Here is a 55,888-nt window from a genome sequence, read left to right on the forward strand (position 1 = left end):
CGCTTTCCTGTTCGTCGATCTGTTCGACAACACCGGCACCCTGATCGGCGTGGCCAAACGTGCCGGGCTGATGGGCAAGGACGGCCATCTGCCGAAGATGGGCCGTGCGCTGATCGCCGACAGTACGGCGGCCATGGGCGGTTCGCTGCTCGGCACCTCGACCACCACCAGCTATATCGAATCGGCTGCCGGCGTGGCTGCGGGCGGACGTACCGGTCTGACCGCCTGCGTGGTTGCCGTGCTGTTCCTGCTCAGCCTGTTCTTCGCCCCTCTCGCCGGGACCATTCCGGCCTTCGCCACCGCCCCGGCGCTGTTGTTCGTTGCCGTGCTGATGACCTCCGGTCTGGCCGAAATCAACTGGGATGACATCACCGAATCCGCACCGGTGGTGATCACCGCGCTGGCCATGCCGCTGACTTTTTCCATCGCCAACGGCATCGCCTTCGGCTTTATCACCTGGGTGGTGATCAAGGCGCTGGCCGGGCGCTACAAGGACATCAATCCGGCGCTGCTGGTGCTGGCCGCGATATTCGTCATCAAGTTCGGCTTCTTCAACGCCTAGCAAACAGCCGCAGGGTGACTGTAGGGTGGGCTTCAGCCCACCGCCTATAAGCGCCGCAACTGGTGGGCTGAAGCCCACCCTACGCCCCACGACAGAGTTCGCATGATCAACAGAGACCCGGCAGCCTACACCGCACAGTTGCATGAAAAGCAGCAACGCCTGACTGAACTGCTGGCGCCCTTCGGCGCCCCCGCAGCGCAGGTATTTGCCTCGCCCCGCGAGCATTACCGCCTGCGCGCCGAGTTCCGCCTGTGGCGCGAAGGCGGCCAGCAGCACTATGCGATGTTCGAGGCCGGCGACAACCGCACGCCGATCCTGCTCGAGCAACTGCCGATTGCCGGAGAGCAGATCAACGCGCTGATGCCGCGCCTGAAGAGCGCCTGGCAAGCCAGCCGGGAACTGTCGCGCAAGCTGTTCCAGGTCGAGTTTCTCACCACCCTGAGTGGCGATGCGCTGATCACCCTGTGCTATCACCGCCCGCTGGATGCCGCCTGGCAACAGGCCGCCGAACAGCTGGCGCAGGCGCTGGGCGTGAGCATCGTCGGCCGCTCGCGCGGCAAGCGGCTGGTGGTTGGTCGCGACCATGTGCAGGAAACACTGACAGTGGCCGGGCGCAGCTTCACGTATCGCCAGCCCGAAGGCGCCTTCACCCAGCCCAACGGCGAGGTCTGCCAGCACATGCTCGGCTGGGCCTGTGACGCCCTCGGCGCGCGCGACGACGATCTGCTGGAACTCTACTGCGGCAACGGCAACTTCACCCTGCCGCTGGCGACCCGGGTACGCAAGGTGCTGGCCACCGAGATCAGCAAAAGCGCGGTGCATGCCGCGCTGGCCAACCTGGCCGATAACGCCATCGACAATGTGGCGCTGGTACGCCTGTCCGCCGAAGAACTCACCCAGGCACTGAATGGCGTACGCCCGTTCCGCCGCCTGGCCGGCATCGACCTTGCCAGCTACGACTTCGGCACGGTGTTCGTCGACCCACCGCGCGCCGGCATGGACCCGGACACCTGCGAGCTGACCCGGCGTTTCCAGCGCATCCTGTATATCTCCTGCAATCCGCAAACCCTGGCGGCCAATATCGCCCAACTTAATGACACGCACCGCATCGTGCGTTGCGCGCTGTTCGACCAGTTCCCCTGGACCGACCATATGGAAAGCGGCGTGTTGCTGGAAAGGCGCTAGCAATCCATTGAGAATGGCTATGCCCCAGTTACCTGTTACACCAGACCAAATCGGAAGAAGCGTAAATCCTGTGGGAGCGGGCTTGCCCGCGAATGCGCTTGCAGAACTACCAACAGGCAACTGCTACGCAAGCATTGCAAGCCTGTCAGCCAATGCAGCTTGTGGCACTTGATCCAAAGCCGTCAGAATTGGCGAAGCCCCATCACCCCAGAAGAGCAGCCCAGTGATCATCCTTCACCATTGCGTCAGTGCCCGCTCCTTCCGCCCCCTGTGGTTGCTGGAAGAGCTCGGGCTGCCTTATGAACTGCGCATGTGGCCGTTCCCGCCGCGCGCCATGGCCCGCGAATTCCTCAGCGAAAACCCGCTGGGTACCGTGCCGCTGCTGGTGGACGGCGCGACACGCATGAGCGAGTCGGCCGGCATCTGCCAGTACCTGGCGGCCCGCCACAGTTCTGGCGGACTGGATGTGGCAGTCGATGATCCGGCCTTTGGCGCCTACCTCAACTGGCTGCACATGAGCGATGCCACCCTGACCTTTCCGCAGACGCTGGTGTTGCGCTATACGTATTTCGAGACCGGCGAGCGCCTGCAACCGCAGGTAGCCAGCGACTACGCGCGCTGGTTTCTAGCGCGTTTGCGCAGCGTCGAGGAGGCACTACAAAGCGCAGAATTTCTCTGCGCCGGGCGCTTCACCGCGGCGGATGTGGCAGTGGGCTATGCCCTGCTGCTGGCCGAGCATCTGGGGCTGGACCAGCAGTTCCCGCCAGCGGTCAGCGCCTACTGGGCGCGGCTCAAGCAAAGACCCGCCTACCAGCAGGCCTTGCAGATCCAGCATCAGGCTGCGCTGGATCAAGGGGTGCCTACCACTCCTGCACCGGATATCCGGCCCTGATTCAGGCCACCCACTCGCCAGCGTGCAATTGCCTCAGCGACTCGACTGCCGCAGCGCGACAAAACACAAACCGACCGACACCACTTCGAGCAACAGAGCCGTGAGGTTGAAGGTCTGCTGCAGGCCGCCATCCAGCCACAGGCCGCCGATGCGTGCCAGTGCCATGGCGCTGTAGAGCAGCACCAGCAGGGTCAGTGCCGCCCGCGTCAGGTCGACCCGGCTCATGGCCAGCAGCAGGTAGGTGGCCAGGCCGATCTGCAGGCCACCGTAATAGGCCCGCACATCGGTAATGGCGGCCGGCGCCATCAGCAGCATGCCGCTGAGGTTGGTCATTTCTTCCGGGCGGACAAAATAGGCGATGCCCAGACCAGCCAGGACCAGCGCCTGCACGGCCAGCAGAATGCGCGAAAACAGCATGAGGCAAACTCCGTTGAAGTTGATCGCAGCGAGCATAGCAGTCTGTCATGGCGAAAATCGCGTGGTCTCGCAGGGTTTTCGCTGGGGCCGCCAGGGCGCAACAGGTAAACTGGCCACCCTTAGTCCAACCGCCGGTTGCCTGCCATGACCTTTGCCGCCCTCGGGCTGATCGAGCCGCTGTTGCAGACCCTCACTGCCCTCAACTACCTGACCCCCACGCCGGTGCAGCGCGAGGCGATTCCGGCCGTGCTCAAAGGCCGTGATTTGCTCGCCGCCGCGCAGACCGGCACCGGCAAGACCGCCGGCTTTGCCCTGCCGCTGCTGCATAGGCTGACCCTGCAAGGTCCGCAGGTAGCCAGCAATGGCGTGCGCGCGCTGATCCTGGTGCCGACCCGCGAGCTCGCCGAGCAGGTGCATCAGAGCATCCAGACCTACGGTCAGAATCTGCCGCTGCGCAGCTATGCGGTGTATGGCGGGGTCAGCATCAATCCGCAGATGATGAAGCTGCGCAAGGGCATTGACCTGCTGGTCGCCACCCCCGGGCGGCTGCTCGACCTGTACCGGCAGAACGCGGTGAAATTCAACCAGCTGCAGGTACTGGTGCTCGATGAAGCCGACCGCATGCTCGACCTGGGCTTCTCCATAGAGCTCGACGAAGTATTCGCCGCGCTGCCGCGCAAGCGCCAGACCCTGCTGTTCTCCGCCACCTTCTCCGAGGCCATCCGGCAAATGGCCGGCAACCTGTTGCGCGACCCGCTGTCGATCGAGGTCACCCCGCGCAACGCTGCCGCCAAAACAGTCAAGCAATGGCTGGTGACGGTGGACAAGAAACGCAAGGGCGAGCTCCTGCTGCACTTGCTTAGCACGCAGCCCTGGGGCAAGGGCCAGGCGCTGGTGTTCGTCAAAACCCGCAAGGGCGTCGATCAGCTGGAGCAGGAACTGCGCGCTGCAGGTATCCGCGTCGATGCGATCCACGGCGACAAGCCGCAAGCTACCCGCCTGCGCGCACTGGAACGCTTCAAGGCCGGCGAAGTACAGCTGCTGGTCGCCACCGATGTGGCCGCCCGCGGACTGGATATCCACGACCTGCCACTGGTGGTGAATTTCGACCTGCCGATTGTTGCCGAAGACTATGTGCACCGCATCGGTCGTACCGGCCGCGCCGGCGCCAGTGGCCAGGCGCTGTCGCTGGTGTGTGCTGACGAGGTGAACCAGCTGGCCGCCATCGAAACGCTGATCCGCCAGACTCTGCCCCGTCAGGAGCAAAGCGGTTTCGCGCCGGACCATCGCGTCCCGCTCACCGATGCCAGTGGCCAGATACTGAAAAAGCCAAAGAAACCCAAGATCAAGCCGATACCGGGCAGCGGCAACGCCGGCAAAACCGGCAAGGTGCATCTGGGCAACTGGTTCGAGGACGGCGACCAGCCCAGGGTCAAGGCGGTACGCAAGGCACCGCGACTGGGTGGCAAGCCGTCAGGCAAGCGTTGAACCTTGCGCTCGGCGCCAGCACCCGATCGCAGCGAGGGCGCCACTCCCGCAAGATCAAAAGCTAACCCTGTTGGAGCGCCGACCCGGCGCGAGTGTTTTAGAAGGGAAACATCGCGCTCAGAGCACTACAACGGCCTGGTCATATAGCGGTGATTGGCGATGCCTGGCAGGGTGGAAATCCGCTCCTCCACCACGCTAAAACCCAGCCGCTCGTACAGCGCTTGCGCCTGCGGATTTTTTGCCGATACATCCAGCGCCGCGATCCGGAAACCGGCTGACCGGCCAAGCTTGAGCAAATGCTCGACCAGGCGCGTACCGATACCCTCGCCACGCATACCTTCGGCAACCCCCAGATGGGCCAGATAGAAGGTTTTTTTCGGTGGCGGCTGAATCAGCTTCTCCAGACGCAAACCATTGAGCATCACCGGCACTGCACTGACCGGGCCGTAACACAACAGGATTTGCCGGCTCGCCGTAAGCGTGTTGCGCAAATTGAGCTCACCGCTGTAGCCGGTACCCGCCGCCACCACCTTGCCACCGAGTTCACCGACCCAGTGCCGCGGGTATCCGAACATGCCGCCGCCATCGATAAACGCCGCATGCAAGAAACCTTCGGCACTCAGGCCGGCACGCCTGAACACATAATCAAAAGCCGCCGGTCCCGAGCTATAGATCAGCGGAACGGCCTGTTCAGCATCGCGGGGTTCGGCGGGTCGAAATTTCAGCGGCATACGGGGCTCGGCAAGGGAGTGTCTGAGCTGCGGAATCTAGCATGAATGGCTCGCTGCAGAAGTGCCTGGTCGACTCTGGACGCTGAATATCCCTGACGCGCCAGTCGCTTGATGCATAGCCCGGCCAGGCTCCGGCTTGTCAATCTGCCGACCATCGGCCTGGTACTTGACTGGCCATAGAAATGCTAGCTGCTAAAATCAGTGACAGGCTGAATGGGGGTATGATTCCATGAAAAGCATGATTGGTTTGACCGGCACTCTGGCACTACTGTTTGCCGTACAGGCTCACGCAGACGAGATGGTCAAGTGTGTCGATCCTGCGGGGCATGCCACCTATGTGCAACACCAGTGCCCCGACAGTGCGGTACCCAGCGACTGGATCGATGTGAACAACCTGCCGCCAAGTGGTGCCGGCATACCTACCCAGATGGCTGATCCGGCGATTCTGGAGAACCGGCAGACGGTCAAGGTGACTGTGGTTGACAGTGGTCCCAAGCCAAGGGATTTGAGTCCGCAGTCGCCGATTCAACAAGAGATGGCAGCCAAAAGGGCCGCCCGCGCCGAGCGCATGAAAAATGAAGCAACGCGGGCCGCTGACTAGCTTTACCTGATTCTCGCCGGCATAGATGGCCGGCAGGAACCCGCTCAGCCAGTCGCCTTGCCGATCTGTCTCAACCAGTCGAGCATGCCTTGCCCGGCCAGCCTGCCACTGGCAAAGCAGGCGGTCAGCAGGTAGCCACCGGTCGGTGCCTCCCAGTCGAGCATCTCGCCGGCGCAAAACACGCCGGGCAGTTGCCTGAGCATCAGCTGCTCGGTCAACGCGGAGAAACACACCCCGCCCGCGCTGCTGATGGCTTCATCCAGCGGACGCGTCCTGACCAGTTGCAGCGGCAAACGCTTGATGGCTTTGGCCAGCTGTGCCGGATCAGCAAAGGTTTCGGCGCTGGCCAGCTCGCGCAACAGCCCCGCACGCACCCCGTCCAGACCCAGCTGTACACGCAAATGATTGCTCAGCGACTTGCTGCCGCGCGCTTTGCGCAGCAGATGCTCGATCTGCTCGCAGCTTTTTGCCGGCAACAGGTCCAGCCACAAGGTGGCCGCACCCGAGCGGTTGATCTGCTGGCGAATCGCTGCCGACAAGGCATAAACCAGGCTACCTTCCACGCCGCTGGCCGTGATGACAAACTCGCCCAGACGGACTGCCTGCCCATCCAGCGCAAGGGCACAGGACTTCACCGGTGCGCCGGCAAATTTCCCGAGAAAATGCTGGCTCCAGCCGGCCACCTCGAACCCGCAGTTGCTCGGCTGCAGAGGCTGCATGGCAACGCCGCGCGCGGCCAGCAACGGCAGCCAGGCGCCGTCCGAACCCAGCCGCGCCCAGCTGCCACCGCCCAGTGCCAGCAGCACGGCATCGGCGCGGACTGACTGTTCACCGGCAGCAGCGCTAATGCGCAGGCTGCCATCGGCATGCCAGCCCTGCCAGCGTTGCCGTGTATGAATTCGCACGCCGTGCTCGCGCAGGCGCTTGAGCCAGGCGCGCAGCAAGGGCGCGGCTTTCATGTCGGCCGGAAACACCCGTCCGGAGCTGCCGACAAAGGTGTCGATACCCAGCCCGTGCACCCACTCACGCAATTGCACCGCGCCAAAAGCCCCGAGCATGGCTTGCAGTTGCGGCCGGCGCTCGCCATAGCGTTGAAGAAAGCTTTCCTGCGCTTCGGCATGGGTGATGTTCATGCCACCGACACCGGCCAGCAGGAACTTGCGCCCCACCGAGGGCATGCCATCGAACAGATCAACCTGCACACCAGCCAGCGCCAGCACCTCGGCCGCCATCAGGCCGGCCGGGCCACCGCCGATGATCACGGCAGTGCCTGGATGGGAGGGTGGAGGCGTATGCATGGCGATCCGGACTGACAGATGAGGCGGCCATTCTAGCCCATTGCGCGGGCAGATCGCCTGCCAGGGGTTATGCTTGCGGTTCTGCCTGCCTGCCCTGCGGAACATCATGCCACTGCCTGAATTGCATACTGCACGCCTGCACCTGCGCAACTGGCAGCCTGCCGACCTGCCGCGCTTCGCCGTGCTGAACGACGATGCGCAAGTCATGCAGTATTTCCCCGGGCGGTTTGACCGCGAGCAAAGTGACGCGCTGGCCGCCCGCATCCAGCGCCACATCGAACAGAACGGCTTTGGCGTCTGGGTACTGGAGCGCCATGAGCAACCCGGACTGATCGGCATTCTCGGCTTGCAGCAGGTGCAGTTCGATTCGGCCTTCACCCCGGCCGTGGAAATCGCCTGGCGCCTGCTGCCCGCCTTCTGGCATCAGGGGCTGGCAACCGAGGCCGCACAGGCGGCATTGCGCTTTGCCTTCGAGCAGCTGGCACTGCCACAGGTACTGGCCTTCACCGTTCCGGCCAACCTGCCTTCGCAAGCGCTGATGCAACGGCTGGGCATGCAGCGTGATCCCGCCGAGGATTTCCTGCATCCACTGCTGCCAAAAAATCACCCGCTACGCCCGCATCTACTGTATCGCCTGGAGCAGGCCAGATGGTTGCGATTACAGCAGGCCGCCGGGCGGCAATAGGTCAGGACTCGACCTCGGTTGCACCTGCTTGCCGACAAGTCCGGGCAAAGTCTTTAACATTCCACCTCCGGACCATCAGCGACGGATAACAAGATCCGCGCGCAGGCAGCCTTTTTGCTGCTTTGCACCCAGACCAATCAGGAGTTTTGATGAGCAAAGTACTCGACCAGCTGGTCTCCCTGTTGAATATGGAGGCCATCGAAGAGGACCTGTTCCGCGGTGCCAGCCAGGACCTCGGCTTTCGCCAGCTGTTCGGTGGCCAGGTGCTGGGGCAATCGCTGTCTGCCGCCAGCCAGACGGTTGGCGGCGGGCGCCTGGTGCACTCGCTGCACGGCTACTTTCTGCGCCCCGGTGATGCCGGCCTGCCGATCGTCTATCAGGTCGAGCGGGTCCGCGATGGCGGCAGTTTCAGCACCCGCCGGGTTACCGCCATCCAGAAGGGCAAGACCATCTTCACCTGCGCAGCTTCGTTCCAGGGGGTCGAGGAAGGCTTCCAGCACCAGCTGCAAATGCCCGATGTGCAAGGCCCGGATTCGCTGAAATCGGAAACCGAACTGGCGCGCATGGTCGCCGACAAACTGCCCGAACGCATGCGTGAGCGGGCCGTCAGCGACAAGCCGATCGACATCCGTCCGGTCAGCCGCAACAACCCGTTCGACCCCAAGCCGGCCGAACCGGTCAAGCATGTGTGGTTTCGCGCCGACGGTGAACTGCCGGACAACCCGGCACTGCACCAGTACCTGCTGGCCTATGCGTCCGATTTCGGCCTGTTGACCACCTCGATGCTGCCCCATGGCGTGTCGGTGTGGCAGAAATTCATGCAGGTCGCCAGCCTCGACCATGCCATCTGGTTTCACCAGCCGCTGCGCATGGATGAGTGGTTGCTGTACTCCATGGACAGCCCCTGGGCCGGCAATGCGCGCGGCTTTTCACGGGCCAGTATTTTCAATCAGGCCGGCGAACTGGTGGCCTCGGTGGCCCAGGAAGGGCTGATCCGTCTGCGCGAAGACTTGCGGTGAAAATCCGCAGTCAGCTGGCGGCTGCGCGTCACTGGGTATTTGATCTGGATGGCACACTGACGCTGGCCATGCATGATTTCGCCGCCATCCGCCGGGCGCTGGAGATCCCCGCCGAAGACGACATCCTGCAGCATCTGGCCGCGCTCCCAGAAGCCGCTGCCGCCGCCAAGCACGCCTGGCTGCTGGCCCATGAGCGACAACTGGCACAAGCCGCACAGCCGGCACCCGGCGCGCAGCAACTGGTGCGCAGCCTGGCTGAACGCGGTTGCCAGCTGGCTATCCTGACCCGCAATGCGCGGCCACTGGCGCAGCTCACGCTGGACACCATCGGTCTGGGCGACTGCTTTGCGGCCGCGGACATCATCGGCCGGGACGAGGCGCCACCCAAGCCCGACCCTGCCGGTCTGCTGTGCATTGCCAGGGCCTGGCAAGTGCCGCCGACGGCACTGGTCATGGTCGGTGATTACTGTTTCGACCTTGAGTGCGCGCGTGCAGCCGGTGCCACCAGCGTGCTGGTCAACCTGCCGGACAATCCCTGGCCGCAACTGGCCGACCTGTTTGCCCGTGACTGCCATGAACTGCTTGGCCAGCTGTCTGCGCCAGGCCAACCCGGCTCAGATCTGCCGGCGCCACTGCGGTAGGGTAATCAGCAGCACCGCCAGCACAATCACCGCCATCGCCAGCCACTCTTCGTGACCGATCTGTTCACCGGCAAAGCTGATCCCCAGCAGCACCGCCACCGGTGGATTGACGTAGGCATAACTGGTGGCCGCCGCCGGGCGTACGGTTTTCAGCAGATACAGGTAGGCGCTGAACGCAATGATCGAACCGAACAGCACCAGATAACCCAGCGCCGCCCAGCCCGCCAGGCTCGGCATATGCTGCAGCCGCTCACCACTGAACAGGCTGGCGAGCAACAGCACACTACCGCCCACCAGCATTTGCGCCGCAGTGTTCATGGCCCCCGCGGGCAATGCCAGACGCTTGCTCCACATCGAACCGAAGGCCCAGGTAGCCGCCGCAAACAGCACCAGCAGGGCGCCTTGCGGACTGCCTTGCAGGTTCGAGCCGGCATTGAGCAGCACAATGCCGAGCAAACCGAGGAGGATTCCACACCACTCCAGACGGGTATTGCGCTCGCCCCAGAGCAGGCCGAACAGCAAGGCGAACAACGGCACCGTGGCGATTGCCAGTGCCGCTACACCGGAGGCCACGCCGCGGTGCTCGGCCACGGTCACACCGCCATTGCCGCAAGCCAGCAGCAGCACGCCGAGCAGGCCGGCATTGCGCCACTGCAGCCAACCCGGCGAGGTCACGCCACGCCGGCGCAACCAGACAAACAGGATGCTCCCGGCCAGCAGAAAGCGCAGACCGGCCATCAACAGGGGCGGCCAGGATTCCACACCAATGCGGATCGCCAGATAGGTCGATCCCCAGATCAGATAGAGCGCCAGAAAGGCCCCGATCAGCAACAGCGGCAAGCGACGGACAGACATGCAGTTATCTTCAGACAATGAAAGTGACGCAGCTTAACTGCGCAACAGTAAACCAGCCTCGATCGGGCAGAATCTGTCCGTGGCGCGGATCAGCGATTGCGCAGTGAGGCCGGGCACGCCATAAACGGTGGTCTGCACCGCATTGACCTGGCGAATCCGCTGCAGCAGCAGGTCGAAATCGCCATCGCCGGAGGCCAGCACCACCCGATCAACCCGCGGCGCGGCATCCAGTACATCGATGGTGATACCGACATCCCAGTCGCCCTTGGCCGAGCCGTCGCTGCGCTGGATATAGGGCTTGAGCTTCACCTCGAAGCCGAGTTTGCGCAGAATCTGCTGGAACTGCTGCTGGCGCGCATCGCCCCGATCAATCGCGTAGGCATAGGCCTCGACAATCTCGCCCTGGGCTGCCAGTTCCGCCCACAGCGCGGCATAGTTGAAATGGCAGGCATAGCCCTGCCGCACGGTGTAGTAGAGGTTTTGCACATCGGCAAACAGGGCAATCCGGCTCACAAGCTCGCTCACTGGCGCTAAACAGCGGGCAGTATGCACCAGCACGGGCCACATCAGGCTTTCATCGCTGCGCAAGCCTGCTACATTGGCCCGCCACGGCCCTGCCACTTGCTCCGCTCAACTGCCCACAGACTGACCATGCCGACCATCAATCCATACAGCGTCCTGCTCGAATCCTGGTACTTCTTCCGCCATAACCTGCGCAGCATCGCCGTGCTCTGCCTGCCCTGGCTGCTGCTCGAGGGGCTGGCACGGCAGCTGGCTGAAGCCCAGGTTAGCGGCCTGGCGCCGGAAGCCCGTGAGCTGCTGGTCACGCTGCTGTTCTATCCACTCTACAGTGCGGCACTGATCCTGTTTCTCGATGCGCGCAGCCATAACCGCGAAGTATCCACGGGCCAGCTCTGGCGCCAGGCCCTGCTGATCTGGCCGCGCTTTGCCGTGCTGGCCGGGTTGAGCACGCTATTGATCATTCTCGGCACTTCGCTGCTGATCCTGCCCGGACTCTGGGTGATGCTGCGCCTGCTGTTTGCCGAATACCTGCTGGCACTCGGTGGCCTTTCGCCGCTGGCAGCCATGCGCGAAAGCTTTCGACTGAGCAGTGGTTACTTCTGGTTGTGCGCGGCCTGCATTTTCAGCGTGATGCCACTGTTGTGGCTGCTCGACTGGTGGACGTTCCAGCAACTCGGCGAGCAGCCCGATGCCATGGCAGCAATCCTGCTGGATGCCGGCAACGGATTCCTGCAACTGTTTGTCAGCGTGATTGGCTACCGGCTGTTCATGCTGCGCACGGCAAAAGCCAGCGCGCCGGAGTCAGCGGTGTGAAGCACTGCGCTTGACGCCCGACATGCGTGGCAGCAACACGCGCTCGAACAGGCGCGGGAAATAGCGCGCCAGCAGGCGCGCACGCCAGTCCACATTCGACATCACCAGCAGGCGCTTGCGCTTGAGCGCTGCATGGTAGATCGCCTCGGCGACATCCTGTGCCGAGGCCACCCGCCCCATCGCCAGCGGCGGCTGGGCGGATATGGCGGCATCGCCGATCAGGGCATTCTTGCGCAGGTCGGTCGCGGTGAAACCCGGACACACCAGCATCACCCCCACCCCGGAGCCCTTGAGCTCGCAGCGCAGCGTTTCGAACAGTCCGTGCAGGGCGTGCTTGCTGGCGTTGTAGGCGCTGCGATAGAGCAGCGGCGAAAAGCCCGACAGCGAACTCATGACGATAATCTGGCCATTGCGTTCGATCAGGCTGCGCAAGGCGGCCTGGGTGCAGTGCACTGCGCCGAAGTAGTTGATCGCCATGATCCGCTTGAACACCTCCAGCGAGGTATCGGCAAAGGTGCTGCGATGGGTGACCCCGGCGTTATTGATCAGCACATCAATGCCGCCAAACTGCTCGATAGCCTGTGCCACACAGGCCTCAACCCGTTCGGCATCGGCGACATCACAACACAGGCCCAGCGCCTCGACGTTGTGGTGGCTGCTCAGGTGCTGCACCAGGCTGTCGAGGGTCTCCTGTTCGAGGTCAAATATCACCAGGCGCGCACCGGCCTGGGCGAAACGCAACACCAGCGCACGGCCGATACCGGCGCAACCACCGGTGACCAGCACCACCTTGCGCTCATACATCTTGCTGGCAAATACCTTGCGATACATCGGAGCCCCCGCCTTCAGAGTTGCTTGTGACTGCCATCGCACAGCGGTGCGCTGCGGGTCTGTTTGCAGCCACAAAAGTACAGGGTTTCATTCTGCACCGCCGTGTATTTCAACGGTGTGATGCCACTGCCCTTGTGCGAACCATCGCAGAAAGGCTGCTTGCTGCTGCGGCCGCAGGCACACCAGAAATAATCCTGGCCGGCCTCGACATCCACCGCATAGGGTGACTTGCGGGCAATCTGTGGCTCGTTCATTTACAGTTCCTCGACTTCAATGCAGGCTGTGCCAAGCAAGCATAGCTGCTTCTCGGCGGACGCTGTCTCAACCTGCAGCGCCTCTGCGCCCTGCTAATCTGCTTGCAGCTACTAACTCAGGGACTACCGCATGCGCACATCATCACTGGCTTTCTGGCTAAGCCTGCTGGTGCTTCTGCCCCTGAATACTCTGGCAGACAAATTATTGCGCTTTGGAACCTTCCAGAATGCCCACTCGCCGGCACTGCATATCTGCGAGCAGGTATTGCGCGAAGCCTATGCCAAACTGGGGCGCAGTATCGCCGTCGAGTACCTGCCCGGCGAACGCTCCCTTTACTGGGCACGCAGCGGACGTCTGGACGGTGAACTGTGCCGCGGGCAGGCGCATGCCGGGTTATTGTTCGTTCCGACTCCGCTGTATCAATGGCAACTGGGCGTCTTTTCCAATCAACCCTTGAGCATCCAGTCCTGGGCTGACCTCAAACCCTACAAAATTGCTTACGAACGCAGCATGAGCATCATCAGCGCGCATCAGGAGCTCGATCTGGTCCCGGTCAACAACATCGAGTCTGGCATCCTGCTGCTGAGCAAGAATCGCGTCGACATTCTGCTGGATGACTACAACTCGGTGTTATATGCCGCCCGCAAAATGAAGATCGAGCATCTGCTTGGGGGCAGGCAGGTGGTCGAGCGAGGCCCGATCTACCACCTGCCTAACCCCAAGCATGCGCTGCTGGCCATGCAACTCGAAGTCGTTCTGGCACAGATGGCCAGGGACGGCCGCATCGAGCAGATTGAACAAGAAGTAATGGCCGAATTCATGCTGGAAGCCGCACGGGACGACAGCACGGCACCAGCCTCAAGCAGTCATTAGGTCTGTTCAGCGCCGCGGCTTGGCCCGCGCAGTCGGCTCGGCCACCAGTGGATCATCCGGCCAGTAGTGCTTGGGATAACGACCTTTCAGATCCTTTTTCACCTCGCTGTAGGTATTGGCCCAGAAACTCGCCAGATCCTGGGTGACCTGTACCGGTTTGTGGCCAGGCGACAGCAGGTGCAGCTTGAGTGGCTGCCGGCCACCGGCCAGCGCTGGCGTAACGGCCAGACCGAACAGCTCCTGCAGGCGCACCGCCAGCACCGGTGGCTGCTGCTGATAGTCAATGCGGATGCGCGAGCCCGAGGGCACTTCCAGTGCCTTCGGCGCCAGCTCGTCGAGCTGCTGCGGCAACGGCCAGGGCAGCAGGTTGCCGAGCATGCCGGCCAGGTCGAGGCTGCCGAAATGACTGATGCGCCTGACCTTGTCCAGATACGGCAGCAGCCAGTCTTCCAGACGCTCCAGCAGCGCCCTGTCGCTGACATCCGGCCACTGGCTTTGTCCGGACTGTTCGAGGTCCAGCCGCCGCAGCAGGCCGATACGTGCCTGCCACTGGCGCAGCTCGGGCGTCCAGTTCAGCAATGCCAGGCCCTTGCGCCGCACCAGTGCCAGCAGGGCACGGCCCCGCGCCGCTTCATCGAGCTGTGTCAGGGGCTGGGTGTCGAACAGCAACTCGCCGATCTTGCGCTGGCGTTCGGCACGCAACAGCCCTTCGCGCTCGTCCCATTCCAGCACATCATGGCTGCGCAGCTGCTCGGCCAGCGGGCCGTCAAACAGTTGCGGATCGAGTTCGGCCGCCAGATAGATGCACTCTTCCCGCTGGCCCTGGCGGCTGCCCAGATCGGCCACCACCAGCCATTCGTGCTTCATCAGCGCATCGCTTTGCGCGAACTGGGCAGCCCGACCATTGGCCAGCCGGTATCCGGCACCATCGGCACGCCGCTGCCGGGCGATCCGGTCCGGGTAGGCAAACGCCAGCAGACACCCAAGCCAGCGCGGGTGTTGCGGATCGTCTACCGCCTGACTGATGTCTGCCGTAGGAGCGGGCTTGCCCGCGAATGACTGCGAAGCCCCTTTCGCGGGCAAGCCCGCTCCTGCATGTTTGAGCAGCCCGGCGAACTGCCGGGACAGTTGCCGCACGCGTTGCACTGCGGCCTGCGCGCTCCGCTCGGGTCGGCGCTCACCACTGAGCAGGCTCAACCGGCTGTGCAGGTCGGCACCAGCGCCGCGCAGGATGTCACGCTCACCAAGCACTGCGGCCAGATCACAAGCCAGCGCCGCCAGCCCCAGCGCCTGACCGCGCAACAGCAGATGGGCAATGCGCGGATGGCTGGGCAACTCGGCCATGGCCTGGCCGTGGGCGGTCAATGCTCCCGATGCATCCAGCGCACCAAGCCCCTGCAGCAAGTCGCGGGCCTGGGCGAAAGCTGCCGCTGGCGGCGCATCCAGCCAGGCCAGCTCAGCCGGCGTCACGCCCCAGCGCGCCAGTTGCAAGGCCAGCCCGGCCAGATCGGCCTGGAGAATTTCTGCCGTAGAGTAAGCCGCCAGTTGCTCATGCTGCGCCTGTGACCACAAGCGGTAACACGCACCCGGCTCCAGCCGCCCGGCGCGGCCGGCGCGCTGGGTTGCCGAAGCACGGGAAATGCGCTGGGTATGCAGACGGGTCATGCCACTGGCCGGATCGAAACAGGGCACCCGCTCCAGCCCGGCATCGATGACCACGCGCACGCCCTCGATGGTCAGGCTGGTTTCGGCGATATTGGTCGCCAGCACCACCTTGCGCCGGCCGGCGGGTGCCGGCTCGATGGCGGCACGCTGGGCCGCCAGATCCAGCTCGCCATGCAGCGGGCAGAGCAGAATATCCTGCCGCGCCGCCAGCACCCCGGCCAACTGTTCATGCACGCGACGGATTTCCGCCTGCCCGGGGAGGAACACCAGCAGACTGCCGGACTGCTCGCTGATGGCCTGCTGCACCGTCTGCACCACTTGCGGCTCGATCCACTCGCCCGGCTGAAAGGGTCGTCCCCAGTGGGTCTGCACCGGATGCATGCGCCCATCACTGCTGATAACCGGTGCGGCTCCGAGCAGCGTCGACAGCCGTTCGCCCTCCAGCGTGGCAGACATCAGCAGCACCTTGAGTGGCAGCTCGTCGCGCAGCAGCTCCCGGCCGTTCAGGCACAGCGCCAGCGCCAGATCGGCATCCAGACTGCGCTCGTGAAACTCATCGAAAATGACCAGGCCGACGCCTTCCAGCGCCGGATCCGCTTGCAGGCGCCGGGCCAGAATGCCTTCGGTTACCACCTCGATACGCGTGCGCGGGCCGATCCTGCTGTCCAGGCGAATGCGATAACCGACCGTTTCACCCACCGATTCACCCAGCTCGCTGGCCAGCCGCTCGGCGGCCGCCCGTGCCGCCAGCCGCCGAGGCTCCAGCATGAGGATGCTTTGCCCGGCCAGCCATGGTTCGTGCAGCAGCGCCAGCGGTACCCGCGTGGTCTTGCCGGCGCCCGGCGGCGCCTCCAGCACGGCTTCATGGCGTATGGCGAAGGCCGCGCACAGAGCAGCTAGTACATCGTCGATGGGCAGGCAGTTCATGGGCACTCCAGACTAGAGGCCCATTATAGAGGCGGGCATAGCGAGCCGCAGCGCCTAGCTACCGTCCACGGGTGGGTCGCGTACAGAGCCACATCGCTGCTGGCAGGCGCCAACCCCGGATTGGCTTAACTGGCGCGGCGCGCGTCAATGCTCACTTGCGCTGCGCCCGCGTCAGAACTGACAGCGCCGTCCCTCTGCCATTCCGGCGGTCCCCACAGATGCTTCAGACGCTGGCCCAGCGGACCGGGACGGGCCACATCGCGACAGATCGCAACAAGTTCGTGGAAGGTCAATGTAACCAGATTGCTGCTGTGAATTTGTCGCACCACGCCGTATTCCGGTGGCTCTGCCGGGTCTTCAGCAGCATAGGTGCCAAATATATGGTCCCAGACCATCAGCACGCCGCCCATGTTGCGATCAATGTAGCGCGGGTTACGGCCGTGGTGCACGCGGTGATTAGACGGCGTATTGAACAGCCACTCAATTGGCGCCGGCAGCTGCCCGACCCACTGGGTATGCACGAATATCTGCATAGTCATGTTTGCCGCCAGCAGGGTAAGCACCCACTCCGGTGGAAAACCAAGCAGTAGTGCCGGCAGAAAGAAGGCATACACCCCGGCCACCGCGTATAACAGACTCTGGCGGAAAGCCACGGTGAAGTTGAAGTACTCTGAGGCGTGGTGCACCTCATGCACAGCCCAGAAGAGGCGTATGCGATGTGCCGACAAGTGAAAAATGTAAAAACAGAAGTCGACCAGGACAAACAGCAGCAGCAGTGACCAGGGGGTAATCGGCAAGGTAGTCAGCCGGAAGCTGTAGACCCACTCGAAGACTGGCACCACCACGGCGAGCACCATAAAGCCCTCGGCGAGCAGGACATAACTGCCACCCATCAAGATGCTGACCATGCTGTCAGTGAAGTTGTACTTGTTGTCACGACGAAAGTGCCACCATTCCAGACCGGCCAGGCTCAGGGTCAGCGGCAGGGCCAGCAGCATCAGCATCTGGCTGGGCATCAGCCAGTTCCGCAGCATCTCCAGCCAACCAGACAAGGTGATCAATACAGTAGCGGCCATAAGGGTCTCCCAAGGGTTGAATCAATAGGGAAACTTTATCCATGCCTTGCGTTGAGGTATTGATAGTTTGCGCCAAATCAGTCGCCAGCATGCCTCGGTGCCAATTTGTTCCAGCGCCGGTAGGCATGGTTGAACGCGCTCTGTTCGGCATAGCCGAGAAGGAAGGCGACCTCCTTGAGACTCAGCGTCGGATCATCAAGCAGGTGTTGCGCGTGCCGCTGACGAATAGCGTCCAACAGCTGACGGTAGGAGCAGCCTGATTCGCTAAGCCGGCGTTGCAGCGTGCGCTGCGACAGATGCAAGTGCGCCGCCACCGCAGCGACAGGCGCACCCGACGGCAGCGTATGCAGAATTGCTTTCTCTACCGCGCGGACCAGCTCGGTGGCGCTCGGTAAAGCCTCGCGCAAGGTGCGCTGTCGACTGCGCCAGGCTGGGCTGAGGGTGGCGCGGCTCAGGTCGATGGGCGCCTGCAACGCCTCGGCGGCGAATACCAGGCGCAGCGCCGGACGTCCGAACTGTACCGGACAGCCAAATGCCGCCAGGTAGGCCGCCACCTCCCCAGCAGGCGCATTCATCACCTCGACCCGCAGTGGCTGGCCGGCGGCCGGGCACACGCTGCGCACGACCGTCAGCAAGGCCATGGCATGCAGCTGTTCCAATATGCGGTCGTGCAGCCCGAAGCGGTCATCCCAGGAAATGGTGACCTGTTGGCCGGCCCTGCTTAACTGCGCCCAATTCTGCCCGTAGAACCACTTTTCCAGCAGCAGGTAGGTATCGAGAAATTCACCCAAGGTACGGGTGTTGACCAACAGATAACCAAGCGGCCCGACATGTTGCAGCTGCACATGCTGGCCGATTTCCAAGCCGCGCGCCGGCCCTGGAGCCTGGGCAATGGTGGCATGCACCTTCAGCGTCCATTGTTCCAGCGTCAGCGCGTTTGAGGAGCGCGGCACCACAACGTTACTGGGCTGACCGAGGCTGGCCAGCCAGTCGTCGAGTATTCCAGCAAAGTTGCTGGTGATAACGATCATCGCGGCGCCATCAGGTAAACGAGCATGTCACCTCACCCAACCCGGCTACTTCAAAACACAGCTGATCGCCCCGGGTGATTTCGGCAATCGGCGCCAATGCACCGGTAAGCAACACATCACCGGCACGCAGAGGCTGGCCGAGGGCGGCCATTTTTTGTGCCAGCCACAGTGCCGTGCTCAGGACATCCTTCAACACGATAGCCACACCCGCCTGCAACGGCTGGCCGTTGCATAGTAGCGTGCCGCGCAGCGCCTGCCCTTGCAGCTGTGCCAATGGTAAAGGCTGATCGCCCAGCACATAGAGCCCCGCGGACAGGTTGTCGGAGACCGCGTCAAGCAGAGTCAACTGCCAGTCGGCAACCGCCGAGTCGTTGATTTCCAGCGCCGGCACCACTGCATCGATACTGCTCAGCAATTGCTCGCGGGTGATCGTGCCAGACGGCAAGTCGAGCGCCAGCAGTAGCGCCAGTTCGATCTCGACTTTTGGTTGCAGCAGGCGCTCCCAGGCGATGATGTCGCCCGAACGGCAGGCGGTGTCGGCGAATAACCAGCCATACAGCGGTTCCTCGACCTTGAGCGCCGCACGCCGCGCTGCCGAGGTCAAACCGGCCTTGACTCCGCTCAGGCGCCGACCCTGTGCCAGCGCCTGCTGCATTCCCGCAGCCTGCACCTGATAAGCCTCATCCAGACTGGCGAGGGCATAGCTTTGGCTAACCTGCGGCCCGGGCTGACGCTGGCTCCGTGCCGTCGCCAGACTGCTGGCCGCGCCCAGCAAGCGCGTGTCAGTGACAGGGGGCAGTGCGCTCATCGACTGGGCGCCTCACCCAGCACCGTGGTGCGGAACATTTCGCGACGCATACCGTGGTAGTCAGCCACCGGCATATGCCAGGTGCTGCGATTGTCCCATATCGCCAGAGTACCCTGGCGCCAGCGCATTCGGCAGGTGAAGGCCTCTGCGGTGGCCAGATTGAACAGGTATTCCAGCAGCGGGCGCGACTCCTCCGAGCGCAGGCCTTGGATGCCGGTGGTGTAGGCCGGGTTGATGAACAACACCTTCTTTCCGGTTTCCGGGTGTCGGGTTACCAGCGGATGGCTGCGTTCATCATGCGAAGTGTCGCTGCCGTAGTTGATCGCCATGTTTTCCAGCAGCGCGTTGTGCCTGGCGTTGACCCCGTAGGCCATCTCCGGACTGTGCACCGCATCAAGGTTCTCCAGCAGCGCCTGCATGCCTGGCGATAGCCACTCATAAGCCAGGGCCAGGTTGGCATAGCAAGTGTCGCCGCCGTAGGGGGGAATGTCCTGCCCGTAGAGCAGGGTGAAGGCTGGCGGGCGTTCCTGGAAGGTCCAGTCGGTATGCCAGGCCCCGCCGAATACGAAGGGCGCCTTTTCATCGGCTTCCTTGACCACGTGCACCACATGTGGATGGTCGGCCATGCAGGTCACATAGGCCTCGCGGCCAAACTCGCCGAACTGCTGGGTGACGCGCTCCAGATCGCTGACACTCAGGGCCTGGTCACGGATAAATATGACTTTGTGGGCGAGCAGGGCTTGGCGCAGTTCAGCGAAGCCTTCATCGCTCAGACGCGTCAGGTCAAGATCCTCTACATCCGCACCTAGTGCGCCGGTGGTTGGGGTTACACGGATATTTTTATAAGTCGCGGCACGGTTGTGACTGGGCAGGGTATAGATGAATTCGCTCATGGCTGGCACTCATTTGGACTTGGAGTGCTTGCACGATGCAGTGCGAGTGGTAATCTCAACAATGATCATAACTGCCAATAAATGATAATTACTGCAATCGCAACATGCATCGGGAGATCGGACTTTTGGAAGGATCCACCTGATGGATTGGCGTCAAAGCCGTCCACTGACAGGTGTGCGCTATCTGCTGGAAACCGCTCAAGCTGAAGGTGCGGATGCTGCGGCCTGCTTGATCGGCAGCGCCATTTCCAGTGATACGCTGCAGCAGCGCAATGCGCAGATCGAGGCGTGGCAGGAACTGGCGGTGATCCGCAATCTGCTGGAGCACGCCGGCAGGCCGGGCTTGGGGTTCGTCACAGGGCAGCGCTACCACCTGACCTCTCTGGGACTGCTCGGTTTCACCATGCTGGCCAGCCGTACTCTCGGCGAGGCATTTGCCACTTTCAGCCGTTTCCAATTGCTGGCCCTGACGTTATGCCCTGCGCGGATCGAGGCAGACCGGCGCGGCGCCTGGCTGCTGTTCGATGCCAGCGTACTACCGCAGGATGCCCGCGCCTTTGTCATTGAGCGCGGCCTTTCCGCCTGCCTGGGCGTTGCCTGCGAGTTGTTGCAGCGGCCAATCAAGCCTCTGGTCGTGGAAATGACATGCCGTGCCCCGGCTGACTTGGAAGCCCTGCTGCGCGAATTTCCCTACCCGGCGCAGTTCGACGGTGCGCGCAACGGCATTCTGTTCTCGCATGCCGACCTGCAGTTCAAACTGCCGCAGGCACATATCAGCGCTCATTCCGAAGGCGAACAAATGTGCGAGCGCCTGTGCGTGGAGATCTCCCACAGCCTGCACAAGGCGCCCACTGCACGCCTGGTGCAGCAGGTGCTAATCCGGGACTCGGCCACCCTGCTCAGCAGTCGCACGGTGGCCCAACGTCTGGGCCTTTCCGAGCGGACCCTGCACCGCAGCCTGAAAAACGAAGGCCACCGGTTTCAACAAATTAACGAGCAAATCAAGCAGCGACTGGCCGAACGCCTGCTACGCGACTCGCGCCTGGATATCAACAGCATCGCGCAGCGTCTGGGTTATGCCGAGGCGGCCAGCTTTTCCCGCGCGTTCAGTCGCTGGACAGGTTTCGCCCCAGGCCAATGGAAACGTCAGCGCCTGTAACCGATAGATTACACCTTGGCACGGGACGTTCAGGACTGAACGACATCGCGCACTCCACGAAAATACGCGACGATTAAAGCCATGCAACTTCTTGGCGCTGCCTCAAGAGACCGTCGCTAGTATACTGGGGCCCATATTTATCTGTGGTTTCGGAGTATTCCATGCGTTTGCACACACGTTTGTTAAGCGGCGCCATAGCTATCAGCCTGCTGATCCAGTTGGCTGCCTGCGGCACGATTTTCTACCCCGAACGCCGCGGCCAGATCAGCGGCCAGATCGACCCGGCGGTGGCCATCATGGATGCCATCGGCCTTCTGTTCTACATAATTCCCGGGCTTCTGGCGTTCGCTGTGGACTTCATTACCGGCGCCATCTACCTGCCCGGCGGCAAACATGCACAGGTCGATCCGCAATTGCTGCAAAAAGCCGTCAACCCGGATGGCAGCATCGACAACCTGCGCCTGAAAGCGATCATCGAAGAACAGACCGGCCAGCAACTGCCACTGGATAACCCCTATCTGATCCAGCAGCGTGGCAACCTGCAACAACTGGCCAGCCTTGGCCTGCAACCGGCGGCGTGATGATAACCAGCAACGAACACGCCAGGCTGATGCGTCTGGCAACCAGAGCCTCACTGGTCGTCGCCTGCATCCTGATTGCGGCCAAAACCGTGGCCTGGTGGCTCAGCGGTTCCGTCAGTCTGCTCGCAGGTCTGACCGACTCGGTGATGGATGCTGCCGCCTCCTTTATCAATCTGCTGGCCGTGCACTACGCCCTCAAGCCGGCCGACGAAGACCACCGCTATGGCCACGGCAAGGCCGAAGCCCTGGCCGGGCTGGCGCAGGCACTGTTCATCAGTATCAGTTCCCTGCTGATTGGCGCACATGCGGTCGAGCGCCTGAGCAATCCGCAACCCCTGGCCGCCGAAACACTGGGCATCGCCGTGATTGTTCTGTCGCTGCTGCTGACCCTGGCCTTGTTGCTGCTGCAACGCCACGTGGTCAGGGAAACCGGTTCGACTGCCGTGCATGCCGATTCCCTGCACTACACCTCCGACCTGCTGCTCAATAGCAGCATCCTGGTAGCGCTGGTACTGGCCGGCATGGGCTGGAGCCACGCTGACGCGCTGTTCGGCCTGGGCATTGCGGCTTACATCCTGTGGAGCGCCATCGGCATTGCCCGCCAGTCGGTTGCCGTACTGATGGACAAGGAGCTGCCGGTGGAGGTGACCGAGCGCATGCATGAACTGGTCTGCGCGGTGCCCGGCGTGCTTGGTGTGCATGATCTGCGCTCACGCGTCTCCGGTATCCACTGGCATGTGCAACTGCATCTGGAACTGCCGGACAACATGCCGCTGAAACAGGCCCATGAGCTTTGTGATGCCGCCGAAGCGGCAATCCACAGCGAGTTCAAACGCACCGAAGTGCTGGTGCATCCCGACCCGATCAAGATCATCTCGGCCTGAGCCACTGCTGTCATGGATTGCAGGGCCCGTTGTGTAGCACGGCCGCAGGCTGGGCTTCAGCCCACCAGGACAAATGCAGCGTAACGCGCGGGCTGAAGCCCAGCCCAGGCGTCTACCCAGCGTGTAACAGGGACACCACCAACAAAAAGGGCAGCCCCGCAGGCTGCCCTTTTTGTGTTCGTCCGTCTGCGGCGTGGGTAACACCGTTTTTCTCGCCCGCCTGATTGGGCGGTGCGGACCCGGGAGCAGCGTGATCCGGTAAGATCGGCTGCGGCGGCCTGCCTGGTTGGGCAGTGCGCATGGACATGTTCGTCCGGGCCTTGAAACTGGAAACAAGCTTAACCCTGCCGGCGCGACAAATGATTGCAAAGATTGCTACCCAGACCATCACTTGCGCAATAAATCACCTTAAGCGCATCATATCCAGCAACAAATGGATAAAAGGGCGCCGAAATGAACAAACTGGATCGCTACGATCTGAAAATTCTTGCGGAAATGCAGCGCGACTCGCGGATTTCCAACCAGGAGCTGGCCGAACGTATCGGCCTGTCGCCTTCGCCCTGCTCACGGCGGGTCAAGCAACTGGAGGACGATGGCTACATCCTGCGCCAGGTCGCCCTGCTCGACCGCGCCAAACTCGGCCTGAGCCTGACCGCCTATGTGCTGATCGGCATGGACCGGCATACTCCGGAACGTTTCGAGGGCTTTGAAAGCGCAATCCGCAAATGCCCGGAAGTGCTGGAGTGCAGCCTGGTTACCGGCGTCGATGCGGACTACCAGCTCAAGGTGGTGGTGGCCGACATGGACCACTACCAGAAGTTTCTGCTCGGCCAGCTGACCCGCATCAAAGGCGTAACCAGCGTGCGCTCGAGCTTCGTGCTCAATCAGGTGCTGAACAGCACCGAGCTGCCGCTGGAGCATCTGCGCAGCTGAGCGGCAACCGCAAAAGCGCTTTCAGCACGTATAATCGCCGCCCCGCAGTTACGCTCACCAGCATCCGCGCGAGGCAGCCCATGGAAACCGAACAGTTCGAATCACTGATGATGTATGTCCTGGTCAGTGGGCTGATGGGCTTCATGGCGTTCATCATCTGGGATCTGGCGAAGACCTCCAAGGCCGGACGCCTGGGTACCGCGATCCTGTTCCTCGGCCTGGGCCTTTGCCTGTTCGCCTTTGCCGCCAAGCCGGTCATCGGTTACATCATCGAACAGGTGGAAGACATCCCCAGCGGGGATTAAGCGGGCGTGGCCGGCACCTCCCGCCACTCGCCGGGCTGCAGACCCTCCAGCGTCCAGTTACCGATCCTGACCCGCACCAGACGCAAGGTCGGCAAGCCGACCGCCGCCGTCATGCGGCGCACCTGACGGTTGCGTCCCTCGCGAATCACCAGTTCCAGCCAGGCTGTCGGTACGCTCTTGCGAAAACGTACCGGCGGATTGCGCGGCCACAACGCCGGCGCATCGATCTGTCTGGCTTCGGCGGGCAGGGTCGGACCATCGTTGAGTTGCACGCCATCGCGCAACTGCTGTAATTGTTCGCTGTCCGGCTCACCCTCGACCTGCACCCAGTAGGTCTTCGGCAGTTTGTGTTTCGGGTCGGCAATCCGCGCCTGCAGACCGCCGTCATTGGTCAGCAGCAACAGACCCTCGCTGTCACGATCCAGCCGGCCGGCCGGATACACGCCGGCCACCGCAATGAAATCCTTGAGCGTGGCGCGCCCCTCGCCATCACTGAACTGGGTCAGCACATCGAACGGTTTGTTGAACAGCAGCAGCTTCGGCTCGGCAGGCGGAGCCTTGGCTACCCGCCGCCGGGCATTGCCGGAAGGACGTGGAGAGCCGGTGCGTGCAGAGGGGCGCGGGGGACGTGACATGACTGGAAAACACTTGGGCGGACACGGAAAGGAACCAGCATGCTAGGTTCTGCCGATGCCCTTCCGCAAGCACGAGTCCCACGGATATGCCCAGCAACGCCCGCCCCGCCTGGAAAATCAACCTCGACAGCATCCTTGGTCGGGGCCCGCAGGGCTACCAGGGCCCGGCCAGCGAGCATTTCGATGGTCGGCGCTTTCACAATATCGAACCCAAGCCGCACAAGGATCTGTGGAGCCTGCTCAAATGGCAGTTCAGCCGCGCGCCACAACCGGACTGGATCGAGCAGCCGGGGCCGGCAGTTGCGCCAGCAGTTGCCGAAGAGGTGACCGGCGCCGATCTGCAGGTCACCTACATCAATCACGCCACCCTGCTGATCCAGCAGCACGGACTGAACATTCTTACCGACCCGGTGTGGTCGGAGCGCGTCAGCCCCTTCCAGTTCATCGGCCCCAGACGCCACCATCCGCCAGGCCTGGGCATCGAACAACTGCCGCCAATCGACCTGATCCTGGTCAGCCACAACCATTACGATCACCTTGATCTGGACAGCCTGGCGCAGCTGGCCGAGCGCTTCCCGCAGGCGCAGGTGGTCACCGGCTTGGGTAATGCCGCGCTGATTCGCCAGAGCGGCTTTTCCCGCATCGAGGAGCTGGACTGGTGGCAGAGCATGCCACTTAACGCACAAATCAGCCTGCACGCGGTGCCGGTGCAGCACTGGTCGGCACGCACCCGCGCCGACACCAACCAGACCTTGTGGCTGGGTTTTGTCCTGGAATCTGCCGAAGGCCCGGTGCTGTTCCCCGGCGACAGCGGACTGGGCCCGGAATTCAGGCTGATCAACCAGCGCTTCGGGCCCATGCGCTTTGCCGCACTGCCGATCGGCGCCTACGCGCCGCGCTGGTTTATGCGTGACAACCACATGGACCCCGACGATGCAGTGCAGGCCCATGTGCAACTGCAATCGCAGTGCAGCATGGCCATTCACTTCGGCACCTTCAAACTCTCCGACGAGGGCCAGTTCGCCCCGCCGATGGCGCTCGAACAAGCCCTGCATGATCATCGCGTGGCACCTGAACTGTTCCGCGCACCCAAGCCAGGCGAGCAGTGGCAGGTGCCGCCACTGCGCCGGCCCGCAGGCTAAACTGGCTCAGCACCCGGATGGATAGCGCCACATGACCCTTGCTGCCGAGCAGACCCTCGACTTGTTACTGCGTGGTGCCAGCCTTGGCTTGTTGAGCCTGCTGGTATTGCGCTTGCTGCAACCGCCGCGCAACGCCAACCAACTGCTCTGCCTGAGCTTATTGGTGTGCATTGCCGGTTACCTGCTCACCTCGGCGGTGTTTGATGCAGATATGCCGATACTGATTCGCCTGCCGCTGATTACCCTGGCCACCCTGGTGCCGGTGTTGTTCTGGCTGTTCGGGCAGAAACTGTTTAACGATGACATGCGCTGGCATTGGACGCACGCCCTACCGGTAGTGATGTTGGCCGCGGTGCCGCTGTTGTTCAAAAGCAAGCTGCTCGACCCGGCGGCACGGCAGTGGCTTGACGTGTTGCAACACCTGTTCGGTGGCCTGCTGATAGCCCATGTGCTCTGGCTGATCTGGCGTCATCAGGACGCAGACTTGCTGTTGCCACGCCGCCGCCTGCGCTTATGGCTGGGCCCTGGTATCGGCCTGTACATACTGAGCATACTAGCCGTTGAGCTGAGCTTCCCCTGGGGCGGTGTACCGGCTTGGCTCGACACACTGAATATGCTCGGTATTTTTCTATTCACTCTGTGGTTCAGTCTGCGTCTGGATACCTTGCTCGATTTGCTGGCCTCCAGTCCTGCCAGCCGCAACCGGGTGTCCCCCGAACCTGTCGCCATTAACAGCAGCAACACGCTGACAATAAGCGAAGCTGACGAAGAATCCGATCAACCGGCCCTACTTAGACTACAACAGGCGATGCACAAAGAAAGACTCTGGCGCCGTGAGAGTCTTAGCGTTGCCGACCTCGCCAGACACATCGGCTTAGCCGAATATCGCTTGCGTCGACTGATCAATGGTGCGCTGGGGCAGCGCAACTTCAACAGCTACCTTAATCAATTCCGCATCGCCGCTGCCTGCGAACAACTGGCCGATCCAGACAAACGCCGCTTACCGATTCTGAGCATTGCCCTGAATGTCGGTTTTGCCTCAATTGGCCCGTTCAACCGCGCCTTCAAAGCACAACTTGACCTTACCCCCAGTGAGTTTCGCCGGGAAAAGCTGGGCGAAAGTTGAAATATCTGGCCGATTTCAAAATCAACCAGCATTAGCGATTAATCGGCCAGACCTGCGTGGGTTGCAGCTAGAAACTGCAACCATCAACCACGGAGGATCAGCCCATGCATCATCTCAACCGGCAAAACCTGCCCACCTTACTCGCTGGCGCCATCATCCTGATCGCCCTGCTGGTGCTTGTACTGCAAGGCCATAGCCAACTTAGCTGGAGCCTGCCCGGCTGGGAGCTGCCCTATGTCGGCTGTAGCCCCTGGTGCAGCTAAGCATCCGCCCCGGAGAACAGCCCATGCTCACTTTGGATAATCTGCAAGGCGCGATCCTGCATGACATCACCAAGTACCTATTGGCCGCCGGCCTCCTCAGCCTGATGCTGTGGCTGCTGCGCAAAACAATGCAGCGCCGCCGCCTGCAAGCACATCCGGTGACTGGCAAGGACTACCGACGCGAAATCAGCTGGTCGTTACTCACCGCCACGTTGTTCGGCTGCATCAGCCTGCTGTGTATCGCATGGTTTGGCGAGCAGGGCTGGAACCAGTTGTATTGGAATCTGAGTGACGGCAGTTGGGGCTATACGGCGTTTTGTCTGGCGCTGATGATTGTCGGCCACGATGCCTATTTCTACTGGAGCCATCGGCTTCTGCATCAGCGGCGCCTGATGCGCTTTGCCCATCGCGTGCATCACCAGTCGCATACGCCAACGCCGTGGGCAGCCTACGCCTTTCACCCGCTGGAGGCGCTGACGCAGATCCTGTACCCGGTCGTGTTTGCCATGCTGCTGCCAATGCACCCGCTGGTGATCTGGCTGTGGAGCCTGCACATGATAGTGCGCAACGTAATCGGTCATGCCGGCTATGAACTGATGCCGCGCTGGATGGTGCGCAGCGGCTGGTTCGACTGGCTGACCACCAGCACCCATCACGACCTGCACCATCAATACGGTCGTCACAATTTCGGCTTGTATTTCACTTGGTGGGATCGCTGGATGGGCACCGAGCACCCGGACTATGCCGCCCGAGTGGCCAGCAATCTTGGCTTACCAGCCCCCTCCAGCAACGCAATTACCGAAAGCAATACTGGGACACAGTAAGCAACCTCTGTGCACATCTCCTCGGCACAATGTAATTTCTGCCAGAATGATAGCGACGATTTTATGGAGCGATGCATGGACAACAACACCTCGCCGCTACTGGATGGCTTTTCCCTACTGAAAGACATCGGGCGCCTGCGCAGCATTGCCCAGGTCATGATCCGCTACGGCTTTGCCGATCTGTTACAACGTACCGGCATCACCAGCCTGCTGAACCGGGCCGGCGATCCGCTGGACCTAGAGGAGGCGGAGGAAAACCAACAACTGACGGCCCCACAACGCGCCCGTTTGGCCCTGCAGGAGCTAGGCCCCACCTTCATCAAGCTTGGTCAGATTCTGGCCACGCGGGTTGACCTGTTCGAGCCACCATGGATCACCGAGTTCGAGCGCCTGCAGGATCAGGTTCAGCCAGTTGACTTCGCCCTGTTGCGCCCGCAACTTGAAGCCGATCTAGGTGCCAGCCCGGAAAGCCAGTTTGCCTGGTTTGACAGCACGCCCCTGGCCACAGCGTCGATTGGCCAAGTACACAGGGCGCGACTGGAAGATGGACGCGAGGTGATTCTGAAGATTCGCCGACCCAATATCCGTCCGCAAATCGAAGCCGACCTGCGCCTGTTAAGTCGTCTAGCACAACTAGCGGAAAACCACATTGCCTGGATCGCCCGTTTTCAACCGGTGGAGCTGGTTCGACAGTTCGCCAGCTCGCTGCGTCAGGAGCTCGACCTAGCCGCTGAATGCCGCAGCGCCCAACGGGTTGCCGAGAACTTCAGCGGTGACCCCCACTTCCGGGTTCCGGAAGTTTATTGGCAGTGGACCTGCGAGCGGCTCAACGTGCAGGAGTTTGTCGACGGCATTCCCGCACGCAATATCAGCGCCATCGAGGCAGCCGGTCTGGATTCGCGAGTGATCGCCAGCCGCGGCACCCAAGCCATTCTGAAAATGATTCTGGAAGACGGCTTTTTCCATGCCGATCCCCACGCCGGCAACCTGTTCGTGATGCCGGAAAACACCTTTGTAATGATTGACTGGGGCATGGTTGGGCGGCTTTCCGAAGCACGCCGCCAGCAAGTGATCAAACTGCTGCTCGGCTTGGTTGAACGCAACGCGACCAGCACCACAAACGTGCTATTGGAATGGGCTGGCGACACTCCAGTGAATGAAACGGCCTTAACCGAAGAGGTTGAGGCATTCATCCAGCGCTACCACGGCGTCCCGCTTAAACAACTGAACCTGATTGCCCTGCTGGGCGATGTCACACGCATTCTGCGCAACCATCAACTAACCCTGCCCACGGATCTGGTGTTGGTGATCAAAGCGATCAGCACCCTCGAAGGCCTGGGACGGCAACTGAATCCGGACTACCAAATTGTCGAGGAAGCCGAACCCCTGCTGCGCCGACTGATCATGCGACAGCTCGGGCCGCAGGCCCTGATCAGGAAGGGCTGGGCATTACTCGGGGAGAATTTCGAAGCCCTGCTCCAGCTGCCCAATGAGCTTCAGCAACTGACCCAAACGGCGCGCCGAGGGCAGCTGCGCATGGGCTTTGATCTGGCTCAACTTGAGAAACTGGCCAAGCAGATTTCCAGCGCGGGCAACCGCATAAGCGTGGGCTTGATAACCTCTGCTTGTATTCTCGGCTGCGCCATAATCGTCGCCAACCAGCCGGCAACAGCTAACTTCGCCAACTTCGCCAACCTAGCGCTGGGCGGTGCTGGGCTGGGTAGCCTGTGGCTAGTACTAGCGATCTGGCGCAGCAGCAGAAAACCTTGAGCCGCTTAGCGAAACGGCGGCTCGTCGAAACTGCGCAACTTGCGCGAATGCAGACTGTCGAGGCGGTTGCGCAGTAAATCGACCGCTGCCAGACCGATCAGCAGGTGCTGGCTGACTGCCCGCTCGTAGAAGGCACCGGCGGCGCCGGGCAGTTTGATTTCGCTGTGCAGCGGTTTGTCCGAGACACACAGCAGGGTGCCGTAGGGCACGCGCAGCCGGTAACCCTGGGCGGCAACGGTGCCGCTTTCCATATCCACCGCCACCGCACGGGCGAGATTGATCAGCGGCCGTTCCTGGGCCCAGCGCAGCTCCCAGTTGCGGTCGTCGTAAGTCAGCACGGTGCCGGTGCGCAGGCGTTTTTTCAGTTCGTCGCCCTGCTCGCCGGTGACCAGCGCCGCCGCCTCCTGCAGGGCCTGCTGTACTTCGGCCAGCGCCGGGATCGGAATATTGGGCGGCAGCACCCGGTCGAGAATGCCGTCGCGGCGCATGTAGGCGTGGGCCAGCACGTAATCGCCGATGGTCTGCGATTGGCGCAGGCCGCCACAGTGGCCGATCATCAGCCAGCAGTGCGGACGCAGCACGGCCAGATGATCGGTGATGTTCTTCGCATTGGACGGGCCGACACCGATATTCACCAGGGTCACGCCATGACCGTCGCTGGCAATCAGGTGGTAGGCCGGCATCTGGTAGCGATGCCAGACCACTGCATCGGCCACCGCCCGGGCATCTTCTTCCGAGGTACCGCGTTCGATGATCACGTTGCCCGGCAGCACCATGCGCACAAATCGCGGGTCGTCACGCAAGCGGGTCAGCCCATGGCGTATGAACTGGTCGACGTAACGGTGATAGTTGGTCAGCAATATCCACGGCTGCACATGCCGCCAGTCGCTACCGGTGTAGTGCTGCAGGCGTTTTAGCGAAAAGTCCACGCGCGCGGCATCGAACAGCGCCAGCGGCAAGGGGTCGATATTTTCCCAGTCGTACAGGCCATCGGCGGTGCCGTCGCTGGCTGCCGACAAGTCGGTACTGGGAAACACCCGGGCCAGCTCGGCCGCCGTGACTCCGGAGCCGGTCAGCTCATCGCCCTGCTCGACCACATAGGGATAGGGGATGTTCTGCTCGCTCAGGCCGACTTCCAGCTGCACGGTGAAGTCGCTGAGCAGTGGCCCGAGCTGATCCAGCAGGTAGCCACGAAACGCCTCCGGATGCGTCACGGTCACACTGTAGGTACCCGGCACCTGCACCTTGGCATAGGCGCGGATGGTGCTGGGCACTTCTCCCTGACACTCATAGGTCAGCCGCAACTGCGGATAGCGGAACCCGCGCTGCTGCTCGGCAGTGGGCTTTTCCCGGGTTTTCAGATAGCGCGTAAGTGCCTCGCCGAGCGCCGATGTGGCCTGGCGGTGCAAGGCTGCCAGGCGGTCCACCGCCTCGTCAGGGCTGTGCACCACGACAAAATCTTCATCTGGAACGGGCATGGACGGCCTTCCTGAACACTGTTTCGCCCATCTTGCCCTGCCGAATGTGACAAAGGTAGTAGCGCAAAGCTGTTTGCCGGACGCTTTCAGGCAGCGACAGTGGGCTAGCTGAAAAAGCATCTACAGTCATACGGTGTTTATCAGCCAAACCAACCGCTGCCGTACCCACCCACAGAGGGTGATTCCATGCCTTTCATACTCGCTGCCTGGCTTGGCCTGTTTGCCAGCTACGCTTGCGCTGCCAGCAGCAGCGACGCAGCCGGCAGATAGGCAGGGCTTTCTGGTCACCGGACAAGGGCAAGTAAGCCAACTGGCTACCGGCGCCCGGCGGTGATTTCGCCATCATGTTGCGCATGTACTGGCCGAAGGAAACGGACCCTCGGTACTGGATGGCAGCTGGTTAGCACTGCAGGTCATCAAAACCCGATAATCCTGCGCGACAACAAAAAGCCCCGGCAGCAAAAACTGCCGGGGCTTTTTGTCAGGCCATGGTTGCCGGCCTATTGTGCCTCTGCAGCCTGTGGCTGATCTGCAGCAGGCATAGCCGCAGACACCGGCAGCGTCTGTGCAGCCGCCTTATCCACCCAGCCACCACCCATCGCCTTGTAGATATTGGCCAGTGCCGCAGCATTGTCGGCCGTTCTCTGCGCCAGCGTCAGCTCCGCCGGAAACAGATCCTGCTCGGCCTGCAACACGGTCGAATACGGCGCGTAGCCGCCGTCGTACTGCAAGCGCGCCAGTTTGGCGTAGTTACGCAATGCGTCGACCTTGCGCTGCTGGGATGCCACCTGCCGCAGCAAGCTTTCGCGCGCACTCAAGGCATTGCTGACATCACCAAAAGCCGCCTGGATGGTTTGCTGATAATTGGCCAGCGCGGCCTTCTGGTTAGCCTCGGCCTGGGCAACCTGACCACTGATCAGCCCGGCGGTGAAGATCGGCCCGATTACCGTGCCGGTAAAGTTCCAGGACTTGGCCGAACCATTGAACACGTCAGACAGCTCGGAGCTGGATCCACCGAAGGCTCCGGTCAGTGAAATCGACGGGAAATACAACGCCTTGGCCGCTCCAATCTGGGCATTCGCGGCAATCAGCTGTTGCTCGGCCTGCAGAATGTCCGGGCGGCGCTCCAGCAATTGCGATGGCAAGCCGGCCGGAATTTTCGGGGCGCTCAGCTCAGCCAGGGTTTTGCCACGCGGAATCGGTCCCGGATTACGCCCGGCCAGTAATGACAGGGCATTTTCCAGCTGCACGATCTGCTGCTCGATCAACGGAATCTGTGCAGCAGCTGTTTCGTATTGAGAGCTTGCCTGGGCCACGGTCATTTCCGAGGTCTGACCATACTTGAACTGCAATTCGAAGTACTTCAGCGACTGGTCGTAGACATCCAGGGTCTTTTTCGAAACGTCCAGCTGCTCATCGAGGCCACGCAATTGCAGATAACCATTTGCCACGCCGGATACCAGTGTCAGTATCACGCCGCGCCGCGCCTCTTCTGTGGCCAGCAGATTGGCCTGGGCGGCCTCGGTCTGACGACGGATGCGCCCCCACAAATCAATCTCCCAACTGGCGGTAAACGCCGCCTGATTGAAGCTCTGCGGGTTCACCGTTCCGGGCGTGACCGCACCGTCTCCGGACTCGGTATAACGCGCACGACCTGACTCAGCGCCATAACCCAGTTGCGGAAAGATCGGCGCACGGGTGGTGGTCAGAATACCGGCGGCAGCCTCGACGTTGGCCGCAGCAATCTGCACATTCCAGTTGCTGGCCAGCGAGTCGCTGATCAACTGATCCAGTACCGGGTCGTTGTACTGCTGCCACCACTGGCTGTCAGCCGTTTCGGCAACCTGGCCGGGCTCGAAACGGTAGGCTTCCGGCGTATCAATCTGCGGCCTGGCATAATCCGGACCGATCATGCAGCCGGAGCTCCCGAGAACCGCGACGGCCAGTGCAAGGGAACGTAGCTTCATGGCTGCTCCTCCTTGCCGGTGCCCTGCGCGGTGCTGGCCTCAGGTTCCGCCGGCACCGGTTTGGCCTTGCCGAAAACCTTCTCGCTGGCGCTGGACAACAACCAGTAGAACATCGGAATAAAGAACACTGCGACCACCGTTGCAGCCAGCGAGCCACCAATTACCCCGGTGCCGATCGAATGCCGGCTGTTGGCCGAAGCACCACTGGCAATCGCCAGCGGCACCAGGCCGAGGATAAAGGCGAACGAGGTCATCAGGATCGGTCGCAGGCGCAGGCGTGCGGCTTCCGCTGCCGCATCGAAAAAGGACATGCCCTCCTTGCGATTCAACTCGACAGCAAATTCGACAATCAGAATGGCGTTTTTCGCCGCCAGACCAACCAGCGTCAGCAGCCCGATCTGGAAGTACAGGTCATTGGCCGTACCGCGCAAAGCAATGGCAATCAATGCACCGAGTATGGCAAAGGGTACGGCCAGCATCACCCCCACCGGCAACGACCAGCTTTCATACTGCGCGGCCAGAATCAGGAAGACGAAAATCAGCCCGAAGACAAAAGCGATGGCTGAGGTCGAGCCCGAACTGACTTGCTCGCGCGCCTCGCCGGCCCAGTCATAACCGTAACCAGAAGGCATTTCTTCTTCGACCACCTGACGAATTGCCTCGAGTGCTGCACCGGAACTGACCCCGGGCGCCGGCGCACCATTGATGGCAATCGCCGGGTAGTTGTTGAAGCGTGTGGACAGATCCGGCCCGACCACAAACTTGGGCGTAACCAGCGCCGACAGCGGCACCATGTCGCCGTCGCGGTTCTTCACATAGAAACGCCCGATATCCTCCGGCGTCATGCGGTATTTTGGTTCGGCCTGCAGCACCACCTGATAAAGGCGCGAGTCTTTCGGAAACTGGTTGACGTAGAGCGAGCCGAACATGGTTTGCAGGGTGTTGTAAGCGTCCTCCACGGCCACGCCAAGCAACTCGGCCTTGCTCCGGTCAACATCCACCAGTAACTGCTGGCCATTGGCGCGGATGGTGGTGTTCACCCCGGCCAGCTCCGGCCGGGTTTTGGCCTTGGCAATGATCTTGTCGACTACCGCCGCCAGCTCGTTGAAATCACCACTGCCTTTCTGCTCGATCCATATCTGGAAGCCGGCAGTGACGCCCAGCCCGGGAATCGATGGCGGGTTCAACGGCACAACCAGACCATCCTCGAAGCCGGCAGTTTCCTTGCGCAAAGTAGCCAGCACATCATCGGCCTGCATGCCCGGCTCCTGACGTTCTTCATAGCCCTTGAGCGAAACGAACAACAGGCCGAAGTTGGTCTTGTTCTGCGAGTCGATCAGGCTGTAGCCATCGACCTGGGTAACGTTTTCTACCGCCGGGTGCTTCCTGGCCAGCTCGGCCACCCGAAGCCCAAGCGCCTCGGTACGGTCCAGACTGGCCGAATCCGGCAGAAAATAGGGAATAAACACGTAGCCCTGATCCTCTGCCGGAACGAAGGCTGTTGGCAACAGCTTGAACAACCAGACAGTGCCCAGCACCACCAGAACAAAAGCCGTCATGGCCAGTTTCCAGTGATGCATGACCCGCTTCACCCCGCCGACATAGCTGTTGGTGATGCGCTCCATGTTGTCATCGAACCATTTGTAAAAGCCTTTCTTCTCGCCATGCTTGGCCTTGATCAAGAGCACCGCAAGGGCCGGTGACAGGGTTAGCGCAACGATGCCGGAGAACAGCATGGACAAGGCAATGGTGATGGCGAACTGCTTGTACAACGCGCCGGTAATGCCGCCCAGAAAAGCCACCGGAATAAACACGGCGTTGAGCACCAGCACCACCGCAATCACCGGCCCACTGACCTCATCCATCGCCCGCTTGGCGGCAGCTCTGGCGTCGAGGCCAAACTGGATCATGTTGCGTTCGGTGTTTTCCACCACCACGATGGCATCGTCCACCACCAGACCAATGGCCAGAATCATGCCGAACAGCGTGAGCATGTTGACCGAGAAACCCATCAGCAACATGCCAACCATGGCGCCGAGAATGGAAATTGGCACGGCGATCGCCGGGATAATGGTCAGGCGCAAGCTGTGCAGGAACACAAACACCACCAGCACCACCAGCACCACGGCCTCGAAGAAGGTGTGGATCACCTCCTTGATCGAATCCTGCACAAATAACGTGGTGTCCAGCGCCACCTCATAGGTCATGCCTTCGGGGAAGCTCTTGGATAGCTCCGCCAGAGTGGCACGCACATTTTTCGACACCTCGATGGCATTGGAGTCCGCGCCTACCTGCTGGTACACCGCAATCAGCGTGGCCGGTTTGCCCTGATACCTGGTGCGCAAGTCATAGTTCTGCTTGCCCAGTTCGGCGAAACCGACGTCTTTAACCCGCAGCAAAGCCGCGTTGCCGTTGTCCGCACGCAGGATCATGTTGTCGAACTCTTCCGGCTCGGTGATCGACTTTGTGGTGGCCGGAAAAGTCTGTACCACCGGACCCTCGGTTGGCGGCGCACCAATCCGGCCGACGGCAAACTGCTGGTTCTGCGCCTTGATCGCTTCGGAAATTTCGCTGACGGATATATCCATCTGCTGCATGCGATCAGGCTTGAGCCAGATGCGCATGGCGTAATCCGGCACACCGAAAATCGACGCCTGGTTGGCGCCCGGGATGCGGTTTACCGCGCCGAGGATCTGCGTATTGGTGTAGTTGCCGATGTAATTGGCATCGTAACGGCCGTCCGGCGAATAGACCGCCAGGATCATCAGGAAGGACGAGGTTTTCTGCTGCACCTTGACGCCCTGCGCCTGCACCGCTTGCGGCAACTTCGACATTGCCTGACTGACCCGGTTCTGCACATCCACCTGGGCCAGGTTGGGGTCGGTGGAAATATCGAAATAGACATTCAGCGTGTAGTTGCCGGTCGAGGAGCTGGTCGACGACATGTACAGCATGTTGTTGGCGCCGTTGACCTGCAGCTCGATGGGCGCACCGACGTTTTGCCCGACCAGTGTGGCGTTGGCGCCAGGGTAGGTGGCGGTGACCTGAATCTGTACCGGGGTGATCTGCGGAAACTGGGCAACGGGTAAAGACTCCATCGCAACCAGACCGGCGATGGAAATAATCAGCGCAACCACTACCGAGAAAATCGGCCGGTCGATAAAGAAGTGCGAAAACATGGGCGAGGTCTCTGGTTATTTGGCAGCGGGAGCGGGTTTGTCAGATGCTTCCGTCGCCTTTACCCGCGCGCCCGGAGCCAACTTGATCATGCCATCGACCACCACCACATCACCGGCAGCCAAGCCGGAGTTAATGAACCATTGATCCCTGTACCAGCTGCCCACCTCAACCGGGCGAACCTGTGCCTTGCTGTCCTTGTCCACGACTATCACAAAATGCCCTTTGTCACCCTGCAACACCGCTTGCTGCGGCACCAGGATGGCGTTGAGTGCTATCGAACCCAACAGCGACACCCGGACAAACTGCCCCGGCCTCAGCTCGGCATCGGGGTTGGGCAAAGTGGCGCGCAGCAGGTAGGTTCCTGTGCTCGTGTTGAAGTCTGCATCGGCAAAGGTGATGCGCCCGCTATGCCCGTAATCCTTGCCATCCGCCAACTTCAGCCTGACTTCGTAATTCATGTCCTTGGGTTGCTGCAGGATGCCGCTCTCGACCATGCCGCTGATTTCCAGCAACTGATTCTCCGACAGGCTGAAATGGACATAGATCGGGTCAACCTGATCGACATAGGTCAGCAGGTTATTGGAAAAACTGACGTAAGCACCTTCCTGCACCCGGGCGTAACTGGAACGCCCGGCCAGCGGCGAAGTGATAGTGGTGTAGTTCAGGTTCAGTTGCGCCTGTTCCACATCCGCGCGCGCTGTCTGCACCGATGCCGCAGCCGACAGTTCCGAGCCGATGGCATCGTCCAGATCTTTCTGGCTCAGTGCATTGAGCTTCACCAGCGGCTTGACCCGCGCCAGATTCTTTTGCGCAGTGTGCCAGCGGGCCTGCTGGGCAGCCAATGCGCCTTTGGCGGCATCCAGCTGCGCCTGGAACGGCCGCGGATCCTGCAAGAACATCACCTCGCCCGCCTTGACCATGCTGCCTTCGGTATAGACGCGCTTGTCGAGAAAGCCGTCCACGCGCGCCATGATGGTCACCTGCCGGGAACTCAGCGTCTGCCCGTCATACTCGGGAATTACCTGGGTGTCCTTTGGCTCAACCTTGATCACCGTTACATCCACCGGAGGCCGCTCAACCTCCTTGGGCTCGTCCTTGCTACAGGCAGAAACAAAAGCCAGAGCCACAAGGGCAACGGGTAACCAGCGCATGCGCAACACTCCTGATGCAACAAAAAAGATAACGTGAAGCAAGGCCCGAAGTATCAAGTGCCCGCCCTTGACCGGTCAAACGGAAGCCCGCTACTGCGCCAATTCAGTGCGCCGAGCAGCCTTCACCGCCGAAACCGGCCTGCCGTTTCTCAAATGCGATCCAGAATATGCCATGGGTCTGGCCGATACAACGTGACAGCGCTTATTTCGCCACTTTCACCGGCGTGCACCGAATGGAGTGCGCGCGCGGCATATGAAGGCAGCCGCGTGCCGCCATTCATAATGCCGCCATCGGGAAAACTCAGACCGGGTGCGGCGTACTGCGCGCCACCAGCGCTTCAACATCTACACCACGCGGCAAGGTGCCGTAGACCCGCCCGCCTTCGCCGCCCAGTCGGCTGGCGAGAAAGGCATCGCTGACCACGCTGTTGCCCGCCTCCAGCAACAGCTTGGCCTGCAGCGCCAGCGCCACGTCTTCGGTGATCTGGCGGGCGCGATACTGGATCTCGCCGGTATCGGCAAAAGCTGCCTTGAGCTTGCCTATCTGCGCCTTCAGGCGCGCATCTCCATGGCCGTCGCCCAGTTCGACAAACAGCGCATCGAGCACTCCCGGCTCCTTCGACAGGGCGCGCAGCACGTCCAGACACTGCACATTGCCCGAGCCTTCCCAGATCGAGTTGACCGGCGCCTCGCGGTACAGCCGTGGCAGGATGGTTTCCTCGACATAGCCGGCGCCACCCATGCATTCGGAGGCCTCGGCGATCATGTTTGGCGCGCGCTTGCAGATCCAGTATTTGCCGATGGCAGTGACCAGCCGGGAGAACTTCTCCTCCTGCTCGTCGTGAGCATGGTCCAGTGCGCGCCCCATACGCATGGTCAGCGCCAGGGCCGCTTCGCTTTCCAGCGCCAAATCGGCCAGCACATTCTGCATCAGCGGTTGTTCCGCCAGCACCCGCCCGCCAACCTGGCGATGCGCGCAATGATGGCTGGCCTGGGTCAGCGCCTGACGCATCAGCGAACTGGAACCGATCATGCAGTCGAAGCGGGTTAGCGCGACCATCTCGATAATGGTCGCCACACCACGACCCTCGTCACCCACCAGCCAGGCCAGCGCACCGCGGAACTCGACCTCGCTGGAGGCATTGGCCCAGTTGCCCAGCTTGTTCTTCAGGCGCTGGATATAGAACTGATTGCGCGCTCCATCGGGGCGATGGCGCGGCAGCAGGAAGCACGACAGACCCTTGTCGGTATAGGCCAGCGTGAGGAAGGCATCGCACATCGGTGCCGAGCAGAACCACTTGTGCCCGACCAGCTCATAGGCCTGTCCCGGCCCACCGATACCCACCGGCCAGGCGCGGGTGGTGTTGGCGCGCACATCGGTACCGCCCTGCTTTTCGGTCATGGCCATGCCGATGGTGGCGCCGCTTTTCTCACCGAGAGGCAGGTTGCGCGGATCGTAGCTGCGCGCCAACACTTTGGGCAGCCACCTCTCGGCCAGATCCGGTTGCAGACGCAGCGTCGCCACGCTGGCAAAGGTCATGGTCAGCGGACAGGCATTGCCGGCTTCGGGCTGGTTGTGCAGGTAGTTCATTGCTGCACGAGCCACGTGAGCGCCGGGACGCGGATCGCTCCACGGCTGCGACGGAATGCCATGCTCGATGGCCGTCTGCAGCAGCTGATGATAGGCCGGATGGAACTCAACCAGATCCACCCGGTTGCCATAGCGGTCATGGCTTTTGAACACCGGTTTGTTCTCGTTGGCCAGAAAGCCGGCGGCCATCAGCGGACCACCGGCCAGCGCGCCGTACTCCTGTAACTGCTGATCGGCCCAGCCGCCGCCAAAGCGCGCCGTCCATTCCTGCAGTGGCAGATCCACACGGTACAGGTTGGCGCCGTCCAGCGTGGGCACCTGATTCAGTACTTCATGGGTTTCGGCAAATTGCTGCAATGACATGGCTCAGTACCCCTTGGCGCCAACGGCGCGCAGACAGAATGTGATCAGGTTGCGGCTGGTTTCGGCAAACCCGGGCACCGCACCTCCGGCCTCCCGGGCCACCCGCGCCGGCGGCGAAAGTGGCCCAACCAGCGATTCGGCAATGGCGCCCACCAGGCAAGTCGCGACCAGGCGCAACTGTTCGACCTGGAAGTCGCCACTACGTACGCCCTCTTCCAGCAAGCCGCTGAACAGATCGGCATAGGCCTCGCGATAGAACAGGCGCTGCTCATCCACCTCCGGCTCCACCGGTTCGGCGATCAGCGCAAAGGCCAGCTGACGGCTGTGCCAGGCGCGTGCGGCAAACTGCAGAATGCCTTGTGCCAGGCGCTCACCAGGCATACCCGGAGCAGCAAAGGCGGTGGCCAACGCCGCCACCTCACGCCGGCTGGCCAGGGCAAACACTTCAGCCGCCAGTTCACCCTTGCTGCGAAAGTGCCGGTACAGGCTACCGGTCGCCACACCGACATCCTCGGCCAGTGCCTGCATGGCCAGACTGGCAAAACCGCCCTCAGCCACTCGCTGCATGGCGCAATCCAGGATGCGCGAACGCAACGCCTGATCACGATCGAGACGCAGACTGGTGGTGCGATAGACCATAAATGAATCCCGGTTCAGACTTTCAAATAGTGAATCAGTATTCATTTCTTGGATAAAGCGTTATTTACGCCAAGTCGGCGGCCGATTACGCCGCCCCGCCATAACCGCTGGAATACTGCCCGGGCAAACTGCACGCAACCGTTGCGGCAATCCTATCCGGCCAGCACTTAGTGATAAGCTTCACTGCCTATGAATATCTCCATGAAAGTTCCGCCATCACGTCCCGTCGTACTCTGCCTTTCCGGCCATGACCCCAGTGGTGGCGCCGGACTGCAGGCCGACATCGAGGCCCTGCTGGCCCAGGGCTGCCACGCAGCACCCACAGTCACCGCGTTAACCGTGCAGGACACGCAGAATGTCCGCGATTTTCGCGTGCTCGACCGCGAGTGGGTATTGGCGCAGGCGCAGGCGGTGATCGCTGATCTGCCGGTTTCGGCCGTCAAGCTGGGCATGCTCGGCTCGGTGGAGATGGTCGATACGGTGATCGAACTGCTGCTGCAGCTGCCGGGCATTCCGCTGGTCTGCGACCCGGTACTGCGCGCTGGCGGCGGCGGTGCGCTGGGCCAGGACGATGTCGGTTTTGCCCTGCGTGAACGCCTGCTGCCGCTGGCACTCATCGCCACCCCGAACCTGCCCGAAGCCCGCCTGCTGGCGGAACTGCCGGAAGGCTCGGCGGACCAGTGTGCGGCCAGGCTGTTGCCACACTGCCGCCATCTGCTGATCACCGGCGGGCATGGCGACGAGAACGAAATTCACAACCGCCTGTATCTGCGCGATGGCAGCCGGCACGACTTCACCTGCCCGCGTCTGCCCGGCAGTTATCACGGTTCCGGCTGCACCCTGGCCAGCGCCCTGGCTGGCCGTCTGGCCCTGGGCGAGGAACTGGTCAGCGCTGTGCGCTCGGCGCTGGATTACACCTGGCGCACCCTGCGGGATGCCGAACAACCAGGGCAAGGTCAGTACGTACCACGCCGCCTGCCGCTCGATTTCTGCGGTTAATCCGGTGATGGCTAAACTGCGCGGTCTTTATGCAATTACCGACAGCCAGTTACTGGCTGACGGGCGCCTGCTGCCTTATGCACAGGCTGCGCTGCAAGGCGGCGTACGCCTGCTGCAGTATCGCGACAAGTCCGGCTCTGCCGAACAGCGCCTGCGCGAAGCCGGGGCGCTGCAAGAATTGTGCGTTCGATATGGCGCGCAACTGATCATCAATGATGATGCCGAACTGGCCGCCCGACTGGGTGCCGGCGTGCACCTCGGCCAGCAGGACGGCTCGATAAGCGCCGCCAGAACCCTGCTCGGCCCCAAAGCAATCATCGGCGCCACTTGCCACGCCCGCCTGCAACTGGCCGAACAGGCACAAGCCGCAGGCGCCAGTTACGTGGCCTTTGGTCGCTTTTTCCAGTCACAAACCAAACCCGGCGATGTCCTCGCCACCCCTGAATTACTGGTGCAGGCACGCCGGCAAATCAATCTGCCGATTGCCGCCATCGGTGGCATCAGCCTGGAAACCGCCGCCGGCCTGATCAGTCATGGCGCCGATCTGCTGGCCGTGATCCACGCCCTGTTTGCCGCAGCCGATGCCGCCGAAGTCGAACGCCGCGCGCGTGCCTTCAGCGAACTGTTTACTTCCGTTTAACTTTTACGAGAGCCTGTCATGTCCCGTTCTGAATCGCTGTTTGCCAACGCCCAGAAACATATCCCCGGCGGTGTTAACTCACCGGTGCGCGCCTTCCGCAGCGTGGGCGGCACGCCGCTGTTCTTCAAGCATGCCGAGGGTGCCTATGTCACCGATGAAGACGGCAAGCGCTACGTCGATTACGTCGGTTCCTGGGGTCCGATGATTCTCGGACACGGCCACCCCGAAGTGCTCGAAGCGGTGCGCCAGCAACTGCAGCACGGCCTGTCCTATGGCGCGCCGACGGCCATGGAAACCGAGATGGCCGATCTGGTGTGCAGCATCGTGCCGTCGATGGAGATGGTGCGCATGGTCAGCTCCGGCACCGAGGCGACCATGAGCGCCATCCGGCTGGCCCGCGGTTATACCGGTCGCGACAACATCATCAAGTTCGAAGGTTGCTACCACGGCCATTCCGACAGCCTGCTGGTCAAGGCCGGCTCCGGCCTGCTGACCCAGGGCGTACCCAGCTCTGCCGGCGTACCGGCTGATTTTGCCAAACATACCCTGACCCTGCCGTTCAACAATCTGGCGGCGGTCGAGGCGATGCTGGCCGAACAGGGCAATAGCGTGGCCTGCATCATCGTCGAGCCGGTGGCCGGCAACATGAACTGCGTGCCGCCGGCCCCCGGCTTCCTGCAGGGCCTGCGCGAACAGTGCGACAAGCATGGCGCGGTGCTGATCTTCGACGAAGTGATGACCGGTTTCCGCGTTGCCCTCGGCGGTGCCCAGGCACACTTCGCTGTGACACCCGACCTGTCCACCTTCGGCAAGATCATCGGCGGCGGCATGCCGGTCGGCTGCTTCGGCGGCAAGCGCGAAATCATGAGCCAGATCGCCCCGCTGGGTCCGGTCTATCAGGCCGGCACCCTGTCCGGCAACCCGCTGGCGATGGCCGCCGGCCTGACCACGCTGCGCCTGATCAGCCGGCCCGGCTTCCATGCCGAACTCGCCGATTACACCAGCCGCCTGCTGCAGGGCCTGCAGGATCGCGCCGATGCCGCCAGCATTCCGTTTGTCACCACCCAGGTCGGTGGCATGTTCGGTCTGTACTTCAGCGGTGCCGACGATATCGTCACCTTCGAGGATGTGATGAGCAGTGATGCCGAACGCTTCAAGCGTTTCTTCCATCTGATGCTCGATGGCGGCGTATACCTGGCGCCAAGCGCCTTCGAGGCCGGCTTCACTTCCATCGCCCATGGCGACAAGGAATTGCAGATCACCCTCGACGCCGCCGAGCGTGCCTTTGCTGCACTGCAGGATTGAGCATGCAATACAGCACCGCCTTGAGTGACAGCCTGCTCGCCATCGCCTGTCTGGCCTGTTTGCTGGCAATCGGCAAGCTGCGCAGCCGTACGGCAGAAGACCAGCGGCCAGGACTGTTCTGCATGCAAATGGGCTTTGCCCTGCCGTTGGCAGCTGCTGTGGTTGGTGCGCTGCGCTTTGGTCTGATGCCGGACTTGAGTGAAATGCATGGCTGGCTGAGCCGCGCCAGCAGCCTGCTCGGCCTGCCCCTGCTGGGCCTGGCCGCGCTGTGCCTGGGTCGCCAATGGCACTGGAGCGGGCCGACCTGGGGTCGCCTGCTGCTGGGGCTGTGTGCCTTCTTCGAGCTGTTCCGTCAGCTCGGCTGGCTGGATGAATACCGCATGGGCGTGCAGCTGGGCAGTCTGTTACTGATTGTCTATGCCGGCCTGATGCAATGGCCTCAGCGCCTTCCGCTACTGCTGGCGCTGGCTGTGACTGCCCTGTTCGGCCTGGCCGGACTGGTGATCGGTACCGAGGGCAGCATGGGCTGGTTCCTGCGTATCGACCTGTTTCACGCCCTGCTGGCACTGGCCTACCCGCTACTGGCCTGGCTGCTGATCCGCCTGGCTGGCCGGTACAGCCGGGCAAAAGCCCTGTAACAAGCCACAGGCTTCATCCATAATGAAACACGGGCAGTAGCCCGCCACCGCTTCCGAGGCATCAGGATTCAAATGAACCGCACCAGTTGCACCCTGCTCACGGGTTGTCTGCTGTTTCTGGCTGCGCTGCCAGTCAGCGCAGAAGAGAACTCGTTGCTGGTTCCGGTTACCGGTAGCTGCCTGCTCAATGTCGCCCCCGAGCAACAGAGCGCAGCAGTCAGCGCCTGCCAGCAGCTCGCCCGCGACGGCGACAGCGAGGCCCAGTTCGAACTTGGCAACTACTACTATCAGGGCGAATTCAAGGGTGCGCAACACACCCGCGACCTGTCACAGGCGCTGTACTGGTTCGAGCAGGCCTCGCTCAAGGGCCACGCCCAGGCCCAGTACTTTCTCGGCCTGATGTTCTATCGCGGCGAAGGTGTACCGGAGAACGACATCCAGGCCTTCATCCTGCTGAAAATGGCCAGTGTCAATGGTTCGGATGATGCGATGGATGCTGCCGACCAGGTCTACGAACAGATGTCCCAGGGCCAGGTCGAGATTGCCAGTCAGGTGCTGGGCGAAATATTCCGCGACTACCTGATGGAACTGCAGGGCTTGCAACAGTCCACCCAGCCGGACCTCAGCAGCCAACCACCGTTCAACTGAAGTCGTTCAACCCGGCTGGAGCAGGCGGTTTCTAGCGCTCGGGCATTGGCAGGGGAAACGGCATGACATTGCCAGCGCCCTTGGCCTCGCTGATTTTCGGGGTACCCAGACGCTCCACCTCATCGATGCGGATAACCGCATGCATCGGCACGAAGCTGCGTACTACGCCGTCAAACTGCGCCTTGAGCTTTTCTTCGCTAGGGTCGACGACTACCTGCGTGCGCTCACCGAAGACAAACTCCTCGATTTCCAGAAAGCCCCACAGATCACTTTTTGATGCTAGTTACCCTAAAAATATCCAAAACCTCGAGTGAGTGAGTGATTTTCTCTGATTTATAACGATTTATTTTTGGGTGTTTTTTAGGCAAGGCATCTATAGGCATTCCAAAAACTCAAACCAAGCTACTGACTCAGTAATACATCATCGCGTCTTAACCGACCAATCAAGACTAGAAAAAGCTCTGACTAATTCCGGTCACGGTAAGCTGCTCCCGACCCACTGCGGGCGCGCGACTCTATCTACAAAGCCTGGGTCGATTCATCTGTTAGCCCTCTTCATCGTCGATTGGCTTCGCCTTTGCAGTAAGCCAGTCTGCAAATGCCTTCACAGCCTCTGCACCCTCTGGAGCAATGGTCCACCACCCAAGATTCAACGTCGACGACTCGCCGTAAATTGTGAGTTCGATGTATGCCCCGTCACACACCATTGGACTGACAGGGAATGCCGTGATGCTGGCCTGCTTAAGCATGGCTATCTGCTGTTGAACGTCAGCAGCAATAAGTGGAATACGCTGCTTTTGGTTGCTCCCAAACTTTCGCCAATCTTGAACATCCAGACGGAAGTTTCCGTTTATTTGAACCAGTTTCAGGGTGCGATGTTGTGGGCCGCACCCAAAACTAGGAGTAATGCGCAACCGCGCGATTAGCTCATTCTTACTCATAATTTATGCTCGCCTTGGCCAAAGTGCGTAATTGCACCTTACTTGAACACCTAATTGCATCGCTAATAACCAGTCCTTTGCGTTTAACTTGACCATTCGCGTTGAGCCATTGCTTCCAGTCGATGGGTCTGTCAGTTAATGGCGTGGGTGGAGTGATTGAAGAACTGCAGCCGACCCAAATCATAGGCTGGGAATGTTGAATCGTTCCGGGGGTAGTCCATAAAAATGGCCAATTGCATGACTGACGAACAAACCTAGCTGCGTAGACAATAGGCCCCCCTCACAAGCCTGCAGCTGCATCAGCCGACACGTTGACAGCTTTATAAATGGCAGCATAATATTGGATCGCCTAGGGAGGCACCCTGCTGCGTGGGAAACACCCTTCTAATCTCTTTCTTGAATTTTTCACCATTGATAGCCGAGCAAGCAGCATGCAAGTACCGACATATTTCGGTATGGCTAGTGGGGAAAAATCATGCTCACTCCAGAAAACTTCATCAACGAATTCAAACGTTTTGCCCGCCTTACGCAAGATACGAATCTGACCTATTGTCAAAACCTTGACATTCGAAGCATCGAATTTGGATTCCGCGACTTCTACCAGCTGCAACACGAGTTTCCGAATTTAAACTCCAAACAGGCTTGGGCTATTTCGTCGAGGCTAATGAGGCGGCTATGCGCAATAGTGGAGCCAGACAGCAATAAGGTGTTCTATATTTTCACTATCGAAAAGGCGCGCCCCAGTCACTGCAGTTATCACAGCATGTGGGCAGGCGATGATAAAGATGGTCGCGAGGTTAGAGTTCCCCGCCGTGTATACTTCAAGCGGCTCGAATACCCATTCCCCGTCTACGTCATCGAAAATGAAGACCAATTTTCGGCATGGCGATGTGATTGGTTCGGCACTGCATACCTGTCCCCTGAAATAGCTGAGAAGTATTTCATCTCAGCATTCCTCCACAGGGCACGGGTAGTTACGGGCTGACTGTTCGCACTCACTAGCTCTACACCAGTCAGAAATCTCCCATAGATAACGAGCGGGGCCGTGTCCGCTACTGGCACGTTTCAGCCTACAGCCAGGGGCGGCAGTCGGCCCTTTTCGGCCGGTCGCGACCGACAGGTACGTGCCAAAAGCGGACCTTCAAGTGAAGTTAAATCTGCCCTCATGGTTTTTACTGTAGAGCGCACCTAGCCAGCGAGTTGGCTAATGCGCCCTACGTAAACGTTGCAAGCACTTCGAACTCAGAGCCTCAAATCACTGCCCCATCATGTGCTGTTGCTGCATCATTTGATCCATCATCATCTGCTGCGTTCCCATGTACTGATCCATCATGTACTGGTGCTGTTGCATTTGCTCGGGGGTCATGCCTGAGTAGTGGCTCCCCATGTCTTTCCATCCCATCATGTGACCGTCATTCATCATGTTGCCGTTGCCCATCATCCCGCCATTCATCATGTTGTGATTCATCATCCCGCCACTACCCATCATCCCGCTGCCCCACATGCCGTTCATCATGCCCATGCCGCTTTGCATCAAGGCCTGATGTTCCTGCAAGAGCTTTTGACGTTCTTTAGGGTCTTTGGTCTGCTGGATTTTGTTCATTTGCGCCTGCATTTTTTGCAAGTTCTCTTGGACTTGCGCCATCTGCTTTTCAAACTGTTCAATGTTTCCTTTTGACTGTTCAGACTGAACGGCCGTGGTCGCTGACGCTGCTACTGTGTCCTCTGCTGCGACCCAGGTAGTAGCTAGAGCAGCAGTAAGAAAAAGTGCTGTGGAAATTGGAGTTTTCATCGTTTGCTTCCTTCTCGTTCGAGCATCGGGGGAGATGTTGACGCTGGGTTTTCCTAGCGCTCATCGCTAATAACGCCAATTGAGAATAGCCTTGTTTCAATGGTGGCCGGCCGGTACTCATCCGGCTGGTTTCTATCTACCTCGACTGGCAGTGTCTGACCCATTTGAGTTGTCAAATTTGACTCTAAAACCTAGAGCGACTCATCTGACCTTGCTGACTATGAGTCGGGACTTATTCACTTTAGATTGGTCTTGCTCAATTTTTTGTGAAGCGATTTCAATGGCTGTGGCTTTTCCCGACATGGGTGTGGCCATCATCTGGAAGCGCCTGCACTCCACCAGTGCTGTTAAGGCACTGAAGGATTCCACACTCTTGTGCGTCCCGTCCGGCTGCGCAGCGCTGCCGTAATTCAATCAGCTGTTGTTGCAGTGCCAGTAGGCTCGTCACACGCGCTTGCACATGCTTGATGTGCTCATCCACTAAGGCATTCACGCCCTCGCAGTTTTCCTCTGGTCGATCAATTAAAGCCAACAAGCTTCTGATCTCATCCAGCGTCATATCCAATGTTCGGCAGTTACGGATAAACGTAAGCCTCTCAAGATGCGCGCTGTTATACAGGCGGTAATTACCCGTACTGCGGGCCGGCGCCTGCAGCAGGCCCTCATGCTCGTAATAGCGAACAGTTTCTACCTTGCAATCAGCTAGCTTGGCCAGCTCTCCTATTTTCATAAATTATCTCTTCGACAAACGCTTGACCCTGTAGTGGCTTTAGGGTGTTCACTCTACAACACGATAAATGAGGATACCCCCATGACTGGTTGTTGCGGTGACGAACACAAACCTGGAGTGTTATCAAAGGATGTCTGCTGTGACCGTAGTGAAGCGACTAAGTGCTCATCTGTTACAGCCACCACAACTGATGCCCGGCCCGGTTCTCAGCTCAGCAGCTTTCGCATTGAGCACATGGACTGTCCTACCGAACAGACGCTGATTCAGGACAAGCTGAGCAAACTCACGGGTGTAGATAAACTCGATTTCAATCTGATCAATCGTACTCTCGGGGTATGGCATAACTTGCCGTCAACCGCACCGATCGAATCGGCGATCTTGTCCTTGGGCATGCAGGCGCAACCACTAACTGTTGAAGGACAAGCTCGCATCAAAATCGAACAGATGGACTGCCCGACGGAAGAAAATCTGATTCGCGGCAAACTGTCTTCACTCCCCGGCATCAGTGAGCTGGAGTTCAACTTGCTCCAGCGTGTGCTGACGTTTCGTCACACGGCGGATGCACTACCAGCGGCATTGGTAGCTATCCGCGACCTTGGCTTCACGCCAGTGGTGGAGGGTTCAACAACGGCAAACGAAGTCGCGCAAGCTACCCCGCGCAAGAAGGCCTGGTGGCCTTTGGCGCTATCAGGTGTGGCAGCCGTTTCGGCTGAGTTGTTGCACTTCGCTGAACTTGCCCCCGAATGGATAGTGGCCGGCGTGGCATTACTAGCCATTCTGCTGTGTGGCGTGACGACTTATAAGAAGGGCTGGATCGCCCTGACAAACCGTAACCTGAACATCAATGCGCTGATGAGTATCGCGGTTACCGGTGCGGTGCTGATTGGGCAATGGCCGGAAGCCGCCATGGTCATGTTCCTCTTTTCGGTCGCCGAACTGATCGAGGCTAAGTCGCTAGACCGGGCGCGTAATGCCATTCGTGGCCTGCTGGATCTGACCCCGGAGCGCGCCACTGTGCAGCAGCCCGATGGCTCGTGGCTTGAAGTAGAGGTTGAAACTATTATCGTAGGCGCCTTGGTCAGGGTTCGGCCTGGCGAGCGGATCGGCCTCGATGGCGAGGTAACTTCCGGCAACTCCACCATCAACCAAGCACCGATCACGGGTGAAAGCCTGCCCGTAGAGAAAACCATAGGTGACCCTGTTTTTGCTGGAACCATCAATGAAGCCGGCTCGTTGGAGTACCGAGTCGTGGCCGGCGCTGCTAACACCACGCTTGCGCGTATCATCCACGCGGTCGAAGAGGCACAGGGTTCGCGTGCGCCGACCCAACGCTTTGTCGATCAATTCGCCAAGGTATACACACCTGTTGTATTCCTCCTCGCCCTGGCTGTCGCCATCGTGCCACCGTTGTTTATGGCAGAACCCTGGTACGACTGGATCTATCGCGCCCTAGTGCTTTTGGTCGTTGCCTGCCCTTGCGCCTTGGTCATCTCGACGCCTGTCACCATTATTAGTGGCCTGGCAGCGGCAGCGCGCAAAGGTATCCTGGTCAAAGGTGGTGTCTATCTGGAAATCGGCAGCAAGCTTGGCTTCCTGGCGCTCGACAAGACCGGAACTATTACTCACGGCAAGCCGGTACAGACCGACTATCTGCCGCTGGTTGAGCAGGACTCAGAACGCTACCGTACCCACGCCGCCAGTCTCGCCAGCCGATCTGACCACCCGGTTTCTCAATCGATAGCCAAGCACGCCACGGAGAATGGTCTGACGTTTGCTGCCGTTGAAGATTTAGAAGCCCTGCCGGGTCGAGGGGTACGAGGCACCATTGAAGGCATGGATTTCCACCTGGGCAACCACCGCTTGGTGGAAGATCTTGGCCTCTGCTCACCAGAACTGGAAGCGACCCTGGAGCGACTTGAACGCCAAGGCAAAACTGTGGTGGTGCAGTGCAATTCACAGCGTGCAATTGCCATGTTTGCAGTCGCCGATACCGTCAAAGAATCCAGTCGCCAGGCAATCGATGAGCTTCACGCGCTTGGCGTGAAGACCACAATGCTGACCGGCGATAATCCACACACCGCAGAAGCTATTGCACAGCAGGTAGGCATCGACGAGGCACTCGGCAATCTACTGCCAGTCGATAAGTTGCAGGCCATTGAGGCATTGCAGGCGCGGGGCTACGTTGTCGGGATGGTCGGTGATGGAATCAACGATGCACCGGCGCTGGCGAAGTCTGAAATCGGCTTCGCCATGGCCGCCGCTGGCACAGACACCGCCATCGAAACTGCCGATGTAGCATTGATGGATGACGACCTGCGCAAGATCCCGGCCTTCATACACTTGTCCCGGCAAACCGCAGCCATCCTCAAGCAGAACATCGTTCTAGCGCTGGGAATTAAGGCCTTGTTTCTCGCCATTACCCTCACAGGTCAAGCCACCATGTGGATGGCAGTATTTGCCGACATGGGCGTCAGTCTGATGGTGGTGTTCAACGGGCTGCGTCTTCTTAAAAAATAGGAACTGAGGGTTAGAGAAAACACCATTGGAGCTCGCACCTAAACAAGCCTTAGAACAGTCCAAGCATGTCTGCTCGGTTGCCATATTTAAGATTTTCGCGAGTCGATGGGACAAATACTTCGTACTGTTGGCGCGTTACTGTTCTCGAAGCGGAGCTCATAGGCAATACAAATCACTTCAGAATCAGTGCCTTCGAACTCATGCTGGATTCAATAGTTAGACCTCATAAAGCTGGAGCACCAGATGAACTCACTCGAACTAAAAGTTCCGCCAGTTGTATTGGTTTTTCTTGCAGCAATGCTCATGTGGCTCATCTCGCTCGTGGCACCTTCGTTCAATTGGCGACCGATTCATAGCGGACTCATCGCCCTAATCTTCATCCTTGCAGGAGGCTTGATTTCCGCTCTGGGAGTGCTCGCTTTTAGGCAGGCCAAGACAACGGTCAATCCAACAAGCCCAGAGACAGTTTCATTGCTAGTAGTTAAAGGCATCTATAACCTGAGCCGAAATCCGATGTACCTCGGCTTCCTCCTCACTTTGGTCGGACTCGCACTTCTAGTTGAAAACAAGCTGTCGTTCGGCGTTCTGCCTGCGTTCGTGGCCTACATGAATCGCTTCCAGATCGCCCCGGAAGAGAAAGTTCTCTCCGCGAAGTTTGGCCAGGAGTTCGGTGCCTACATGCAGAGAGTTCGCCGTTGGGTCTGATCGAGAGGACGTCATGCGGAAAGCTGGGCACCGCCTCTAACCTCAAACGTTAGGCAATGACCTCCTCATGTTGTGCGTATAGATGTGAGCCCGCACGCTTTCAAATACCAAATCGTTCGCCGAAGCCGGCTACCGTCCATTAACTTGTCTTGGCTAAGAAGAGCTATCCAAGTGAGTCGAATCTCACTTGCTTGAACGGCATGGTTACGCAGAATATCTCCGGAACCCAATACACATCCTAAATGGTCGCGCTAGCTGCATTTCTGGCCTTAAGCCTGAAAATCTGAATGTCTCTTATGGGTTGACTGCAGACTGTAAGCGTCCGCCGAACTCACCTTGCGTGATTCAGGCAGGTTTCCACTGATGCGGCATTAGTTGGCCGATCTCACTCGCCCGCTGCGTCGGCAGCCGTGTGAGTACGTCCTTGAGATAGGCATGCGGATCATGCCCATTCATCCGCGCCGACTGGATCAGGCTCATGATTGCTGCCGCGCGTTTGCCGCTGCGCAGTGATCCGGCAAACAACCAGTTCGAGCGCCCCAGTGCCCATGGCCGGATCTGGTTCTCGACCTGGTTGTTGTCGATGGGCACAGCGCCATCGTCCAAGTAGCGCGTCAGCGCTACCCAGCGTTTTAGGCTGTAATCCAAGGCTTTCGCCGTGGCCGATCCGTTGGGCACAAGATCGCGCTGGGCCAGCATCCAGTCATGCAGTGCTTCGAGGATCGGTGAGGCCTTTTCCTGCCGTATTCGCCAGCGATCTTCATCGCTCATGTTCCGTGCCTGCCGTTCGATTTCGTACAAGCCGCCAATTGAGTGCAGTGCTTGTTCGGCCAACTGGCTTTTGTTCGCCGCATGAAGATCGAAGAACTTACGGCGGGCGTGGGCCATACAGCCAATTTCGGTGATGCCCTGCTCGAAGCTGGCCTTGTAGCCTGCGAAGTCGTCGCAGACCAGCTTGCCATTCCACTGGCCCAGAAAATTGCGCGCATGTTCGCCGGCACGGCTGGGGCTGAAGTCGTACACCACCGCTTTTAGATCGGCGAAGGGCGTGGTGCTGTAGGCCCAGACGTAAGCCCGATGAGTTTTCTTCTCGCCCGGCGTGAGCATTTGCACCGGGGTTTCGTCAGCGTGGATCACGCGTTGGGCCAGCACGGCTTCGCGCAGGACATCGACCAGCGGCTGGAGCTGCACGCCGGTTTGTCCGACCCACTGCGCCAGTGTCGAACGGGCGATGACCAGGCCGGCACGGCCAAAGATTTTCTCCTGCCGGTACAGCGGCAGGTGGTCGGCGAATTTGGCCACCATCACGTGAGCCAGAAGGCCGGCGGTGGGGATGCCTTTGTCGATCACCTGGGCTGGAACCGGAGCCTGAATCAGCGTTTCGCACTGGCGACAGGCCCATTTGCCACGCACATGCTGTTCGACGGTGAACACGCCTGGCGTGTAATCCAGCTTTTCGCTGACGTCCTCACCGATGCGTTGCAGCTGGCAGCCGCAGGCGCACTGGGTGCTCTCCGGCTCGTGACGAATCACGGTACGCGGAAATTGCGGCGGCAGCGCTGTGCGCTTGGGCTGTTGGCGGGGCTCGGCTGGGGTAGCCGGGGGATTGACGGCTTTCAACTCCGCCTCGATGGCGGCGATGTCGGTGTCGATCAGGTCATCCAGCAGGCTGCCCTGATCAGGACTCAGCTGCTCGCTGCGTTTGGCGAACTTGTGCCGTTTGTACCAGGCGATTTCGTGGGTGAGCTGCTCGATGATGGTTTGATCACGGTGGATCTTCTTGCCCATCACGTCGACCTGTGTCAGCAACTGCGCGGCCAGGGCGCGCAGTTGCTCAGGTGTCAGTTGGTCGAGATTGGGCGAGGAAGTCATGCCGCTGATTGTGCCAGAGCAGACGCTTAGCGCAGATACACCGATGGGCTAATGGCCGGCGCTACAGCACTGTGATCGCGCCGCCCGCACCGACCCGCTGCCAGGGCAGCCCCAGTACCAACGCCTGAAGTTGCTCGGCGTCGAGTTCGACTTCCGAGCCGTGGCGGATGCCTGGCCAGTGAAACTTGCCCTGGTTCAATCGCCGCGCAGCCAGCCAGATCCCCACGCCGTCATGCACCAGAACTTTCATGCGGTTGGCGCGACGATTGGCAAAGAGATAGGCGCAGTGCGGCTTCGCCGCACCGAACACCGCCACCACGCGGGCCAACGCGGTTTCAGTGCCAGCACGCATGTCCATGGGTTCGGTGGCGAGCCAGATGCTATCGACGCGAATCACTGGACGAGCCCACGAACAAAGCGGGCGCATCCTTCAGGATCGGAGGCTGGCCATTTCACCGTGATGGATTGCTCGCCAAGCGGTAGCTCGATCATCACCGATGCTTCAGCTGGTCGTTTGGGCATAACCCTCGCAGGAACGAACGCCGGCAACGCCGCTGGCAGTTGATCCCGATAAAGCGGTAGCCACTTGCGAATGACGTTGGCGTTGATGCCGTGGCGGATGGCCACGCTGGATACGCTCGCACCGGGTTGCAGGCACTCCTGAACAACCTGGGCTTTGAATGGTTTGGGGTAAGAGCTTCGTTGGCGCATGGAAATCCCGGCGATAAGGGCTATCGCGTCCGCTTAAAAATACGCGGACACCATCGGCCTTAATGCTGAGGTTCGGAAGGTGAGTTGGCCGGACGCTTACTGCAGACTGACGCAAAGAGCTGCAATCGGCCGCTTACCGCTCTTTGAGCTGCGTGATCATTGCCTCACTGACCTTGTCAGTGATTGGGCAACTCGGTGCTGAGGGCAAGTGATTCAAATCCACGGCCTGTTTTACAGCGGTATCTATGGCCTTATCCTGAATAGGCTCTTTCGGCGCTTTCTGATTACGTCGTGCTTGCCCGCGCTGGCGCTTAGCCTGCTGCTTCGCATACAGCGCCTGAGCCGCCGTTACCATTCCTACTGCCTGGCCGCTCAAGTCCAAACGCGGCGCATTCTCCGTCATGCTTGCCCAATATCGACTTCCTCGGCACCAGGTAGCGATGCCCTGCTTGAGCTGTTCGCTGGATATTTCAAGCAGCTCTAGGTGTTGCTCGGCATCCTTTAAAATACCTTCCTTAAGCGGAACCTTTGGGGCCGGATTGACCGGGAAGGCCAATGGAAAGTGCTTCTGCAATCGCCAGATCGCTTCCACCGCAGGATCTTGCTCGCGAGGCTTAGCCTGCTCAGAAGGCTTGCGTATAGCCTGCTTCGCGCTATCTGTCTTTACTTGCACTTTTTCGGCTCGAAGGCGGTCGCGTAGCTCAGCTAATTGTTCAAAACCCATCGTTTAGTTCACAGCCTTATGATTGATTCATGGTGCAAGGTTATCCCATGCAGTCTTTTGATACAGCTTGGACGATTTCTGCCTTTCATGGCAGGTGGCTTTGATAGCGTCCATTCCCCCAGACTGATCCACGCTTGCCTCTTCATACAGTGGAGGACAGGCCATGAACACCATAGCAACCAATACTCATCAACCTTGGAACAAGGGGAAATTCGTCGGGCAGAAAGCCCCGCTTCGTCTCAGTGACATCTGGGCCATTCGGGTTAGGCTTCAACTCGCCGAGAGAGTACGAGATTTGGCTCTCTTTGATTTAGCAATCGATAGCAAATTGAGAGCCTGTGACTTAACTAAACTGCGAGTGCGGGACATAGCTCATGGGGAACATGTGTCTTCACGAGCCATCGTCATGCAGCAGAAAACCCGTCGTCCAGTCCAGTTTGAAATTACCGAACCAACTCGCACTGCTCTGGAAGTTTGGATGCATCAAGCCAACCTCAGAAATGAGGACTTCTTGTTTCCAAGCCGTTTGCATTGTTCAGAGCATCTCTCCACTCGGCAATATGCTCGAATAGTTAAGGCCTGGGTGGTAGCCATTGGTCTTGACCCAGCCATGTATGGCACTCACACACTACGGCGCACCAAGGCGACTTTAATCTATCGAAGGACAAAAAATCTGAGGGCTGTTCAGCTGCTGCTTGGTCATTCGAAGCTTGAAAGCACTGTCAGGTACCTTGGGATTGAAGTCGAGGATGCCTTGGATATGTCAGAGCAGACAGAGGTATAGGCCTACCCTGCGGCGGTCATGGTTGGACCGTCGCTATCGACACGTTTCAGCCCTTGCGAGGGGCAGCCCCCGACCCGGAGCTGACATTCCCTACCACAACAGAAACGTCCGATTAAAACCGATTCTGTTGAAAAAGTCGGATTTTCTGCACGACTCAACGTAAGCGCATCAACCATCAAAGAACCTGCTAACCACTTTGAGTGGTTGTTCGGCCCTTTGTTGACCTTTGCTGCTCTGTTATTGGGTTAATTTGAGGTTTTTTGCTTGGTGCAGGCGCACCTATCCCGTGAGGGGTGGCCCTTGCGATGAAAGTTTGGCTAGTCGCCGTAGGTTCTGTACCGCTGCCGCCAGTGTGAACTCGTCGGTCGCACCACGCATGCCGCGTAGCCGCAAGCGATCCAGTTTCAGGATGCGCTTGAGGTGGGCAAACAACATTTCGACTTTCTTACGCTCGTGACGAGAGCGCACGTACCCAGGCGTCGTTGCGATGCGTCGGGCCACATCACGAGCAGCTTCATGAACGCTGCGGGCAATCTTGCGAATTGAAGTGTTCGGGCAGCACTTGGCTTTCATCGGACACGTCGCGCAATCGGTTTTTCTGGATCGAAAATTGATGGTGTTGGCTTTCGTCACGTGCGAACGCTCGTTCTTGAAGGCTCGCCATTCGCTGCGTAATGCGTTGCCGGCAGGGCAGCGGTATTCCTCAGTCTCTTCGTTCCAGTGGAAATCGCTGCTCGAAAAACTGTCGTCCTTGCGCTCGGTTTTGTCCCACACCGGCACATGAGGTTCGATCTCTTTTTCCTCCACCATCCAGGCCAGCATC

At 60.4% G+C, this 55,888-nt stretch carries 56 protein-coding genes and 1 pseudogene (2 of these 57 cut by a window edge); 29 read left to right on the forward strand and 28 right to left on the reverse strand.

Going from position 1 to position 55,888, the window contains the following annotated elements; translation table 11 throughout:
- The 3 genes from BLT89_RS13575 to BLT89_RS13585 form a co-directional block, all read left to right on the forward strand.
- A protein-coding gene (locus BLT89_RS13575; protein WP_090196433.1) for an NCS2 family permease crosses the window boundary here: on the forward strand, positions 1–562 show its 3' portion. It extends 734 nt beyond the left edge of the window; 562 of the gene's 1,296 nt are visible here — the last part of the coding sequence; its start codon lies off the left edge, out of view; its stop codon occupies positions 560–562.
- 102 nt (positions 563–664) lie between these two features.
- On the forward strand, positions 665–1,747 hold the full coding sequence (gene trmA, locus BLT89_RS13580; protein WP_408003050.1) for a tRNA (uridine(54)-C5)-methyltransferase TrmA: 1,083 nt from the start codon (positions 665–667) through the stop codon (positions 1,745–1,747).
- A gap of 223 nt (positions 1,748–1,970) precedes the next feature.
- Positions 1,971–2,639: a glutathione S-transferase family protein gene (locus BLT89_RS13585; RefSeq protein ID WP_090196436.1), complete on the forward strand. Its 669-nt coding sequence runs from the start codon at positions 1,971–1,973 to the stop codon at positions 2,637–2,639.
- A gap of 33 nt (positions 2,640–2,672) precedes the next feature.
- Here BLT89_RS13585 and BLT89_RS13590 read toward each other — a convergent pair whose 3' ends face one another.
- Positions 2,673–3,056, reverse strand: coding sequence for a DUF4345 domain-containing protein (locus BLT89_RS13590; RefSeq protein WP_090196438.1), 384 nt, complete (start codon positions 3,054–3,056; stop codon positions 2,673–2,675).
- 144 nt (positions 3,057–3,200) lie between these two features.
- On the opposite strand from BLT89_RS13590, the gene BLT89_RS13595 reads away from it, so the two are divergent.
- Entirely contained in the window at positions 3,201–4,544 is a 1,344-nt protein-coding gene (locus BLT89_RS13595) for a DEAD/DEAH box helicase (protein ID WP_090196440.1), read from the forward strand.
- Positions 4,545–4,669: 125 nt separating this feature from the next.
- Here BLT89_RS13595 and BLT89_RS13600 read toward each other — a convergent pair whose 3' ends face one another.
- Positions 4,670–5,275: a GNAT family N-acetyltransferase gene (locus tag BLT89_RS13600; protein ID WP_090196442.1), complete on the reverse strand. Its 606-nt coding sequence runs from the start codon at positions 5,273–5,275 to the stop codon at positions 4,670–4,672.
- A 229-nt stretch (positions 5,276–5,504) separates the two neighbouring features.
- On the opposite strand from BLT89_RS13600, the gene BLT89_RS13605 reads away from it, so the two are divergent.
- Entirely contained in the window at positions 5,505–5,876 is a 372-nt protein-coding gene (locus BLT89_RS13605; RefSeq protein ID WP_157718877.1) for a hypothetical protein, read from the forward strand.
- A gap of 44 nt (positions 5,877–5,920) precedes the next feature.
- Here BLT89_RS13605 and BLT89_RS13610 read toward each other — a convergent pair whose 3' ends face one another.
- Positions 5,921–7,174 (reverse strand): TIGR03862 family flavoprotein, encoded by a 1,254-nt coding sequence (locus BLT89_RS13610; protein WP_090199036.1) that lies wholly within the window; start codon positions 7,172–7,174, stop codon positions 5,921–5,923.
- Between the two features lie 106 nt (positions 7,175–7,280).
- Here BLT89_RS13610 and BLT89_RS13615 point away from each other — a divergent pair, with 106 nt between their 5' ends.
- The 3 genes from BLT89_RS13615 (at position 7,281) to BLT89_RS13625 (ending at position 9,519) form a co-directional block, all read left to right on the forward strand.
- Positions 7,281–7,859 (forward strand): GNAT family N-acetyltransferase, encoded by a 579-nt coding sequence (locus tag BLT89_RS13615; protein ID WP_090196448.1) that lies wholly within the window; start codon positions 7,281–7,283, stop codon positions 7,857–7,859.
- 149 nt (positions 7,860–8,008) lie between these two features.
- Positions 8,009–8,878, forward strand: coding sequence for an acyl-CoA thioesterase II (gene tesB / locus BLT89_RS13620; protein ID WP_090196452.1), 870 nt, complete (start codon positions 8,009–8,011; stop codon positions 8,876–8,878).
- Positions 8,875–9,519, forward strand: coding sequence for an HAD family hydrolase (locus BLT89_RS13625; protein ID WP_269457165.1), 645 nt, complete (start codon positions 8,875–8,877; stop codon positions 9,517–9,519). Before tesB ends, BLT89_RS13625 begins: the two co-directional genes overlap by 4 nt.
- On the opposite strand, the gene yedA is transcribed toward BLT89_RS13625, so the two are convergent.
- Positions 9,493–10,374: a drug/metabolite exporter YedA gene (yedA, locus tag BLT89_RS13630; RefSeq protein ID WP_090196455.1), complete on the reverse strand. Its 882-nt coding sequence runs from the start codon at positions 10,372–10,374 to the stop codon at positions 9,493–9,495. The two genes, BLT89_RS13625 and yedA, sit on opposite strands and share 27 nt — an antisense overlap.
- A gap of 33 nt (positions 10,375–10,407) precedes the next feature.
- Complete coding sequence (locus BLT89_RS13635; RefSeq protein ID WP_090199041.1) at positions 10,408–10,941, reverse strand: LabA-like NYN domain-containing protein; 534 nt, start codon at positions 10,939–10,941, stop codon at positions 10,408–10,410.
- 84 nt (positions 10,942–11,025) lie between these two features.
- Here BLT89_RS13635 and BLT89_RS13640 point away from each other — a divergent pair, with 84 nt between their 5' ends.
- Entirely contained in the window at positions 11,026–11,709 is a 684-nt protein-coding gene (locus BLT89_RS13640) for a YciC family protein (RefSeq protein ID WP_331712551.1), read from the forward strand.
- On the opposite strand, the gene BLT89_RS13645 is transcribed toward BLT89_RS13640, so the two are convergent.
- Together BLT89_RS13645 and BLT89_RS13650 are read right to left on the reverse strand one after the other, a co-directional pair.
- The gene (locus BLT89_RS13645) at positions 11,698–12,540 is read right to left on the reverse strand and encodes an SDR family oxidoreductase (RefSeq protein ID WP_090196458.1); all 843 of its coding nucleotides are present in this window, start codon (positions 12,538–12,540) and stop codon (positions 11,698–11,700) included. The genes BLT89_RS13640 and BLT89_RS13645 overlap by 12 nt on opposite strands.
- A 14-nt stretch (positions 12,541–12,554) precedes the next feature.
- Positions 12,555–12,794, reverse strand: a complete 240-nt coding sequence (locus BLT89_RS13650; RefSeq protein WP_090196460.1) for a CDGSH iron-sulfur domain-containing protein — start codon at positions 12,792–12,794, stop codon at positions 12,555–12,557.
- A gap of 130 nt (positions 12,795–12,924) precedes the next feature.
- Between BLT89_RS13650 and BLT89_RS13655 the strand changes: the two genes are divergently transcribed.
- A complete protein-coding gene (locus BLT89_RS13655; RefSeq protein WP_090196463.1) occupies positions 12,925–13,668 on the forward strand; it encodes a type 2 periplasmic-binding domain-containing protein in 744 nt (247 codons plus the stop codon).
- Positions 13,669–13,674: 6 nt separating this feature from the next.
- Here the strand turns inward: BLT89_RS13655 and hrpB are convergent, their stop codons facing one another.
- From hrpB to BLT89_RS13680, 5 genes are all read right to left on the reverse strand, one after another.
- Positions 13,675–16,260 carry an ATP-dependent helicase HrpB gene (gene hrpB, locus BLT89_RS13660; protein ID WP_090196466.1) on the reverse strand — a complete coding sequence of 862 codons (2,586 nt, stop codon included), beginning with the start codon at positions 16,258–16,260 and terminating at the stop codon, positions 13,675–13,677.
- 125 nt (positions 16,261–16,385) lie between these two features.
- Complete coding sequence (locus BLT89_RS13665) at positions 16,386–17,276, reverse strand: sterol desaturase family protein (RefSeq protein ID WP_157718878.1); 891 nt, start codon at positions 17,274–17,276, stop codon at positions 16,386–16,388.
- 137 nt (positions 17,277–17,413) lie between these two features.
- Positions 17,414–18,367, reverse strand: coding sequence for an AraC family transcriptional regulator (locus BLT89_RS13670; protein ID WP_090196471.1), 954 nt, complete (start codon positions 18,365–18,367; stop codon positions 17,414–17,416).
- 10 nt (positions 18,368–18,377) lie between these two features.
- Positions 18,378–19,175, reverse strand: coding sequence for a 2-keto-4-pentenoate hydratase (locus tag BLT89_RS13675; RefSeq protein WP_090196472.1), 798 nt, complete (start codon positions 19,173–19,175; stop codon positions 18,378–18,380).
- Entirely contained in the window at positions 19,172–20,068 is an 897-nt protein-coding gene (locus BLT89_RS13680; RefSeq protein WP_090196475.1) for a TauD/TfdA dioxygenase family protein, read from the reverse strand. The genes BLT89_RS13675 and BLT89_RS13680 overlap by 4 nt, the downstream gene beginning before the upstream one ends.
- A gap of 142 nt (positions 20,069–20,210) precedes the next feature.
- Here BLT89_RS13680 and BLT89_RS13685 point away from each other — a divergent pair, with 142 nt between their 5' ends.
- The 5 genes from BLT89_RS13685 to BLT89_RS13705 all read left to right on the forward strand — a co-directional run bounded on the left by BLT89_RS13685 (position 20,211) and on the right by BLT89_RS13705 (position 23,930).
- Positions 20,211–21,227 (forward strand): AraC family transcriptional regulator, encoded by a 1,017-nt coding sequence (locus tag BLT89_RS13685; RefSeq protein WP_090196478.1) that lies wholly within the window; start codon positions 20,211–20,213, stop codon positions 21,225–21,227.
- Positions 21,228–21,388: 161 nt separating this feature from the next.
- Complete coding sequence (locus BLT89_RS13690) at positions 21,389–21,808, forward strand: polyribonucleotide nucleotidyltransferase (RefSeq protein WP_090196480.1); 420 nt, start codon at positions 21,389–21,391, stop codon at positions 21,806–21,808.
- Entirely contained in the window at positions 21,808–22,692 is an 885-nt protein-coding gene (locus BLT89_RS13695; protein ID WP_090196482.1) for a cation diffusion facilitator family transporter, read from the forward strand. Before BLT89_RS13690 ends, BLT89_RS13695 begins: the two co-directional genes overlap by 1 nt.
- Positions 22,693–23,145: 453 nt before the next feature.
- Positions 23,146–23,625: an Lrp/AsnC family transcriptional regulator gene (locus BLT89_RS13700; RefSeq protein WP_090196485.1), complete on the forward strand. Its 480-nt coding sequence runs from the start codon at positions 23,146–23,148 to the stop codon at positions 23,623–23,625.
- An 80-nt stretch (positions 23,626–23,705) separates the two neighbouring features.
- A complete protein-coding gene (locus BLT89_RS13705) occupies positions 23,706–23,930 on the forward strand; it encodes a DUF2788 domain-containing protein (protein WP_090196488.1) in 225 nt (74 codons plus the stop codon).
- Here BLT89_RS13705 and BLT89_RS13710 read toward each other — a convergent pair.
- Positions 23,927–24,565, reverse strand: a complete 639-nt coding sequence (locus tag BLT89_RS13710; protein ID WP_090196491.1) for a pseudouridine synthase — start codon at positions 24,563–24,565, stop codon at positions 23,927–23,929. The two genes, BLT89_RS13705 and BLT89_RS13710, sit on opposite strands and share 4 nt — an antisense overlap.
- 86 nt (positions 24,566–24,651) lie before the next feature.
- Between BLT89_RS13710 and BLT89_RS13715 the strand changes: the two genes are divergently transcribed.
- The 5 genes from BLT89_RS13715 (at position 24,652) to BLT89_RS13730 (ending at position 29,690) form a co-directional block, all read left to right on the forward strand.
- Complete coding sequence (locus tag BLT89_RS13715; protein WP_090196494.1) at positions 24,652–25,707, forward strand: MBL fold metallo-hydrolase; 1,056 nt, start codon at positions 24,652–24,654, stop codon at positions 25,705–25,707.
- A 31-nt stretch (positions 25,708–25,738) separates the two neighbouring features.
- The gene (locus BLT89_RS13720; RefSeq protein ID WP_090196497.1) at positions 25,739–26,833 is read left to right on the forward strand and encodes a helix-turn-helix domain-containing protein; all 1,095 of its coding nucleotides are present in this window, start codon (positions 25,739–25,741) and stop codon (positions 26,831–26,833) included.
- 104 nt (positions 26,834–26,937) lie between these two features.
- Entirely contained in the window at positions 26,938–27,096 is a 159-nt protein-coding gene (locus BLT89_RS17730) for a hypothetical protein (protein WP_157718879.1), read from the forward strand.
- Positions 27,097–27,119: 23 nt separating this feature from the next.
- On the forward strand, positions 27,120–27,920 hold the full coding sequence (locus tag BLT89_RS13725) for a sterol desaturase family protein (RefSeq protein ID WP_090196500.1): 801 nt from the start codon (positions 27,120–27,122) through the stop codon (positions 27,918–27,920).
- A gap of 75 nt (positions 27,921–27,995) precedes the next feature.
- Positions 27,996–29,690 (forward strand): ABC1 kinase family protein, encoded by a 1,695-nt coding sequence (locus tag BLT89_RS13730; protein ID WP_090196504.1) that lies wholly within the window; start codon positions 27,996–27,998, stop codon positions 29,688–29,690.
- Between the two features lie 5 nt (positions 29,691–29,695).
- On the opposite strand, the gene amn is transcribed toward BLT89_RS13730, so the two are convergent.
- From amn to BLT89_RS13760, 6 genes are all read right to left on the reverse strand, one after another.
- A complete protein-coding gene (amn, locus tag BLT89_RS13735; protein ID WP_090196506.1) occupies positions 29,696–31,168 on the reverse strand; it encodes an AMP nucleosidase in 1,473 nt (490 codons plus the stop codon).
- Between the two features lie 500 nt (positions 31,169–31,668).
- Positions 31,669–33,135, reverse strand: coding sequence for an efflux transporter outer membrane subunit (locus tag BLT89_RS13740; RefSeq protein WP_090196509.1), 1,467 nt, complete (start codon positions 33,133–33,135; stop codon positions 31,669–31,671).
- Positions 33,132–36,314, reverse strand: coding sequence for an efflux RND transporter permease subunit (locus BLT89_RS13745; RefSeq protein ID WP_090196512.1), 3,183 nt, complete (start codon positions 36,312–36,314; stop codon positions 33,132–33,134). Before BLT89_RS13745 ends, BLT89_RS13740 begins: the two co-directional genes overlap by 4 nt.
- 15 nt (positions 36,315–36,329) lie before the next feature.
- A complete protein-coding gene (locus BLT89_RS13750) occupies positions 36,330–37,466 on the reverse strand; it encodes an efflux RND transporter periplasmic adaptor subunit (RefSeq protein ID WP_090196516.1) in 1,137 nt (378 codons plus the stop codon).
- Between the two features lie 301 nt (positions 37,467–37,767).
- Positions 37,768–39,420 (reverse strand): acyl-CoA dehydrogenase family protein, encoded by a 1,653-nt coding sequence (locus tag BLT89_RS13755; RefSeq protein WP_090196519.1) that lies wholly within the window; start codon positions 39,418–39,420, stop codon positions 37,768–37,770.
- Between the two features lie 3 nt (positions 39,421–39,423).
- Positions 39,424–40,059: a TetR/AcrR family transcriptional regulator gene (locus BLT89_RS13760; protein ID WP_090196522.1), complete on the reverse strand. Its 636-nt coding sequence runs from the start codon at positions 40,057–40,059 to the stop codon at positions 39,424–39,426.
- Between the two features lie 201 nt (positions 40,060–40,260).
- Between BLT89_RS13760 and BLT89_RS13765 the strand changes: the two genes are divergently transcribed.
- From BLT89_RS13765 to BLT89_RS13785, 5 genes are all read left to right on the forward strand, one after another.
- Positions 40,261–41,058 carry a hydroxymethylpyrimidine/phosphomethylpyrimidine kinase gene (locus tag BLT89_RS13765; protein ID WP_090199046.1) on the forward strand — a complete coding sequence of 266 codons (798 nt, stop codon included), beginning with the start codon at positions 40,261–40,263 and terminating at the stop codon, positions 41,056–41,058.
- A gap of 7 nt (positions 41,059–41,065) precedes the next feature.
- Positions 41,066–41,698, forward strand: coding sequence for a thiamine phosphate synthase (gene thiE / locus BLT89_RS13770; RefSeq protein WP_090196525.1), 633 nt, complete (start codon positions 41,066–41,068; stop codon positions 41,696–41,698).
- Positions 41,699–41,716: 18 nt separating this feature from the next.
- Complete coding sequence (gene hemL, locus BLT89_RS13775) at positions 41,717–43,003, forward strand: glutamate-1-semialdehyde 2,1-aminomutase (RefSeq protein WP_090196528.1); 1,287 nt, start codon at positions 41,717–41,719, stop codon at positions 43,001–43,003.
- A gap of 2 nt (positions 43,004–43,005) precedes the next feature.
- Positions 43,006–43,641, forward strand: a complete 636-nt coding sequence (locus tag BLT89_RS13780; protein WP_090196530.1) for a hypothetical protein — start codon at positions 43,006–43,008, stop codon at positions 43,639–43,641.
- Positions 43,642–43,713: 72 nt separating this feature from the next.
- Positions 43,714–44,289 carry a tetratricopeptide repeat protein gene (locus BLT89_RS13785; RefSeq protein ID WP_090196533.1) on the forward strand — a complete coding sequence of 192 codons (576 nt, stop codon included), beginning with the start codon at positions 43,714–43,716 and terminating at the stop codon, positions 44,287–44,289.
- 31 nt (positions 44,290–44,320) lie between these two features.
- Here BLT89_RS13785 and BLT89_RS13790 read toward each other — a convergent pair.
- Both BLT89_RS13790 and BLT89_RS13795 read right to left on the reverse strand, forming a co-directional pair.
- A pseudogene (locus BLT89_RS13790) lies at positions 44,321–44,563 on the reverse strand (DUF1820 family protein); the annotation flags it as partial.
- Positions 44,564–44,834: 271 nt separating this feature from the next.
- A complete protein-coding gene (locus BLT89_RS13795; protein WP_090196535.1) occupies positions 44,835–45,230 on the reverse strand; it encodes a hypothetical protein in 396 nt (131 codons plus the stop codon).
- Between the two features lie 475 nt (positions 45,231–45,705).
- Here BLT89_RS13795 and BLT89_RS13800 point away from each other — a divergent pair, with 475 nt between their 5' ends.
- Positions 45,706–46,215 carry a hypothetical protein gene (locus BLT89_RS13800; protein ID WP_090196538.1) on the forward strand — a complete coding sequence of 170 codons (510 nt, stop codon included), beginning with the start codon at positions 45,706–45,708 and terminating at the stop codon, positions 46,213–46,215.
- Positions 46,216–46,485: 270 nt separating this feature from the next.
- On the opposite strand, the gene BLT89_RS13805 is transcribed toward BLT89_RS13800, so the two are convergent.
- Complete coding sequence (locus tag BLT89_RS13805; protein WP_231975024.1) at positions 46,486–47,022, reverse strand: hypothetical protein; 537 nt, start codon at positions 47,020–47,022, stop codon at positions 46,486–46,488.
- Between the two features lie 277 nt (positions 47,023–47,299).
- Positions 47,300–47,752 carry a Cd(II)/Pb(II)-responsive transcriptional regulator gene (gene cadR, locus BLT89_RS13810; RefSeq protein ID WP_090196541.1) on the reverse strand — a complete coding sequence of 151 codons (453 nt, stop codon included), beginning with the start codon at positions 47,750–47,752 and terminating at the stop codon, positions 47,300–47,302.
- Between the two features lie 234 nt (positions 47,753–47,986).
- On the opposite strand from cadR, the gene BLT89_RS13815 reads away from it, so the two are divergent.
- Both BLT89_RS13815 and BLT89_RS13820 read left to right on the forward strand, forming a co-directional pair.
- Positions 47,987–50,269, forward strand: a complete 2,283-nt coding sequence (locus BLT89_RS13815; protein ID WP_090196544.1) for a heavy metal translocating P-type ATPase — start codon at positions 47,987–47,989, stop codon at positions 50,267–50,269.
- 243 nt (positions 50,270–50,512) lie between these two features.
- Positions 50,513–50,974 carry a methyltransferase family protein gene (locus BLT89_RS13820; RefSeq protein WP_090196547.1) on the forward strand — a complete coding sequence of 154 codons (462 nt, stop codon included), beginning with the start codon at positions 50,513–50,515 and terminating at the stop codon, positions 50,972–50,974.
- A 345-nt stretch (positions 50,975–51,319) separates the two neighbouring features.
- Here the strand turns inward: BLT89_RS13820 and tnpC are convergent, their stop codons facing one another.
- The 4 genes from tnpC to BLT89_RS13840 form a co-directional block, all read right to left on the reverse strand.
- The gene (gene tnpC, locus BLT89_RS13825) at positions 51,320–52,846 is read right to left on the reverse strand and encodes an IS66 family transposase (protein ID WP_090196549.1); all 1,527 of its coding nucleotides are present in this window, start codon (positions 52,844–52,846) and stop codon (positions 51,320–51,322) included.
- A 61-nt stretch (positions 52,847–52,907) separates the two neighbouring features.
- Positions 52,908–53,243 carry an IS66 family insertion sequence element accessory protein TnpB gene (tnpB, locus tag BLT89_RS17950; protein ID WP_157718880.1) on the reverse strand — a complete coding sequence of 112 codons (336 nt, stop codon included), beginning with the start codon at positions 53,241–53,243 and terminating at the stop codon, positions 52,908–52,910.
- Complete coding sequence (gene tnpA / locus BLT89_RS13835) at positions 53,240–53,557, reverse strand: IS66-like element accessory protein TnpA (RefSeq protein ID WP_090196552.1); 318 nt, start codon at positions 53,555–53,557, stop codon at positions 53,240–53,242. The genes tnpB and tnpA overlap by 4 nt, the downstream gene beginning before the upstream one ends.
- 133 nt (positions 53,558–53,690) lie before the next feature.
- Positions 53,691–54,281, reverse strand: coding sequence for a ProQ/FinO family protein (locus BLT89_RS13840; RefSeq protein ID WP_090196555.1), 591 nt, complete (start codon positions 54,279–54,281; stop codon positions 53,691–53,693).
- A gap of 163 nt (positions 54,282–54,444) precedes the next feature.
- Between BLT89_RS13840 and BLT89_RS13845 the strand changes: the two genes are divergently transcribed.
- Complete coding sequence (locus BLT89_RS13845; RefSeq protein ID WP_090196558.1) at positions 54,445–55,065, forward strand: tyrosine-type recombinase/integrase; 621 nt, start codon at positions 54,445–54,447, stop codon at positions 55,063–55,065.
- Between the two features lie 279 nt (positions 55,066–55,344).
- Here BLT89_RS13845 and BLT89_RS13850 read toward each other — a convergent pair whose 3' ends face one another.
- Positions 55,345–55,888 carry the 3' end of a transposase gene (locus BLT89_RS13850; RefSeq protein WP_090196561.1) on the reverse strand. 830 nt of this gene lie beyond the right edge of the window, so 544 of the gene's 1,374 nt are visible here — the last part of the coding sequence; its start codon lies beyond the right edge, outside the window; its stop codon occupies positions 55,345–55,347.

Origin of the sequence: Pseudomonas pohangensis (assembly GCF_900105995.1) — a bacterium.
GTDB lineage: Bacteria > Pseudomonadota > Gammaproteobacteria > Pseudomonadales > Pseudomonadaceae > Aquipseudomonas > Aquipseudomonas pohangensis.

Excerpts from the sequence above, each read along its gene's own strand:
- trmA (WP_408003050.1), top strand. The coding sequence starts at position 665 with ATGATCAACAGAGACCCGGCAGCCTACACCGCACAGTTGCATGAAAAG.
- BLT89_RS13590 (WP_090196438.1), bottom strand. The coding sequence starts at position 3,056 with ATGCTGTTTTCGCGCATTCTGCTGGCCGTGCAGGCGCTGGTCCTGGCT.
- BLT89_RS13595 (WP_090196440.1), top strand. The coding sequence starts at position 3,201 with ATGACCTTTGCCGCCCTCGGGCTGATCGAGCCGCTGTTGCAGACCCTC.
- BLT89_RS13600 (WP_090196442.1), bottom strand. The coding sequence starts at position 5,275 with ATGCCGCTGAAATTTCGACCCGCCGAACCCCGCGATGCTGAACAGGCC.
- BLT89_RS13605 (WP_157718877.1), top strand. The coding sequence starts at position 5,505 with ATGAAAAGCATGATTGGTTTGACCGGCACTCTGGCACTACTGTTTGCC.
- BLT89_RS13610 (WP_090199036.1), bottom strand. The coding sequence starts at position 7,174 with ATGCATACGCCTCCACCCTCCCATCCAGGCACTGCCGTGATCATCGGC.
- BLT89_RS13615 (WP_090196448.1), top strand. The coding sequence starts at position 7,281 with ATGCCACTGCCTGAATTGCATACTGCACGCCTGCACCTGCGCAACTGG.
- tesB (WP_090196452.1), top strand. The coding sequence starts at position 8,009 with ATGAGCAAAGTACTCGACCAGCTGGTCTCCCTGTTGAATATGGAGGCC.
- yedA (WP_090196455.1), bottom strand. The coding sequence starts at position 10,374 with ATGTCTGTCCGTCGCTTGCCGCTGTTGCTGATCGGGGCCTTTCTGGCG.
- BLT89_RS13635 (WP_090199041.1), bottom strand. The coding sequence starts at position 10,941 with ATGTGGCCCGTGCTGGTGCATACTGCCCGCTGTTTAGCGCCAGTGAGC.
- BLT89_RS13640 (WP_331712551.1), top strand. The coding sequence starts at position 11,026 with ATGCCGACCATCAATCCATACAGCGTCCTGCTCGAATCCTGGTACTTC.
- BLT89_RS13645 (WP_090196458.1), bottom strand. The coding sequence starts at position 12,540 with ATGTATCGCAAGGTATTTGCCAGCAAGATGTATGAGCGCAAGGTGGTG.
- BLT89_RS13650 (WP_090196460.1), bottom strand. The coding sequence starts at position 12,794 with ATGAACGAGCCACAGATTGCCCGCAAGTCACCCTATGCGGTGGATGTC.
- BLT89_RS13655 (WP_090196463.1), top strand. The coding sequence starts at position 12,925 with ATGCGCACATCATCACTGGCTTTCTGGCTAAGCCTGCTGGTGCTTCTG.
- hrpB (WP_090196466.1), bottom strand. The coding sequence starts at position 16,260 with ATGAACTGCCTGCCCATCGACGATGTACTAGCTGCTCTGTGCGCGGCC.
- BLT89_RS13665 (WP_157718878.1), bottom strand. The coding sequence starts at position 17,276 with ATGCCCAGCCAGATGCTGATGCTGCTGGCCCTGCCGCTGACCCTGAGC.
- BLT89_RS13670 (WP_090196471.1), bottom strand. The coding sequence starts at position 18,367 with ATGATCGTTATCACCAGCAACTTTGCTGGAATACTCGACGACTGGCTG.
- BLT89_RS13675 (WP_090196472.1), bottom strand. The coding sequence starts at position 19,175 with ATGAGCGCACTGCCCCCTGTCACTGACACGCGCTTGCTGGGCGCGGCC.
- BLT89_RS13680 (WP_090196475.1), bottom strand. The coding sequence starts at position 20,068 with ATGAGCGAATTCATCTATACCCTGCCCAGTCACAACCGTGCCGCGACT.
- BLT89_RS13685 (WP_090196478.1), top strand. The coding sequence starts at position 20,211 with ATGGATTGGCGTCAAAGCCGTCCACTGACAGGTGTGCGCTATCTGCTG.
- BLT89_RS13690 (WP_090196480.1), top strand. The coding sequence starts at position 21,389 with ATGCGTTTGCACACACGTTTGTTAAGCGGCGCCATAGCTATCAGCCTG.
- BLT89_RS13695 (WP_090196482.1), top strand. The coding sequence starts at position 21,808 with ATGATAACCAGCAACGAACACGCCAGGCTGATGCGTCTGGCAACCAGA.
- BLT89_RS13700 (WP_090196485.1), top strand. The coding sequence starts at position 23,146 with ATGAACAAACTGGATCGCTACGATCTGAAAATTCTTGCGGAAATGCAG.
- BLT89_RS13705 (WP_090196488.1), top strand. The coding sequence starts at position 23,706 with ATGGAAACCGAACAGTTCGAATCACTGATGATGTATGTCCTGGTCAGT.
- BLT89_RS13710 (WP_090196491.1), bottom strand. The coding sequence starts at position 24,565 with ATGTCACGTCCCCCGCGCCCCTCTGCACGCACCGGCTCTCCACGTCCT.
- BLT89_RS13715 (WP_090196494.1), top strand. The coding sequence starts at position 24,652 with ATGCCCAGCAACGCCCGCCCCGCCTGGAAAATCAACCTCGACAGCATC.
- BLT89_RS13720 (WP_090196497.1), top strand. The coding sequence starts at position 25,739 with ATGACCCTTGCTGCCGAGCAGACCCTCGACTTGTTACTGCGTGGTGCC.
- BLT89_RS17730 (WP_157718879.1), top strand. The coding sequence starts at position 26,938 with ATGCATCATCTCAACCGGCAAAACCTGCCCACCTTACTCGCTGGCGCC.
- BLT89_RS13725 (WP_090196500.1), top strand. The coding sequence starts at position 27,120 with ATGCTCACTTTGGATAATCTGCAAGGCGCGATCCTGCATGACATCACC.
- BLT89_RS13730 (WP_090196504.1), top strand. The coding sequence starts at position 27,996 with ATGGACAACAACACCTCGCCGCTACTGGATGGCTTTTCCCTACTGAAA.
- amn (WP_090196506.1), bottom strand. The coding sequence starts at position 31,168 with ATGCCCGTTCCAGATGAAGATTTTGTCGTGGTGCACAGCCCTGACGAG.
- BLT89_RS13740 (WP_090196509.1), bottom strand. The coding sequence starts at position 33,135 with ATGAAGCTACGTTCCCTTGCACTGGCCGTCGCGGTTCTCGGGAGCTCC.
- BLT89_RS13745 (WP_090196512.1), bottom strand. The coding sequence starts at position 36,314 with ATGTTTTCGCACTTCTTTATCGACCGGCCGATTTTCTCGGTAGTGGTT.
- BLT89_RS13750 (WP_090196516.1), bottom strand. The coding sequence starts at position 37,466 with ATGCGCTGGTTACCCGTTGCCCTTGTGGCTCTGGCTTTTGTTTCTGCC.
- BLT89_RS13755 (WP_090196519.1), bottom strand. The coding sequence starts at position 39,420 with ATGTCATTGCAGCAATTTGCCGAAACCCATGAAGTACTGAATCAGGTG.
- BLT89_RS13760 (WP_090196522.1), bottom strand. The coding sequence starts at position 40,059 with ATGGTCTATCGCACCACCAGTCTGCGTCTCGATCGTGATCAGGCGTTG.
- BLT89_RS13765 (WP_090199046.1), top strand. The coding sequence starts at position 40,261 with ATGAAAGTTCCGCCATCACGTCCCGTCGTACTCTGCCTTTCCGGCCAT.
- thiE (WP_090196525.1), top strand. The coding sequence starts at position 41,066 with ATGGCTAAACTGCGCGGTCTTTATGCAATTACCGACAGCCAGTTACTG.
- hemL (WP_090196528.1), top strand. The coding sequence starts at position 41,717 with ATGTCCCGTTCTGAATCGCTGTTTGCCAACGCCCAGAAACATATCCCC.
- BLT89_RS13780 (WP_090196530.1), top strand. The coding sequence starts at position 43,006 with ATGCAATACAGCACCGCCTTGAGTGACAGCCTGCTCGCCATCGCCTGT.
- BLT89_RS13785 (WP_090196533.1), top strand. The coding sequence starts at position 43,714 with ATGAACCGCACCAGTTGCACCCTGCTCACGGGTTGTCTGCTGTTTCTG.
- BLT89_RS13795 (WP_090196535.1), bottom strand. The coding sequence starts at position 45,230 with ATGAGTAAGAATGAGCTAATCGCGCGGTTGCGCATTACTCCTAGTTTT.
- BLT89_RS13800 (WP_090196538.1), top strand. The coding sequence starts at position 45,706 with ATGCTCACTCCAGAAAACTTCATCAACGAATTCAAACGTTTTGCCCGC.
- BLT89_RS13805 (WP_231975024.1), bottom strand. The coding sequence starts at position 47,022 with ATGAAAACTCCAATTTCCACAGCACTTTTTCTTACTGCTGCTCTAGCT.
- cadR (WP_090196541.1), bottom strand. The coding sequence starts at position 47,752 with ATGAAAATAGGAGAGCTGGCCAAGCTAGCTGATTGCAAGGTAGAAACT.
- BLT89_RS13815 (WP_090196544.1), top strand. The coding sequence starts at position 47,987 with ATGGACTGTCCTACCGAACAGACGCTGATTCAGGACAAGCTGAGCAAA.
- BLT89_RS13820 (WP_090196547.1), top strand. The coding sequence starts at position 50,513 with ATGAACTCACTCGAACTAAAAGTTCCGCCAGTTGTATTGGTTTTTCTT.
- tnpC (WP_090196549.1), bottom strand. The coding sequence starts at position 52,846 with ATGACTTCCTCGCCCAATCTCGACCAACTGACACCTGAGCAACTGCGC.
- tnpA (WP_090196552.1), bottom strand. The coding sequence starts at position 53,557 with ATGCGCCAACGAAGCTCTTACCCCAAACCATTCAAAGCCCAGGTTGTT.
- BLT89_RS13840 (WP_090196555.1), bottom strand. The coding sequence starts at position 54,281 with ATGGGTTTTGAACAATTAGCTGAGCTACGCGACCGCCTTCGAGCCGAA.
- BLT89_RS13845 (WP_090196558.1), top strand. The coding sequence starts at position 54,445 with ATGAACACCATAGCAACCAATACTCATCAACCTTGGAACAAGGGGAAA.